Genomic DNA, 57,671 nt, shown 5'->3' with positions numbered 1-57,671 from the left:
ACTCCAGGTGGGCCAGCGCCCTGTCGATCTCTTGGGGACCGTCCATGGCGGGGGTGTGCGCCCACTGCGTCCACACCATCGCCACCACCCCGAAGACGGCGCCGACGGCGTTGCGGACCCCGGGGTCGTCGGCGGCGCGGCCGGCCCGGTCGGCCACGGCCGCGCAGACCTCGCGGATCAGCCCCGGGCTCCTGCGCAGGTTGGCCACGACCAGTTCGGGCACGGTGGCCGCGAACACCTCCCGGGCGTGACCGGCGGCGATCTCCTCTTCGGACAGTGCGGCGAACGCCGCGCGGAACGCGCCGCGCAGCACGGGGACCGGCTGGCCGGGCGGCTGGACCGCCAGCGCCTCGACGAGCGGCGGGAACCGGTCGAGCGTGACCAGGTCCTCCTTCGACGGGAAGTAGCGGAAGAAGGTGGCGGGGGAGATCTCGGCCGCCTCGGCGATCTGCTCGACGGTGGTGGCGTGGTAGCCGCGCTCGCGGAAGAGCCGGAACGCCTCCCGCAGGATCGCCTCCCGGGTCTTCGCCTTCTTGCGCTCGCGCAGTCCGCCGTCAGCCATGTGAAAAATCTTACCGTACGTGCAAATGATGGTTTACTCTCAACTGAGAGACTACTTTCATATTCGACCGGGAGACGCCATGGGTGATGACATCAACGGCCTGCACCACGTCGGCCACATCGTGCGGGACCTGGGCGAGGCGACGGAGAGATACCGGCAGCTCGGCTTCGCCGTGGGGACGCCCGCCTACCCCGTCCTCCAGGGTCTTTCCGGCGGTGCGGCCGAGCCGGTCGGCGTGGCCAACGCGCACGTGTACTTCCCCGGTGACTTCGTCGAGCTCGTGGCCCTCGTCGACGCCGGCCGGATGCCGGGAGCGGCCCGGCCGATCCCGCTGCGGGTGCCCGATGACAAGCTGGCGGGACTGGCGGCCGCCGTCCGCGCCACCGCCGCTAACGTCGTGACCTTCCTCGACCGGTTCCAGGGCGTCCACATCGTGATCGCGGACACCTCTGACATCGACGGCCTCGCGGCGCGGTTGACCGCCGCCGGCGTCGGTCACGGCGGAGTCCACGCCGTCCAGCGTCCCGTCGAGACCCCCACGGGGATCACGATGGAGCCCGCGCGCTACGTCGAGATCTCCGCCCCCGGCCTGCCGGGCCGCGTGCCGGAGGGGCGCATCGGCTTCGCCCAGAACGCGCCGGTCGCCGTCCCCGACCGGCATCCCGCCCACCCCAACGGCGCGACCGGGCTGATCGGATGCGTCCTGTGCGTCGACGACCAGGCACTCCCCGACCTGACACACCGCTACAGCACCTACTTCGGCCAACCCTGGGAGGACTTCAGGCAAACGGCGGGTGCCCACGGCGGGACGCGCGGCGACCTCGGGCCAGTGGTGGGTGACCTCGGCGGGGCGCGCGATGACCTCGGCCGAGCGGTGGGTGGCCTGGTGGTGCGGTTCCGTCGGGCGGGTGTGACGGTTGTGGGGGCGTCGGCGCTGGATGGGCTGCTGCCGGGTGAGCGGCCGGCCGGGCTGCCCGGGTTCGTCGCCTACGCGGTGTCCGTGCGCGACCTCGACGCCACGGTAAGGCTTCTGCGTGGCAACGGCGTTCCCGTGGTCAGGAGCGGGCCCGGGGAGGTGTTCGTGCCCGCCGACGCCGCGCTGGGCGTCGCGGTCGTCTTCCGTCAGGACGGCTGACGACGGTCAGACCCGGGCTCGGCCCTCGCTGAAATCCTCACGGTTCAGGAGGGCCACGATCACCGAGGCCACCGGTGAGGCCAGGAAGGCGCCGGCGATGCCGAAGAGCAGGCTGCCGATCGCGATCGCGATGAGGATCACCGCCCCCGGCAGGTCCAGCGCCTTGCCGTAGATCTGCGGCGCCAGCACATGCCCCTCGATCTGCTGCACCAGCACGGTGACCCCGACCACGATGAGCGCGATCAGCCAGCCCTTGGCCACGAACGCCACCACCGCCGCCAGCAGACCGGCCGTGAACGCCCCGACGATCGGCAGGAACGCGCCCACCCAGGTCAGCACCGCCAGCGGCACCGCGATCGGCACCCCGAGTATCCACAGCGCGGTCCCGATGAAGAACGCGTCCACCGCCCCCACGATGGCGACCCCGCGGATGTAGCGGCCGATGACGCCGAACGCCACCGGCCCGGCCTCGCGCAGCCGCTGCCTGGCCCCGGCCGGGAACAGGCCGGTCAGCCAGTGGAACAGCCGGTCGCCGCCGTGCACGAAGTAGATGCCCAGGATGACCGCCAGCACGGCCCCCACGATGATCTCGGTCGCGGTGCGCACCCCCGCCACCGCGCCCGTGGTGATCTGCTGCTGACGCTGCTCCACCCACTGCCTGCCCTGGGCGACGAGGTCACCGAAGTCCAGGCCGAAGTTGGCGGCCAGCGCGTGCAACCGCTCCAGGACCGTGCCCACGCTGGCGCGCAGCTCGGCCAGGCCGCTGACGGTGGTCGGCACCAGCAGCGCGAACAGCCCTCCGGCCAGCAGCAGGCCGCCCAGGAACGTGATCACGGTGGCGAGCGACCTGCCCAGGCCGCGCCGCATCAGCCAGCGCGCGGGCGGCGCCAGCAGCGCGGCGACGAACAGCCCCACAATGATCGACAGGACCACCGTGCCCACGTGGGTCAGGCAGTAGAGCACCACGGCGGCGATGCCCACCCAGCCCAGTGCGCGCCAAGGGTCCATCGTCGCCTCCCCGAGATCAGGCCCGGACAGTGGCCTTCCCTCGGGGCGGCGGCGGCAACCCTGCTGGTCAGCCCGCTGGCGGGGTCAGGCGGCGGTGCTGGTCGCGCTTCGCGGTCTCGTACGCGGTCCTGGCCTCGCGGCCCGTGCCGGTGCTGGAGACCTCCGCGACCGGGACGTCCCACCAGGCCTCGGATGACGGGCTGTCGATCGCCGGGTCGGCGCGCACGTACACGACGGTCACGCCGCGGGACGCGCGGGCCGTGTCGAGCGCCTTGCGCAGCTCGGCCAGGGAGCCGGGGCGCAGCACGGTCGCGCCCAGGCTGGCCGCGTTCGCCGCGAGGTCGACCGGGAGCGGCCCGCCGTCGTAGCGGCCCTCGCCCCGGTAGCGGTACGCGGTGCCGAGCCGTTCGGCGCCGACGCTCTCCGAGAGGCGGCCGATGGAGGCGAAGCCGGAGTTGTCGACCAGCACCACGGTCAGCTTGACGCCCTCCGCGACGGCCGTGACCAGCTCCTGGGCCATCATCAGGTACGAGCCGTCGCCGACCATGACGAAGACCTCGCGCTCCGGGGCGGCCAGCTTGACCCCGAGCCCGCCGGCGATCTCGTAGCCCATGCACGAGTAGCCGTACTCGACGTGGTAGCTCCCCGGCCCGCTGGGCCGCCAGAGCTTGTGCAGGTCGCCGGGCATGGACCCGGCCGCGCAGATGACCACGCCGTCGTCGCCCGCCGCCGCGTTCACCGCGCCGATGATGGCGGGCTGCGGCAGCGGGTCGCCGTCGAGCGCGTACGCCGCGTCGACGGCGGAGTCCCAGGCCCGCGACAGGCCAGTGGCGCGGGACCGGTAGTCCTCGCCGGTGGCCCAGCCCGAGCACGCCGCCGCCAGGTCCGCGAGCCCCTCGCGGGCGTCGGCGACGAGTTGCAGCCCGGACATCTTGGCGGCGTCGAAGCCGGTGATGTTCAGGTTGACGAACCGGGCCTCCGGCGCGAACAGCGAGTGGGAGGCCGTGGTGAAGTCGCTGTAGCGGGTGCCGACGCCGATGATCAGGTCGGCCTCGCGGGCCAGCGCGTTGGCGGCCGTGGTGCCGGTCGCGCCGATCGCGCCCATCGCCATCGGGTGGCCGTGCGGCAGCGCGCCCTTGCCCGCCTGGGTCTCGGCGACCGGGACGCCGAACGTCTCGGCGAAGGCCCGCAGCTCGCCGGTGGCCTCGCTGTAGATCACGCCGCCGCCGGCCACGATCAGCGGCCGGGACGCGGCCTTGACCAGCTCGGCGGCCCTGGCCAGCGCGGACCGTTCGGGGCGCGGCCTGGGGATGTGCCAGACGCGCCGGGCGAACAGCTCCTCCGGCCAGTCGGCGGCCTCGGCCTGCACGTCCTGCGGCAGCGACAGCGTCACCGCGCCCGTCTCGGCCGGGTCGGCGAGCACCCGCATGGCCGCCAGCAGCGCCGCCGGGAGCTGCTCGGGCCGGTTGACCCGGTCCCAGAAGCGGGAGACCGGCTTGAAGCAGTCGTTGACGGAGACGTCGTAGGAGCGCGGGTCCTCCAGCTCCTGCAGCACCGGGCTCGCCACCCGGGTGGCGAAGATGTCGCCGGGCAGCAGCAGCACGGGCAGCCGGTTGATGGTCGCGGCGGCCGCGCCGGTGACCATGTTGGTCGCGCCGGGGCCGATCGAGGTGGTGCAGGCCAGCGTCGACAGCCGGTTGGTGGCCCGCGCGTACGCGGCGGCGGTGTGCACCATGGCCTGCTCGTTGCGGCTCAGATAGTAGGGCAGGCCGGGGCCGGAGGTGGCCAGCGCCTGGCCGATGCCGGCCACGTTGCCGTGACCGAAGATGCCGAAGACGCCGCCGAACATCCGGTGCTCGACGCCGTCGCGCTCGGTGTGCTGGGCGGCGAGGAAGCGCACCACCGCCTGGGCCACGGTCAATGTCACCGGCAGCTTCACGAGGTCCTCCCGAAGGGCAGCCGGGGGTCGATGTCCTGGCCGTCCCAGGTGGCGCGGATCCAGGCGTGGCGGGGGTCGTCGCAGAACGCCATGGACCGCTCACCGGCGGGACCGGCCAGCACGTTCAGGTAGTAGAGGTCGTAGCCGGGCGCGGCCATGGACGGGCCGTGGTAGCCGTACGGCACCAGCACCACGTCGCCGGAGCCGACCTCGGCCAGGGTGTCGATCTGCCCCCGCTCGGAGGAGTAGACGCGCTGGTAGCCGAGCCCCTGATCGGCCACCTCGAAGTAGTAGATCTCCTCCAGCACGGCCTCGCCGGGGTTCGCCGTGTCGTGCTTGTGCGGCGGGTAGGACGACCAGTTGCCGCCGGGGGTGAGCACCTCGACGGCGACCAGCTTGTCGCAGGCGAGGACGCCGGGCGCGGCGAAGTTGTTCACCTGGCGGCTGGCCTGGCCGGCGCCGCGCAGCTCCACCGGCACCGCGGAGGCGGGCACGTGGCGCGGCTCCAGGCGGCGGGTGGCACGCGCGGACGGCAGCGCGATCCGGCCCGTACCGGTCAGCGTCACATGCTCAGAAATCGGGATATAGGCGAAATCGGAGGGCCCGGCGAACACCGAAGGCCGCCCGGCCAGCTCGAAGACCCGCGAGCCGTCCGCCCCGACCGTCACCGTGCAGGAGCCCGACAGCGGCAGGACGATCATCTCCTCCTCGCCGGTGTCGAACGACACGGGAGCCCCGGCCAGGTCCACCACCCGCAGGCCCGAATAGTCCCAACCGGCCAGCGACGGCGTGATCTCCACGGCCCACGGCCCGTTCGCGGCCTTGCCGTACGGGAAAAATGTCATGATCCAGCCTCTCGAACCAGTGCGGCGGCGCCGTCCACGGCGGTGGCGACGTCATCGTCCGGAGGGTAGAGCAGGGCGCGGCCGACGACGAGCCCCCGCACGCCCGGCAGGCGCAGCGCGCGCCCCCAGTCCGCGAAGGCGGCCGCCGCGTCCGGCGGGTCGCCGCCGAGCAGCAGCGCCGGCAGCGTGGTGGCGGCCATGACCCGCTCCATCTCGGCCACCGCCGGGATCTTCAGCCAGGTGTAGGCCGAGGTGACGCCGAGCGCCTGGGCCACGCTGATGGCGCGGATCACCGCGTCGGGGGACAGGTCGTTGCGGATCGCCCCGGTCTCAGTGCGCGTCGTCCAGAACGGCTCCACCATCGCCACGAGCCGCCTCCTGGCCAGATCGGTGACGGCGCGGGCGCACGACTCCAGGGTGGTGACGCTGGCGGGGTCGGACGGGTCGATGCGGCACAGCATCTTGCCGCCGTCGAGCCGCATCTCGTCGATGGCGGCGGCGTCGTAGCCGGTGAACCGGTCGTCCAGCTCGAACACCGAGCCCTGCAGACCGCCCCTGTTCATCGAGCCGAAGGCCAGCTTGCCCTCCAGCGCGCCGAGCAGCAGCAGGTCCTCCAGCACGTCGGGGGAGGCCAGGATGCCGTCGACGCCGGGCCGGGCCAGCGCCACCCGCAGCCGGTCGAGCAGGTCGGTCCGGCTGGCCATGGCCAGCGGCCGGTCGCGCACGGCCAGCGCGCCGCGCGCCGGGTGGTCGGCCGCGACGATCAGCAGCCGCCCGCCCTCGCCCGGCAGCTCACGCCGCTGACGGCGGGCCGCGGCCTGCGCGATCGCCCCGGGCCTGGTGGCGCGGATGTGGGTGAGTTCCTCGTACCGCGTCGTTCTGGGCAGCGTGACGTCGCTCAAGGACGCACCTCGCTCCGCGGGTCGGTAGCGGTGGTCGCGGGCCGGCCCTCCAGCAGGGACAGCACCTCGCCGGTGGTCGGCATGGCCTCCGCGCAGGCCAGCCGCGCCGCCACGTGGGCGCCCGCCGCGTTGGCGAAGCGCACCGTACGCTCCAGCGACCAGCCGCGCACCAGCCCGAGGCAGACCGCGCCGCCGAAGGCGTCGCCCGCGCCCAGCCCGTTGACCACCTCGACCCGGACCGGCTCGGCCACCACGTGCTCTTTCCCGCTGCGGGCCAGCACCCCGTCGGGGCCCATCTTCACGATCGCCACCTCCATCCCGGCGTCGAGCAGCGCCTGCGCCGCCGCCTCCGGGTCGCGGGTGCCGACGGCGATCTCGACCTCGTCGAGGTTGCCCACGGCCACGTTCGCGTGCGGGAGCGCGCGCCGGTATTCGCGCTCGGCCGCCTCGCGCGACTCCCACAGCATCGGGCGGTAGTCCAGGTCGAACACGGTCCACCCCGACGGCGCCGTCCGGGCCGCCAGCGCGGCGGCGTGCGCCGAGCGGCTGGGCTCCTGGCTCAGCCCGGTCCCGGTGAACCAGAAGACCGGCGTCCGGCGGATCGCGTCCAGGTCGAGCGACTCGGGGGTGATCCGCAGGTCAGGCGGATGCTCGCCCCGGTAGAAGTAGATCGGGAAGTGGTCGGGCGGGAAGATCTCGCAGAACGTGACCGGCGTGGGCGGCCCCTCGACCGTCCCCACGAAGACGTCGTCGACACCGAATCCGCGGATCGCCTGCCGTACCCACTCCCCGAAGGGGTCGGCGCCCACGGCGGTCACCACGGCGGGGCGCAGGCCGTGACGCGCCGCGGCGACCGCGACGTTCGTCGGGCTGCCGCCGAGGAACTTGCCGAAGGACTCGACGTGAACCAAGCTCACGCCGGTCTGCAGCGGATAGATGTCGACGCCGCAGCGTCCCATCGTGATCAGGTCGAACAACGCACCTCCAGAGCTGGAGCTTCCGGCAGACACTATGGCATATTGTCATGACATACGGATGTCCGCTATGTTTCTCAACTGTGCCCCGTGCCGTATTCCGAAGGGCCCCGTGGGCACGCTCCCCGGAATCAGCCAGGACTTTTACGTCATATACATGTCATGACATATTGGCCCTGACTTCCTCCCTTATGGACGTGTCGGAGGGTTTGCAGAATGGTGCGGAACAGGTCGATGGGTGTGGTCGCGGTGCTCGCCGCGTCCGCGCTGGGACTGGCCGCGTGCGGCCAGTCGTCCGGTGATGGCGGCGAAGGCGGCGCCATCGAGTTGACGATCGCCCAGAACGCCATCGCCGGAGGCAAGAACGCGGCGGCGGCCGACCACATGGCCAACTGGGTGATCCCCAAGTTCGAGGAGGCCCAGAAGGCCAAGGGCAAGGACGTCACGGTCAAGTTCGTTCCCAGCGGCGTCGACGACGAGCAGTACAAGACCAAGCTCTCCCTCGACCTCAAGTCAGGCAAGGGCGCCGACGTGATCGACATCGACGGCATCTGGGCCGGGGAGTTCGCCGAGGCGGGCTACATCAAGCCGCTGGCGGAGGTCGCCGGGCCGGAGGCCGAGAGCTGGGAGGGCTGGCAGCAGATCCCGGAGGCCGTCCAGGGCCTGGCCACCTACAACGGCAAGAAGTACGCCCTGCCCGTCGGCACCGACGGCCGCGTGCTCTACTTCAACAAGACGCTCTTCCAGAAGGCCGGGCTGCCCGCCGACTGGCAGCCGGTGAGCTGGCAGGAGGTCCTCGACGCGGCCGGGAAGCTCAAGTCGTCCGGCGTCCCGGTGCCGATCCAGATCAACGCCGGCACCGCCATGGGCGAGGCCACCACGATGCAGGGCGTGCTCCCGCTGCTGGCGGGCGCCGGCGGTGAGGTGCAGGTGGACGGCAAGTGGACCGGCGCGGCGCAGCCGCTGAAGGACGTGCTCGGCCTCTACCAGAAGGTCTACGGCGGCAGCGGCCTCGGTGACCCGAAGCTCCAGCAGGAGGCCAAGGGCCGCGACAAGTCGTTCCAGCAGTTCGCCGAGGGCAAGGTCGGCATCCTCCTGGAGGGCGACTACTTCTGGCGCGGCGTGGTCAACCCCAAGACCGGCGTCGCCCCGATGGCCGACCGCGACGAGGTCGTCGGCTACGCCAAGATCCCCGCGATCGAGCCCGGCAAGGGCATCCGCGGCCAGGACTTCGTGAGCATGTCCGGCGGCGCGCTGCGGACGCTCAACCCGAACAGCAAGCACCCGAAGGAAGCCTTCGAGCTGCTGGCCTTCACGCTGTCGGCGGACGCGCTGAAGGAAGAGACCAAGGACGGCAACGTGCGCATCACCCCGCGCACCGACGTCAACAAGGAGATCCTGGCCGGCGAGCCGCTGCTGACCTACATCTCCGACGAGGTGCTCCCGCTGACGGCCTACCGGCCGCCGGTGGCCGTCTACCCGCAGGTGTCGGTCGCGCTCCAGGAGGCCACGGCCGCGGTCGCCGGCGGCACGGCCGCCGACCAGGCGGCCGCCGACTATCAGAAGAAGCTCGAAGGAATCGTCGGTGGCGCAGCAAACGTCGCCTCCTGACACGAAGGCCCTCGACGAGTCGCCCGCCCGCGGCTACAGCTCCGACGCCGCGGGCCTGGGCAGGCTGCGGGCGGGGGCCTTCGTGGCACCCGCCCTGGCGCTCATCGCGGTCTTCCTGGTCTTCCCGGCGCTCTGGGTCATCTACCTGGGGCTGATGAACTACCGGCTGACCGGGATCGCCGCGGCCGAGCCGCAGTTCGTCGGCCTGGACAACTACCTCAAGGCGCTGTCGGACCCGGGGTTCTGGAACTCCACCGTGCTGACCTTCCAGTTCGTGCTGGGGTCGGCCGTCATCGGGCAGGTGGTGCTCGGCTTCACCCTCGCCTGGCTGATGCGCAACCGCCGCGGCACGCTGAAGAGCGTCGTCGAGGGCGTGGTCATCCTGGCCTGGATCCTGCCGAGCGCGGTCGTGGCGTTCCTGTGGGTGGCGCTGCTCGACCGCGACAGCGGCACGCTCAACGCGCTGCTCGGCATCCCGGGCTTCGCCTGGCTGCTCGACTATCCGATGCTGTCGATCATCCTCTTCAACACCTGGCGCGGCACCGCGTTCTCGATGATGCTCTACGGCGCCGCGCTCGGGAACGTGCCGCCCTCCCACCTGGAGAGCGCCAGGCTGGCCGGGGCGTCCGGCTGGCAGCAGCTGCGTGACGTGGTCTTCCCGCACATCCGCGGGCACATCCTGACCAACCTGCTGCTGATCAGCCTGTGGACGTTCAACGACTTCGGGCCCTTCCTGCTCACCGCGGGCGGCCCGGAGAACAAGACGGAGATCCTGGCCGTGTACGTCTACAAGACCGCGCTCCAGGCCGGTGACCTGGGCTACGGCGCCGCGATCTCCACGATCATCCTGCTGATCAACCTGGTCGTGGCGATCTTCTACCTGCGGCTGCTCAGGAGGAAGGGATGACGCGGTTCGTCGCCGGCCGGATCGGCTTCTACACGCTGGTCGCGTTACTGCTGGCCTTCTTCACGATCCCCCTGCTGTGGCTCGCCTCGGCGCCGTTCACCTCGAACCCCACGTACGAGGTCCGGGTGCCGGACTTCACCTGGGAGAACTTCCAGATCATCCTGGATCACCCGTACGCGCTCGGCTCGCTGGTCAACTCGCTGATCCTGGCCATCGGCACGGCGGTCCTGGTGGTGGTGATGTCGGCGCTGGCCGCCTACGCGCTCAGCCGGGTGCGGCTGCCGGGCCGCGACGCGCTGCTCTACGCGCTGCTGCTGCTCTCGTCGATCATCACCGGCACGGCCGCGATGGTGCCGCTGTTCCAGCTCGCCATCGAGCTGGGCCTGATCGACTCGCACACGGGCCTGATCCTGATCATGACCGGGGGCCTGCTGCCCGCCGCGATCTTCATGATCAAGGACTTCATGGACACTACGCCGAAGTCGTACGAGGAGTCCGCGCGGGTCTTCGGCGCCTCGCCGCTGCAGATCGTCCGCCACGTGGTCGTCCCCGTCGTCCGGCCCGGCCTGGCCACGATCGCCGTGTGGACGATCGCGAACGTGTGGGGCAACTTCCTCATGCCGTACCTGCTGCTCAGCGACGTCGAGAAGCAGCCCGCCGCGGTGATCATGTACACCCTCTACACCGAGGGCGGCCAGGCCAACCTCAAGGTGCTGTCCACGTTCGGCCTGCTCTACTCGGTCCCCGTGGTGCTCATGTACCTGTTCGTCAGCAAGAAGTACGGCTTCCGCTTCCACGGAGGGATCAAGCGCTGAAATGGCCGCAATCGAACTTCGGGGCCTGACCAAGGTCTATCCCGGTGGAGTGAAGGCGCTCGACTCGCTGGACCTGACCATCCCCGACGGCGAGTTCTTCGCCCTGCTCGGCCCCTCGGGCTGCGGGAAGACGACGCTGCTGCGTACCATCGCCGGTCTGGAGACCGCGACCGGCGGCGCGGTCGTCATCGGCGGCCGCGACGTGACCAGGGTGCAGCCGGGCGGCCGCGACGTCGCCATGGTCTTCCAGGACTACGCGCTGTTCCCGCACATGGACGTCACCGACAACATCGCCTACCCGCTGCGGATCAAGAAGGTCGCCAAGGGCGAGCGCCGGGCCAAGGCGGAGGAGGTGGCCGCCCGGCTCGGCCTGGAGAAGCTGATGGACCGGCGGCCCGGCCAGCTCTCCGGCGGCCAGCAGCAGCGCGTCGCGCTGGCGCGGGTGATGGCCACGCAGGCGCAGGCGTTCCTGTTCGACGAGCCGCTGTCCAACCTGGACGCCAGGCTCCGCCTGGAGGCGCGCACGTTCCTCAAGAAGCTCCAGCGTGAGCTGGGCGTCACCACCGTGTTCGTCACCCACGACCAGGCCGAGGCGCTGGCCATGGCCGACCGGATGGCGATCATGGAGGCGGGGCTCATCCGCCAGATCGGCACTCCTTCCGAGGTGTTCCAGCGGCCCGCCAACACCTTCGTCGCCGGATTCATCGGCTCGACTCCGATGAACCTGCTGGACGCCGTCGCCCGGGGTGACACCCTTGAGGTGGCCGGGTGCAAGGTGCCCGTCCCCGCCTCGGCGGAAGGACTCGTGGTCGACGGGGAGAAGCTCGTGTACGGCGTGCGCCCTGAATACATGACCTACCAGGCCGGAACCGTCGAGGGCGGCCTGAGCGGCAGCGTGGTCATCCTGGAGAACCTCGGCGCGTCCCACCTGGTGACCCTGGACGTCGGCGGCGTCATGGTGCAGGGCGTGGTGGCCGAGGGGGAGGAGCCCGCGCTGGGCGAGCAGGGCGCCGTGGTGCCCAGGAGCGACCGCGCGCTGGTCTACCGCGACGGTGAGCTGGTGGCCGCATGACCGTCATAAGGGGCCGCTGGAGTCTGGACGACCGGCTGGAGCGCATCCTGCGCGAGGTGCCGTTCGAGGTGCCGCCGGGCACCGCCGCCGTCACCGTCCGGCTGTCGTACGACCGTTCCCAGGGCGTGCTCGACCTGGGCTGCGCCGGGCCGGGCGGCTTCCGCGGCTGGTCTGGCGGGGCCCGCGACGAGTACACGATCACGCCAGGCTGGGCCACGCCCGGCTACCTGCCCGGCGAGCCCGAGACCGGCGAATGGCAGGTGTGGCTGCGCCTGCACCGGATCCCGCCGCAGGGTCTCGACTACACGCTGGAGATCCGTACCGAGACCACGCCGCCGCCGCCGGAGGAGGAGGCCGAGCCGGCGCACGGCGAGCGGCCGCCGCGGCGCGACGTCCCCGACCTCGACGGCCTGCGCTGGTTCGCCGGCGACTTCCACGCCCACACCGTCCACAGCGACGGTCAGCTCACCATCGCCGAGCTGGCCGAGCTGGCCCACGGGCGCGGCCTGGACTTCCTGGCCGTCACCGACCACAACACGGTCAGCCACCACCCCGGGCTGGCCAAGACCGACCGGGGCATCGCGCTGCTGCCTGGCCAGGAGGTCACCACCGACCGCGGGCACGCCAACGTGTTCGGCGACGTCGGCTGGGTCGACTTCCGCGATCCGGCCGACTCCTGGGTGGCGCACGCCGAGCGCGCGGGCGGGCTCATCTCCATCAACCACCCGCTCGGCGGCGACTGCGCCTGGCTGCAGCCGCTCACCCGGCGGCCCAGGATCGCCGAGGTCTGGCACTCCGGCTGGTGGGACCGGCGCTGGGGCGCCCCCCTGGCCTGGGCCGACGCCTGGCATCCCGACCTGGTGGCGATCGGCGCCAGCGACTTCCACCGGCCCGGGGCAGACGGCCTGCCCGGCTCGCCCACCACCTGGGTGCTCGCCGAGGACACCGGCGCGGTGTTCGCCGCCGTCGCCGAGGGCCGCACCGCCATATCCGCCGGGCCCGACGCCCCCCTGCTGCTGCGCCTGGGCGACGAGCTGCTCGCCCTGGACGCCGACGGCCTCATCCTGGTACGCCCCGGCGGCGAGCGCCTGGTCATCCGCGGCGACAGGGTGCTGCTGCCTGCCGCGGAAGGACGGCACCGCCTGGAAACCTACGAGAACGAGGTGATGGCGCTATGCGCCTGATCAGTGTCGCCAACGCCCCCGTGAGCTTCGGCGTGTTCGAGCTGAGCGACGCGCCGCCGCCCCTGACCTCCGCCGAGATGGTCTCGGCCATCGCCGGCGCGGGCTACGAGGGCATCGACCTCGGCCCCATCGGCTATCTCGGCACCAAGGACGACCTGGCCGAGCGGCTGGGCGGGCTGCTGCTCGCCGGCGGCTGGGCCGACCTGCGCTACGGCGACGCCGGCGAGTTCGGCAAGGGGCTGGACGCCCTGGACGCCACCCTGGAGGTGTTCGCCGCCGCCCCGCCCGCCCCGGACCATCTCAGGCCCCGGCCGACGCTCGGCTGCTCCGGCTCACCCGCGCGCTTCGCCCGCCCCGGCGGGAACGCTCCAGGGCTGGAGCCGGGGGAGTGGGCCGGATACGCCTCGCGCGTCCAGGAGGCGGTCCGGCGCTGCCGCGACGCCGGCTTCGAGCCCGCCTTCCACCACCACCTCGGCACCTACGTCGAGACCCCCGAGGACGTGGAGCGGCTGCTGGAGCTGACCGACGTGCAGCTCTGCCTCGACACCGGCCACCTGCTGCTGGCCGGGGGAGACCCGGTGACCGCGCTGCGCGACTGGTCGGGCCGGATCGGCCACGTGCACGTCAAGGACGGTGACCGGGCGATCCTGGCCCGCGCCCTGGCCGACGGCGTGGACCTGCGCGAGCTGATGGGCCGGGGCGGCTTCGCCCCGCTCGGTGAGGGCGAGCTGGACCTGCCCGGCGTGGTGCGGGCGCTGGAGGAGACCGGTTACACCGGCTGGGTGATCATCGAGCAGGACACCCTGCCCGGCAGGCGGTCAGTTGCCCAGAACATCACCGATCAAGCCGCCAACCGCGAGAAGCTACGGGAACTCGGACTTTGACGTCACGCTGGAGGATCCAGTCTTGAAGATCGCCCTTGTCGGGTGCGGCGCCGTAACGCAGGCGGTGTACGCGCCGCTGCTGTCGCGCCGTCGCGACCTGTTCGAGGTGACGGCCGTCTGCGACCTGTCGCGGACGCTCGCCGACGCCGCCGGTGACCGGCTGGGCGCGCCCGGCCGGTACACCTCTCTGGACGCGATGCTGGAGGCGGGCGGCTTCGAGGCCGTGCTCGTGCTCGCCTCCGGCTCCCACGGCGACACCGTGCGGCGGGCGCTCGCGGCGGGTCACGCGGTGCTCTGCGAGAAGCCGCTGGCGCTGACCCGCGCCGAGGTGGCCGAGCTGCCGGAGGGCCGGCTCATGGTCGGCTACATGAAGCAGTACGACCCCGCCGTGCGCCGGGCCGGGAAGCTGCTGGCCGAGCTGGGCGGGCCGGACGCCATCAGGTCCGTCGAGGTGACCGTGCTGCACCCCAGCGGGGAGTCGCAGCTCGCCTTCGCCAACCTCACCCAGGCCCGCGACGTGCCCGCCGACCTGCTCGCCACGCTGCGCGCCCGCGAGGAGGCGCTCGTGTCGCGGGCGCTCGGCGAGGAGGCGCCCGCGCCGGTCCGCGACCTGTACGCGATCGCGCTCGGGTCCGTCTGCCACGACCTGTCGCTGCTGCGCGGCTTCACCGGCTCGCCCGCGGAGATCGGGCACGTCGAGACGTGGGGGGACGCGCCGGGGTCCGTGGAGATCTCCGGGCGGCTCCCGGCCGCCGGGCGGTTCTCCATCCGGTGGCACTACCTGGAGGACTATCCCGCGTACCGGGAGACCGTGGTCATCCACCACGACGCCGGCTCGCTGGAGCTGGTCTTCCCGTCGCCCTACCTGATGAACGCGCCCACCGTTCTCACCGTGGTGTCCGGCGGCGAGAGCCGCGCCGAGTGGCGCGAGGTGACCGAGGCGTTCGAGGTCCAGCTGGCCGCCTTCCACGCCTTCGTCACCGACGGCACGCCGCCGCTCACCGACCGGGCCGGCGCGCTGGAGGACATCGTCACCGCCCAGCGCATCGCGGCCCGCTACGCCGTACAGCATGACCTGCCGATCGGAGGGGAAGCAGCGTGACCGCAGAGTTCGCCGGGGAGATCGTCGTCGTCCCGCACACCCACTGGGACCGGGAGTGGTACGAGCCGTTCCAGCGTTTCCGGCTGCGGCTGGTCGCGCTGATGGACGAGGTGCTCGACACCATGGAGCGCGAGCCTGGCTACCACTTCACCCTCGACGGGCAGCTCGCCTGCGTGGACGACTACCTGGAGGTGCGGCCGGAGAACCGCGACCGGGTGGCCGCCCTGGTCGAGTCCGGCCGGCTCGCGGTCGGGCCGTGGCAGATCCTGCTCGACGAGTTCCTCTGCTCGGGCGAGAACATCGTGCGCAACCTGGAGCTGGGCATGGCCAGGGCCGACAAGCTCGGCGGCGCCATGCCGGTCGGCTACCTGCCCGACATGTTCGGCCACACCGCGCAGATGCCGCAGATCCTGAGGCGGGCCGGGCTTCCCTACGCCTGCGTGTACCGGGGCGTGCCGTCGTCGGTGACCACCGACGCGTTCGCCTGGGTCGCCCCCGACGGCACCGCGATCCGCACCCAGTACCTGCCCGCGGGCGGCTACGGCAACGGCGCCCACCTGTTCGAGGACCCCGATCGGCTCGTCGAGCGCGGCGCCGCCTTCGTCGGGACCATGCGCCGCTGGCACGGGCCCGACGGGCCGCTGCTGGCCATGTACGGCACCGACCATTCGGCCCCGGTGCGCGGCCTGCCCCAGATGGTGGCCGGGCTCGGCGCCCGCATGGACACCCTGTCCGGCTACGTCACCGCGCACCCGGCCGACGTGGAAGGGCTGCCCCGGGTGGTGGGTGAGCTGCGCTCGCACGCGCGGGCCAACATCCTGCCCGGCGTCATCTCCGTACGCGCGCACGTGAAGCAGGCCATGGGCCGCGCCGAGCGGATGGTCGAACGGTACGCCGAGCCGCTGGCCGCGCTCTGGGGCGCGGAGTGGCCCGGCCGGTTCCTCGACATGGCCTGGTGGCGGCTGGTCGACGCCAGCGGCCACGACTCGGTGACCGGCTGCGGCGTCGACGAGACCGCCCAGCAGGTGGCCGCCCGCATCGCCGAGGCCGAGCACCTCGGCCAGGCCGTGCGCGACATGGTCACCGCCCGGCTGTCCGCGTCCGTGCCGTCCGGCGGCATGCTCGTCGTCAACCCCACGCCCGCCGCCCGGCGCGGCGTGGTGCTGCTCGACCTGGCGGGCGAGGACCCGGTCGTCGACCCGGCCGGCGCCAGGGTGCCGATCCAGCCGCTGGAGTACGCGCCGACGCTGCTGCTCGACGAGGAGATGGACCCCGTCACGGCGCTCACCTTCGTCCACGGCACCGAGCTGTACGGGCAGCAGATCACCGGCTGGTCCGCCGAGGACGGCGTGCTGACGTTCACCGTCGCCCGCGAGTCGCGGCTGCCGTTCGACGTCGGCCAGGTGCGCGGCGCGCTCGCCGGGATCACCCGGGTACGCATCCTCGCCGAGCCGCGCCGCACCGTGGCCGCGCTCGTCGAGGCGCCGCCCCTGGGCCACACGAGCGTGCGGCCGCAGCGCGGCGGCGGCCACGCCAGCGACCTGCCCGCGTCGACCCTGCCGGTCGGGGCCGACGAGCGGGTGCTCGACAACGGGCTGCTCCGCGTCGAGGTGGACCGCGACGGCACCCTGACCCTGACCGGCGCCGGCGGCGTCACGCTCAGCGGCGCCGGGCGCATCGTCGACGGCGGCGACGTGGGCGACAGCTACAACTACGCGCCGCCGGCCGAGGACCGGTTCGTCTTCGAGCCGGAGTCGGTGCACGTGGAGATGGTGTGCGCCGGTCCGCTGGTGGCCGCGTACGACGTGTGGCGCACCTACCGGTGGCCCGCCGCCGGCGACGGGATCGAGGGCACGCCGGAGATCCCCGCGCGGTCCCGCACCGATGCGACCGAGGAGATCGCCGTCCGCACCCGCGTCGAGCTGCGCGCGGGCGAGCCGTTCGTCCGGCTCAGCGTCGACTTCGACAACCGGTGCGCCGACCACCGGGTGCGGCTGCACGTGCCGCTGCCCGAGCGGGCCGCCGAGTCGCACGCGGAAGGCCAGTTCGCGGTCGTCACCCGCGGCCTCAGAGCCGAGGCCGGCTGCGGCGAGGAGCCGCTGCCCACCTACCCGGCCTCCTCGTGGGTGGCCGCCGGGGGAGTGGCGGCGCTGCTGGAGCACGTCACCGAGTACGAACTGGTGGAGGACGGCGGGGAGCTGGCGCTCACGCTGCTGCGCTCCGTCGGCTACCTGTCACGCAACCGGCACGCGCTCCGGCCCGAGCCCGCGGGCCCCCAGCTGCCGACCCCGGCGGCGCAGTCGCGGGGGCTGCGGTCGGTGAGCCTCGCGCTCATGCCCTACAGCGGGACGTGGTCGGCGGTGCCCGGCGCGGCCGAGGTGTTCAGGCACGACCTGCTGACCGTGGCCGGATCGGGCGACCCGTCCCTGTCGCTGCCCGCCCCCGCCGCGGGGCTGTCGGTCACGGGCGACGGCGTGGTCATGACCTCGCTGCGGGCCCGTGAGGAGTGGAAGGAGCTCCGCATGGTGGCCCTGTCGGACGACCCCGCGGAGGCTCTGGTCACGGGTGACTTCACCCGCGCCCGCCGTGCCGACCTGCGCGGCCGTCCGGGTGACGAGCTGGAGGTCACGGACGGCACGCTCCGCCTTCCGCTGGGCGCCTGGGAGATCGCCACCGTGCAACTGTCCTAGGACCGGTCGTCCCGGTCGGTCAGGCCGAGCTGGCCGGCGGCCTGGAGGGCCAGCCAGACCTCGGTGAAGGCGGTCGTCGAGGTGAGGTCGCGCCCCGTCAGCGACGCGAAGCGGCGCAGCCGGTACGCCAGCGTGTTGGGGTGGATGTGCAGGAGCGCCGCCGTGTCCTCGGCCCGGCGGTCGTGCTCCATCCAGGTGCGGACCGTGGCCAGGAGCTGTGAGCCGTGCGCGGCGTCGTACGCGATCACCTCGCCCAGGACGTGGTCCACCAGGGCGGCCAGGGTGTCGGCGTCGTCCGGCAGCCAGCGCCCGGTCGGGTCCCTGCCGTAGACGACCAGCGGCTGCCCGGACTCGGCCGCCCGGGTGGCCGCCCACTCGGCCTCGCGCCGAGCCACCCTGGTGGAGGCGCCGGGCGGGAACGGCCGGCTCATGCCCGCCCTGACGGCCGGCAGGCCGGTGACCGGCCCGGCCAGTGAGGGCGGGCCGAGCACGTACAGGTCGTCGCCCCGCCGCAGCATGAGGTGCGGGTGGTCGGCCAGCGCCCGCCGCAGGCCGACGTCATCGGCGCCGCGCACCACGACGAGCACCGCGTCGGTGTCGGTGGGCAGCCCCAGCCGGGCCAGGCGGCGGCGAGCGGTGGCCGGGTCGAGCAGGTCCTGCAGCAGCTCCGACAGCGTCTCGGCGCCCTCGCGGCGCAGCGTCTCCCGCTCGTGCCTGGCCATGGCCACCTGGAGCGCGGCCACGGTGGCGATGTGCTGGACCACGGCCAGCCCGGCCGGCCGGGCGCCCTCGCGCTCGAACGCCACCAGGAACCCCGCGGGCCCGCCGGGAGCCGGCACCGGCAGCACGAAACCGCCGGGGACGGTCGGCGGCGCCTCCGGCTCCGAAGGCAGCACGTCCAGCGACGGCGGCACCGGCACGCCGGGCAGCAGCGGACGCCCCTGCGGCGTGCACAGGAACACCTGGTAGCCGGAGAGCCGCTCCAGCCGCTTGAACAGCGTCGCCGTGTCGAGATCCTCGGACGCCAGCCAGCGCAGCGCCCCGAACACCTGGAGCTGCGCGCCCAGCCGGTGGCGGGCGTCCTCCTGCACCGCCGCGGCCACCTCCTGGGCGACGGCGATGAACGGCACCGCCAGCGGCACCTCCAGCACCGGCATGCCGCGCCGCTCCGCAGCCTCGAAGAACGCCCGGTGCAGCGGCGGCACGTGCAGCTGCGCCGACAGGGCCAGCGCCGACACGCCCGCGTCGTCCAGCCGCTCCAGGTATGCCCGCTGATCGGCGGCGGAACGGGGCACGCCGATGCCGGTCGTCATGATCACCTCGGCGCCGAGCAGCCACGGCGTCGGGTCGGCCAACTCGCTCACGTGCGCCCACGACACCGACCGGCCGAGCCCCGCCTCGCCCGCGAGCAGCCGCAGCTGCAGGGCGGGGGAGCGCAACAGGTCGAGCACCGTCACCTTGTGGTCCGCCACAACACCTACTGTAGGACTTCGTGACGCGGCCAATTGCCGCAGGTCAGAAGCGTGACATTGACTGTGCCCATGAATAAAGGCCCCGTCGACTCAGCCAGGGTCCCGCGTTTCGCCGGGCCCGCCACCTTCGCCCGGCTGCCTCGCCTCGACGAGGTCGGACGCGCGGACGTGGCGGTCGTGGGCGTGCCGTTCGACAGCGGCGTCTCGTACCGGCCTGGAGCGAGGTTCGGCCCCGCCGCGGTCCGCGAGGCGTCGCGGCTGCTGCGGCCCTACCACCCCGCGCTGGACGTCTCCCCGTTCGAACGCGTCCAGGTGGTGGACGCGGGAGACATCGTCGCCAACCCGTACCACATCGAGGAGGCGATCGAGAGCGTCGAGGCGGGGGCCGCCGCGCTGGACGCCCGGCTGGTGACGATCGGCGGCGACCACACGATCGCGCTGCCGCTGCTCCGCGACGCCGCCCGGCGCCACGGGCCGGTCGCTCTGCTGCACTTCGACGCCCACCTGGACACCTGGGACACCTACTTCGGCGCCGAGTACACGCACGGCACCCCGTTCCGGCGGGCCGTCGAGGAGGGGCTGCTCGACACCGAGGCGCTCAGCCACGTCGGCATCCGCGGCCCCCTGTACGGCAAGAAGGACCTCGACGAGGACCGGCGCCTCGGCTTCGGCATCGTCACCGCGGCCGACGTGCTGCGGCGCGGCGTCGACGAGGTGGTCGACGCGCTGCGCCAGCGCATCGGCGACCGCCCCCTGTACGTGTCGGTCGACATCGACGTGCTCGACCCGGCACACGCCCCCGGCACCGGCACCCCGGAGGCGGGCGGGCTCACCAGCCGCGAACTGCTGGAGATCCTGCGCGGCCTGGCCGGAGGGAACCTCATCGGCGCCGACGTCGTCGAGGTGGCGCCGGCCTACGACCACGCCGAGATCACCTCGGTGGCCGCCTCCCACGTCGCCTACGACCTCGTCAGCCTGCTGGCCCTCCAGGAGTACAAGTGAGCACCCCCATCACCGAGATCGAGACCCGCGGTGTCGACCGCATCCCCGACGCCGAACGCACCGCCCGCCCGCTGGACCTGTTCAGGGTCTCCTTCGGCGGCGCGAACACGTTCGCCACCTGCGTGCTCGGCGCCTTCCCCATCCTGTTCGGCCTGTCGTTCTGGCAGGGGTTCGCCGCGACCGTGCTCGGCCTGCTCGTCGGCGCGCTCATCCTGGCGCCGCTGTCGCTGTTCGGGCCGCTCAACGGCACCAACAACGCCGTCTCCTCCTCCGCCCATCTGGGCGTGCACGGCCGGATCGTCGGCTCGTTCCTGTCACTGCTGACGGCGATCGCGTTCTTCTCGATCTCCGTGTGGTCCTCGGGCGACGCGCTCGTGGGCGGCGCGCACCGGCTCGTCGGCCTGCCGCAGAACGACTTCATGTACGGGATCGCGTACGCGATCTTCGCGGGCCTGGTGCTCGTGGTGTGCGTGTACGGGTTCCGGTTCATGCTGTTCGTCAACAAGATCGCGGTCGTGGCGGCGTCGGCGCTGTTCGTGCTCGGCGTGTTCGCGTTCGCCGGCGACTTCGACCCGTCGTACGCGGGCATGCTGGCCCCCGGGGACCCGCTGTTCTGGCCGTCGTTCATCGGCGCGGCGCTGATCGTGCTGTCGAACCCGGTCTCGTTCGGCGCCTTCCTCGGCGACTGGTCGCGCTACATCCCGGCGGACACGCCGCGGCGGCGGGTGATGGCGGCCGCCTTCCTGGCGCAGGCGTCCACCATCCTGCCGTTCTTCTTCGGCCTGGCCACCGCGTCGATCATCGCCGCCAAGGCCGCCGAGTACATGGACCCGGCCGCGCCCAACTACGTCGGCGGCCTGCTGGCCATCGCGCCGACGTGGTACTTCGTGCCCGTCTGCCTGATCGCGCTGATCGGCGGCATGTCCACCGGCACCACCTCGATGTACGGCACGGGGCTGGACTTCGCCAGCGTGTTCGCCCGCTTCTCCCGGGTGCGGGCGACGCTGTTCATCGGCTCGCTGTCGATCGTGTTCGTCTTCGTCGGCCGCTTCGCGGCCAACCTCACGCAGAGCATCTCCACGTTCGCCACGCTGATCATCACGTGCACGGCGCCGTGGATGGTGATCATGATGCTCGGGTACGTGACGCGCCGCGGCTGGTACGACCCCGAGGCGCTGCAGGTGTTCACCCGGCGGCAGCGGGGCGGGCGCTACTGGTTCAACCACGGCTGGAACTGGCGCGGCATCACCGCCTGGCTCGCCTCGGCGCTGCTGGCGCTGGCCTTCGTCAACCTGCCCGGCCAGTTCGTCGGGCCGCTCGGCGACCTGGCCGGCGGGGTGGACGTGTCGCTGCCGCTGGGCCTGGGCACGGCCGCGGTGCTCTACCTGGCGCTGCTGTGGGCCTTCCCCGAGCCGCGCGAGGTGTACGGCCCGCTCGGCCCGCGCTGGGTGCGGGCGGCCGACACGCCCGTGCCGCCGATCGTGCCCATCGCCGCCCCGGCGCCCGAGCCCCAGAGGCTCACCGGCGTGTGAGGATGGCCGTCATGGAGCTGGTCGACCTGTCGGTGCCGATCGTCACCGGGATGCCCGTCTACCCGGGCGACCCCGAGGTGACGATCGAGCCGGCGCTCATCGCCGGCCGCGACGGGGTCAACGTCCTGGCCGTGCACCTGGGCTCGCAGTCCGGTACCCACGTGGACGCGCCGTTCCACCTGGACGACACCCTGCCGGACCTGGACGAGCTTCCTCTGGAGCGGTTCGTGGGGCCCGCCGTGACGGTCGACGCCCGGGGGCTCGCCCCGGGCGCGGCGATCGGGCCCGGCCTCTTCAGGGGCGAGCTGGGCCGGATCGTGCTCGTCGCCACCGGGTGGTCGGCCCACTGGGGGACTCCCGCGTACCTCGACCATCCGCACCTGACCGAGGAGGCGGCGCGGCTGCTCGTGGAGCGGGGCGTGCGGACCGTGGGGATCGACGCGCTGAGCGTCGATCCCACCCCGGCGGAGGACTTTCCCGCGCACCGGGTGCTGTGCGGGGCGCACGCGGTGATCGCCGAGAACCTCACCGGGCTCGGCCGGCTGCTGGACGCGCAGGCGGCCGGACGGGCCGTCGAGGTGTCGATGCTGCCGATCCGGCTCGCGGGCGCCGACGGGGCGCCGGTCAGGGCCGTGGCCCGGCTATCGGGTGCCCCATGAGTAGGTCTGCTTGCGCAGCTTCAGATAGACGAACGACTCCGTGGCCCGCACCGCCGGTATGGCACGGATCTTGCTGAGGATCTCCAGCAGGTGACGGTCGCCCTCGCACACCACCTCGACGATGACGTCGAAGGAGCCGGCGGTGAGCACCACGTAGTCGATCTCCTCTATCGCCGCCAGCTCGTCTGCCACGGACTCCAGGTCGCCCTCGCACGTGACGCCGATCATGGCCTGGCGGGGGAAGCCGAGCGTGAGCGGGTCGGTCACCGCGACGATCTGCATGACGCCGGCGTCCTGCAGGCGCTGGACGCGCTGGCGGACCGCCGCCTCCGACAGGCCGACGGCCTTGCCGATCGCGGCGTACGGTTTGCGCCCGTCGGACTGGAGCTGCTCGATGATCTGTTTGGACAGCTCGTCCAGCACGACCGGTCCGGATGCCGCGTCCTTGCTGCGGCGTACGCGCGGCGGCGTCGTCATGTCGAGGGATCCTCCAAGCGGTCCGGCATGTTACGGGGGCGTTCCCGCCGGGTTGCCGTCCTGGTGCGACATGCTTTCAGTTCTCGGCGGTCTGTCAAGCGAATTCGTAGCAATTTGATATCTTCACCACGAAATCCCTTGTTCAGATGCGGTTACTCTGTAAGAGTCGCGGCATCTCGCCCACCTGCGACATCAGTAAGCCATCTCACCAGGAGGTCATCCCTTGACCGTCCGTCTCCAGAACTTCGTCAACGGTGAGTTCGTGGACGCCAAGAGCGGCCGATTCTCCGACGTCATCGATCCTTGCACCGGCGAGGCCTACCTCCAGGCCCCGATCTCCGGCCCCGAGGACGTGGACGCCGCCTACGCGGCGGCCGCCGCCGCGTTCGAGTCGTGGGGCGCCACCACGCCGGGAGAGCGGTCGAACCTGCTGCTCAAGGTCGCCGACGCCATCGAGGCGCGGGCCGACGAGATCAACGAGGCGGAGTGCCGCAACACCGGCAAGCCGCGCGCCCGCATGGCCGAGGACGAGACGCCGGTGGCGGCCGACCACTTCCGCTTCTTCGCCGGCGCCGCCCGCACGCTTGAGGGCCCGACGGCCGGGGAGTTCCTCGCCGACCACACCAGCGTCATCAGGCACGAGCCGATCGGCGTGATCGGCCAGGTCACGCCGTGGAACTACCCGGTGATGATGGCGGTGTGGAAGATCGCCCCCGCGCTCGCGGCCGGCAACACCGTGGTGCTCAAGCCGTCCGACACCACCCCGGTCGCCACGCTCAAGCTCGCCGAGATCGTCGGCAGCGTGCTCCCGCCCGGCGTCTTCAACGTCATCACCGGCGACCGCGAGACCGGCGCCACCGTGGTGAGCCACCCGACCGCCGCGATGGTGGCGATCACCGGGTCGGTCGGCGCGGGCATGTCGGTGGCCAGGAGCGCCGCCGACGACCTGAAGCGGGTCCACCTGGAGCTCGGCGGCAAGGCCCCTGTCGTGATCTTCGAGGACGTGAAGGACCTGCGCAAGGCGGCCGAGGACATCGCCGTGGCCGGCTTCTACAACGCGGGCCAGGACTGCACCGCCGCCTGCCGGGTGCTCGTCCACGAGAGCGTGCACGACGAGTTCGTGGCCGCGCTGGCCGAGGCCGCCGCCGCCACGGTGACCGGCGACCTGTCCAACGAGGACGCGCTGTACGGCCCGCTCAACAACGAGACCCAGCTCGCGCGGGTGCAGGGCTTCATCGACCGCGTCCCCGCGCACGCCAAGGTGCTCACCGGCGGGCAGCGGGTCGGCGACCGGGGCTACTTCTTCGCCCCCACCGTCGTCGACGGCCTCAAGCAGGACGACGAGATGGTGCAGAACGAGGTGTTCGGCCCGGTCATCACCGTCCAGACGTTCACCGACGAGGCCGACGCGCTGGCCAAGGCCAACGACGTCAGGTACGGGCTCAGCAGCTCCGTGTGGACCTCCGACCACGGCCGCGCGATGCGGATGTCGAACAAGCTCGACTTCGGCGTGGTCTGGGTCAACACCCACATCCCGTTCGTCTCGGAGATGCCGCACGGCGGCTTCAAGCACTCCGGGTACGGCAAGGACCTGTCGGTGTTCGGCCTGCATGACTACACCAGGGTCAAGCACGTCATGCACTTCATCGGCGAATAGCCCGAAAAATCACGGTAAAGCACGCACAAAGGGAATCCCCCCGACATGGCCGATCAGAGTCCGATCGACACTCCAACTGACCGTGCGATCGAGCTGGAGGACGTCCTCAAGGAGTACGTCTCGCATGGCGAGGTCGTCCAGGCGGTCAAAGGCGTGACGCTGGACATCGCCGAGGGGGAGTTCTTCTCCCTCCTCGGCCCGTCCGGTTGCGGCAAGACCACCACCATGCGCATGATCGCCGGGTTCGAGGAGCCGTCGAAGGGCGTGATCCGGCTGCACGGCCGGGACGTCACCGACGTCCCGCCGAACAAGCGCGACGTGAACATGGTCTTCCAGTCCTACGCCCTGTTCCCGCACATGAGCGTGTGGGACAACGTGGCCTTCGGGCTGAAGCAGAAGAAGACGTCGCGCGAGGAGATCAAGCGGCGGGTCGGCGAGATGCTGGAGATCGTCGACCTGACCGGCCGGGAGAAGCGCCGCCCGCGCGAGATGTCCGGCGGCCAGCAGCAGCGCGTCGCGCTGGCCCGTGCGCTGGTCAACCGGCCGCGCGCGCTCCTGCTCGACGAGCCGCTCGGCGCGCTCGACCTCAAGCTCAGGCAGGCCATGCAGCTGGAGCTCAAGCGCATCCAGCGCGAGGTCGGCATCACGTTCGTGTACGTGACGCACGACCAGAACGAGGCGCTGACCATGAGCGACAGGATCGCCGTCATGAAGGACGGGCTCATCGAGCAGCTCGCCGGGCCGCGCGAGATCTACGAGCGGCCGGCGACCACCTTCGTGGCCGGCTTCATCGGCACCTCCAACCTGCTGACGGGCACCGCCACCGGCGGCGTGCTGAAGGTCGGCGAGGGCCGGGTGCTGGTGCCCGGCAAGGAGGGCGAGGTGTCGGTGACCGTACGGCCCGAGAAGATCACCCTCGCCAAGCAGGAGCCCTCGGGTGACGTGAGCGCCCTGCCCGGAACCGTCTCCGAGGTCGTCTACCTCGGGACCTACAACAGCTACGCCGTGCGGATCGCCGACGGGGACGAGATCACGGTGTTCGAGCAGAACGCGCACGACGCGACGGTCACGGCGGAGCGGGGCGACTCCGTCTGGCTGTCGTGGCAGGCGCAGCACTCATATGTGATGGGAAGTTGATAGCACGTCATGAACCGCCTGCATTCCCCCGCCCTGTACCGGGGCATGACCCAGCCCCGCACCCGCCGTGACGTCTTCCGGCTGGCCGGCCTGTCCGCCGCCGGGCTGGCCCTGGCCGCCTGTGGCGTCCAGGGGCAGAAGGCCGCTCCGCCGAAGGCCGACGCCGTCGCCGACTACTGGGCGAGCCAGAAGAAGAACGGCAAGGTCGTCTTCGCCAACTGGCCCGAGTACATGCCCGAGGACCACGGCCCGCTGAAGAAGTTCCAGCAGGAAACCGGGATCTCCTACGAGTACAAGGAGGTCATCAACGAGAACACGGAGTTCTTCGGCAAGGCCGACCCCGTGCTCCGCGCCGGCCAGCCGCTCGGCTACGACATCGTCGTCATGACCAACGGCATCCAGCTCCAGCACATGTTCGAGCTGGGCTACGCGGTCACGCTGGACCAGTCGAAGATGACGAACTTCCAGGCCAACGCCGCCGAGGCGTACAAGAACCGCGCCTACGACCCGGGCAACAAGTACACGATGCCGTTCGCCTCCGGGTTCACCGGGATCGCGTACAACACCAAGTACGTCAAGGACGACATCACGAGCATCCAGGCGATGTTCGACGCCAAGTACGAGGGCCGGGTCGGCATGATGGCCGACGCCCAGGAGATCGCCAACTTCGGCATGATCGCCCTCGGCGTCGACCCGGAGAAGTCGACCGAGGACGACTGGAAGAAGGCCGGGGAGAAGCTCCAGGCGCAGCGTGACGCCGGGATCGTGCGCAAGTACTACAACCAGGACTACATCGACGCCCTGTCCCGTGGTGACATCTGGGTGTCGATGGCCTGGTCCGGCGACGTCTTCCAGCGGCAGCTCGCGGGCGAGCCGGTCAAGTTCGTGATCCCCGAAGAGGGCGGCACGATCTGGACCGACAACATGCTCATCCCGAAGGGCGCGGCCAACCCGGTCGACGCCATGATGCTGATGGACTTCCTCTACAAGCCGGAGATCGCCGCCGAGCTTGACGAGTTCATCCAGTTCGTCACCCCGGTGCCGGCCGTCCAGGAGCTGCTGCGCGAGAAGGCCGCGAGCGCGTCGGGCGACGACAAGAAGGCCCTGCTCGACATGGCCGAGAGCCCGCTGATGTTCCCGACCGAGGCCGACTACGCCAAGCTCCACAGCTACACGCCGCTCACCACGGCCCAGGAGCAGGTGTTCAACCCGATCTTCCAGTCCGTCACCCAGGCGTAGGCCATGAGGCGTCTCACCCCCTACCTGCTCGCGCTGCCGAGCTGGATGTGGCTGGCGATCTTCCTGGTGGTGCCGCTGGCGGCGATGGCGTCGGTGTCGCTGCAGACCGGGAACGTGATCGACGGCTTCGTCATGACGTTCAGCTTCGGCAACTACGGCGACGCCCTCGGCACCTACAGCACCCAGCTGGTCCGCTCGCTGGGCTACGGCGCGACGGCGACGGCGGCCATGCTGGTGATCGGCTACCCGGTCGCCTACTGGATCGCCTTCAAGGGCGGCAGCCGCAAGTCGGTCTACCTGTTCCTGCTGCTGCTGCCGTTCTTCGTGTCGTTCGTGCTGCGGACGATCTCGTGGGGCTTCCTGCTGGCCGACGACGGCATCGTGCTCGGCACGCTGAAGAGCTGGGGGGTGCTGTCCGCCGACTTCCACGTGCTGGCCACCTCGTTCGCGGTGATCGCGGGCCTGACGTACAACTGGCTGCCGTTCATGATCCTGCCGATCTACGTGTCGCTGGAGCGGGTGGACCCGCGCCTGGTGGAGGCCGCGCAGGACCTGTACGCGACGCGCGGCACCGCCTTCCGCAAGGTGGTGCTGCCGCTGTCGCTGCCGGGCGTGTTCGCCGGGGTGCTGATGACGTTCGTGCCGGCCACGGCCGACCCGGTCAACGCCCAGGTGCTCGGCGGCACGGGCAACACCATGATCGGCAACATCATCCAGACCGAGTACCTGGTCAACAACGACTACCCGACGGCCTCGGCGCTGTCGTTCACGCTGATGGCGGTGCTGCTCGTGGGCATCTTCGTGTACGCCAGGGTGCTCGGCACCGAGAACGTCCTAGAGGCGGCGGCCCGATGAGGGGGGTCCGCGGGAGGTTCGGCGACCGGCTGCTGCACGCCTACACCTGGCTGATCATCCTGTGGCTGGTCGCGCCGATCGCCGTCATGATCGCGTTCGGCTTCAACGACAAGCAGAGCAAGTCGAACGCGACCTGGCAGGGCTTCACGCTCAAGTGGTACGGGGAGCTCTTCGCGATCCCCGACCTGAGCGACGCGCTGGTCAACTCGCTGCTCATCGCGGTGGCCAGCACGATCGTCACCGTGGTCATCGGCACCATGCTCGGGCTGGCCCTGGGCCGCCACCGGTTCCGCGGCCAGGGCGCGACGAACTTCCTGGTGTTCGCCGCGATCTCCACGCCCGAGCTGGTCATGGGCGCCTCGCTGCTGTCGCTGTTCGTCTCGGCGAACGTGCCGAGGAACCAGATCACGATCACGATCGCGCACGTGCTGTTCTCGCTGGCGTTCGTGACCGTGACCGTGCGGGCCCGGGTGGTGAGCCTCGACCCGTCGCTCGAAGAGGCGGCCAAGGACCTCGGGGCGGGGCCGTGGGCCACGTTCCGGCAGGTCACGCTGCCGTCCATCATGCCCGGCGTGCTGGCCGGGGCGATGCTGGCCTTCGCGCTGTCCATCGACGACTATGTGGTGACGAGCTTCGTCAACGGCTCCGAGCTCACCTTCCCGCTGTGGATCATCGCCTCGGTGAAGACGGGCATCCCGCCGCAGGTGAACGTCATGGGTACGCTGATCTTCGGCGTGGGCGTACTGATCGCGGTCGTCAACGCGGTCGCGGCCCGGCGCCGTACCTGAAAGACCTCAGCCCCCCGCGGACCGCGCGGGGGGTTTCGACGCTGCCGGCAAAGAACAGGGAGGCGAGATCGGATTCCGGCGGGGGGAACCCGCGCGTGATCACCGTTTTGGTCCCGCAATTTTCGACTTTTGACATACACCGTAGGGAAGTGGGATTTGTGGATCCGCTGAAGGCGCTGGCTGACGCGGAGCGCAAGCCGTACTGGCTGGACAGCCCGGCCAGACCCGAGCCGCGACCGCGGCTCTCCGGACACACCACCGCCGACCTGGTCGTCGTCGGCGGCGGTTTCTCGGGCCTGTGGACGGCCCTGATGGCCAAGGAACGCGACCCCTCGCTGGACGTGGTGCTGCTGGAGGGGCGCAGGATCGGCTGGGCGGCCTCCGGCCGCAACGGCGGGTTCTGCCTGGCGACCCTCACGCACGGACTGCCCAACGGGCTGGAGCGCTGGCCGGACGAGATCGAGCGGCTGGAACGCATGGGCGTGGAGAACCTCGACGAGATCGAGGCGACGCTGCGGCGCCACGACATCGACTGCTCCTTCGAGCGCACCGGCGAGCTGAACGTCGCCACCGAGCAGTGGCAGCTCGACGCCCTGTACGAGCACCTCGACCTGATCGAGGAGCTCCGGCTGGACTACGTGCCGCTCGACCGGGAGCAGATCCGCGCCGAGATCGACTCGCCCACCTACCTGGGCGGGCTCTGGGACCGCAGCGGCTGCGCCATGCTCGACCCCGCCCGGCTGGCGTGGGGGCTGCGCGAGGCGTGCGTGCGGCTCGGGGTGCGGGTGCACGAACGCAGCCCGGTGCGCTCACTGGACGACGACGGCGCCTCGATCACCCTGCGCACCCCGCACGGCTCGGTCACCGCCGGCAGGGTCGCGCTCGGCACCGGGGTGTTCTCGCCGCTGCTGCGCCGGCTCAAGCACTTCGTGGTTCCGGTGTACGACTACGCGCTGATGACCGAGCCGCTCAGCGACGCCCAGCTCGGCGAGATCGGGTGGCGCAACCGGCAGGGCGTGGGCGACGGCGCCAACCAGTTCCACTACTACCGGCTCACCGACGACAACCGCATCCTGTGGGGCGGCTACGACGCCGTCTACTACAACGGCGGCCTGGTCAAGCCGGAGTACGAGCAGCGCGACGAGACCTTCGTCAAGCTGGCAGGCCACTTCTACGACACCTTCCCGCAGCTGTCCGACGTGCGCTTCACCCACCGGTGGGGCGGCGTGATCGACACCTGCAGCAGGTTCAGCGCGTTCTACGGGCAGGCGCACGGCGGGCGCCTGGCCTACGCGGTCGGCTACACCGGCATGGGCGTCGGCGCCACCCGGTTCGGCGCGAACGTCATGCTGGACCTGCTGTCGGGGCAGCGCACCGAGCGCACCGAGCTGCGCATGGTGCGGGAGAAGCCGATGCCGTTCCCGCCCGAGCCGGTCCGCTCGGGCGTCATCCAGTTCACCCGCTGGTCGATCGCCAAGGCCGACGAGCACCAGGGCAAGCGCAACCTGTGGCTGCGCACGCTGGACCGGATGGGGCTGGGCTTCGACTCCTAGCGGCACGGGCCCGCGGCCGGCCCGGCCGCGGGCCCCTTCCCGCCACACTGGAGAGATGAGAATCGAATTCGCCGCCGACGGCGTGCCGCTGGTGGGAGAGCTGCGGGTGCCCGACAGTACGGAGCCGTGCCCGGCCCTGGTCCTGACCGGCCCGTTCACCGGCGTGCGCGACCAGGTGACCGGGCTGTACGCGGAGCGGCTGGCCGCCCGAGGATTCGTCACCCTGGCCTTCGACCACCGCAACTGGGGCGAGTCGGGCGGCGAGCCGCGCTGCCACGAGGACCCGCAGGGCAAGCTGCACGACCTGCGCGCGGCGGTGTCGTTCCTGCGCTCGCGGCCGGAGGCCGACGGGGAGCGGATCGGCGCCGTCGGCATCTGCCTGGGCGGCGGCTACGCGCTCAAGTTCGCCGCGTTCGACCCCCGGGTGAAGGCGTTCGCCGGGATCGCGGGCGCGTACAACAACCCGTACACGATGCGCGCCGGCATGGACTACCAGGCGGCCCTGGCCTCCTACACCGCCGTGCTGGAGCGGCAGGACCAGGGCGGGCCGGTGGCGTACATCCCGGCGGTGGCCGAGGAGGGGGAGGCCGCCATGCCCGGCGCGGAGCCGTACGCCTACTACGGCACCGCCCGCTCGGCCTCCGCCCACTGGGCCAACCAGGTGACCAGCGCGAGCGTGCGCGAACTGATCACGATGGACAACATGATGGGCGCCGACTTCCTGTCGCCCAAACCGGCGCTCCTCGTGCACGGCGTGGCCGACCGGTTCTGCTCGCCCGAAGGCGCCGAGGAGGCGTTCAAGCGGCTGGACGAGCCGAAGAAGCTGGTCTGGCTGGACGCCAGGGAGCACATCGACCTGTACGACCGCGAGCCGTACGTGACGCAGGCCGTCGAGGCGACGGCGGAGTTCCTGCACGCGCATCTGTAGTCGAGCCCGGCGTCCGGGGGCTCAGTGCGCGCGTACGAGATCCTCCTCCGGGATGACCTTGGGCACGCCGCGGAGCCCCACCAGCGCGAGCGCCGCCACGACCACCAGCATCGCCGACGTGGCGAGCGCGGTGACGTTCACCGCCTGCACGAACGCCTCCCGCGCCGCCAGCACGAGCTGACCCGCCTGCGCGGCGGGCAGCGACTCGGCCGTGGCCAGCGCCCCGGCGATCGACTCGCGCGCCGCCTCGCCCGGCACCCCGGCGGGCACCTCCAGGCGGCCGGCATAGGTGCTGTTCAGCACCGTGCCCAGGATCGCGATGCCGAGCGCGCCGCCCAGCTCGAACGAGGTCTCCGAGACCGCCGCCGCGGCGCCCGCCCGCTCCCTCGGCGCGGTGGCCAGCACGTTGTCGTTGTTGACGGTGAACGCCAGCCCGATGCCCATGCCGCCCACCACCATGGCGCACGCCATGACCGGGTAGCTGACCTCCAGGCCGATCGTGGAGTAGTAGAAGAACGCCACCGCGTTCAACAGCAGGCCGAGCGCCACCACCCCGTTCCTGCCGATGCGGTTCACCAGCGGGGCGGCCACCACGCCGCCGATCGCGCCGCTCAGCCCGCCGGGCAGGCCCGCGAGCCCCGCCTGCAGCGGCGACCAGCCCAGCACGAGCTGGAAGTACCAGGCGAAGAACAGCGACATGGCCATCATCGTGAAGATCGCCAGCAGGTTGGTGCCGATCGACGCGGAGAACGCGCGCCGCCTGAACAGCCGCACGTCGATCAGCGGCTCGGCCAGCTTCGTCTGCCGCCAGACGAACACCAGCAGCCCGGCCACCCCGAGCACCCCGGTGACCTGCACGTCCACGTGCGCCAGGCCCTTGTCGGCCGCTTCCTTGACCGCGTAGACGACGGCCACGATGCCGGCGAACGACAGCGCCACGCTGATCAGGTCGATGCGCCCCGGCTCCGGGTTGCGCGACTCGGGCAGCACCCGTACGCCGACGACGACGATCAACGCCATGATCGGCAGGTTGATCAGGAACACCGAACCCCACCAGAAGTGGTCCAGCAGCAGCCCGCCGATCACCGGGCCGAGCGCGAACCCGGCCGCGCTCATCCCGCTCCAGACGCCGATGGCCGTGGTGCGCTCGGCCGGGTCGGTGAACACGTTCCTGATGATCGAGAGCGTGGACGGCATGATCGTCGCGCCCGCCACGCCCAGCAGCGCCCGCGCCACGATGAGCAGCTCGGGGTTCGGCGCGTACGCGGTCACGGCGGAGGCCGCGGCGAACGCGACCGCGCCGATCAGCAGCAGGCGCTTGCGGCCGATCCGGTCGCCCACGTTGCCCATCGTGATGAGCAGGCCCGCCAGCGCGAACCCGTAGATGTCGCCGATCCACAGCAGCTGCGTGGAGGAGGCGCCGAGGTCGGCGACCAGCCGTGGCAGGGCGAGGTGCAGGACCGTGAGGTCCACGGACAGGAGGAGGGTGGCCAGGCAGCAGATCGCGAGTCCGGCCCATTTCTTCGTCATGCGGACCACGGTCGCGCCCGGCGCTGACCGCGTGCCTACCGTCCGCTGACCGCCGCCAGCGCGGCGGCGATCCGCTCCCTCAGGTCGTTCACGCTGTACCAGCCCGCCGGGCACTCCTCGCGGGCCCGCTCCAGCCACGTGCGAGCGGCGGCCAGGTCGCCCACCGCCAGCGCCACCTCGCCCAGCCCGCAGTGCGCCCTGGCCAGGATGTCGGTCGAGCCGACGCGGCGGGACAGCTCCGCCGCCCTCTCGTAGTCGGTACGCGCCCGCTCCGGATCGCCGGTACGGGCCAGCGCGTCGGCGCACCGGCACAGGCTCTCCGCGACGTCGGCCAGCGCGCCCAGTTGCCGCGCGACCTCCATCGCCTCCTTCGCCCTGGCCAGCGTGGTCACGTGGTCCTCCTGCTCGGCGGCCAGGTCGGCGAGGCCGGACAGCGCCAGCATGGTGCCCCAGCGCTCACCCATGGCGCGGAAGGCGGCCAGCGACCGCTCGAACTCCGCTCCGGCCCTTTCCGGCTCGCCCGACTCCTGCAGCATGAACCCGTACCCGCACCCGGTGAGCGCGGTCGACCACGGCGACATCGGCACCGCCGCGGTCAGCGCGCGCAGTTGCGAAGGCGTGGCCACCCCTTCCGGCGGGCCGGTGAACATGGCCAGCAGCAAGGTCAGGAACTCCAGCTTCGCCGGCATGTAGTCCGTCGGCAGGGAAGGACGCAGCCCTTCGAGCCGTTCGGCCAGCCAGTCATCGCCCACGCCGGTCCAGGCCGCGACGAGCACGCACATGGCGTACTCCTCCTTCAGGCCATCCGGCGCGGCGTCGCCGACGCGTTCCAGCAGCTCCGCGGCGAGGGTCGTGCTGACCGTCCGGTGGCCGCGCATCCACCAGTAGCAGGCGCAGTAGGCCAGCAGCCGCAGCGCCGTCTCCAGCCGGCCCGACTCGGTCGCCCAGCGCACGGCGGCGTTGAGGTCGTCGCTCTCCGCATCCAGGCGGGCGAGCCACTCCAACTGCTCGGCGCGGCGCAGGTGGTCGTCGGCGGCGATCGCGAGATCCAGGTAGTAGGCGGCGTGCGCCTCCCGCATCGTCTCGGCCTCGCCCGCCTCCGCCAGCCGCTCGGCGCAGAACGCGCGGATGGTCTCCAGCATCCGGTAGCGGCCGTCGACGGCCTCCACCAGCGACTTCTCCGCCAGCGAGAACAGCACCTCCTCGGGCAGCCCGCACACCCGCTCGGCCGCCTCCGCCGTCGCGCCGCCCGCGAACACCGTCAGCCGTCCGGCCATCCGCTGCTCGTCCTCGTCCAGCAGGTCCCAGCTCCACGCCACCACCGCGCGCAGCGTCTGGTGGCGCGGCAGCGCCGTCCTGCTGCCGCGCGCCAGCAGCCGGAACCGGTCGTCCAGCCGCGCCGCCACCTCCGCCACCGACAGCGTGCGCAGCCGGGCCGCCGCCAGCTCGATCGCCAGCGGCAGGCCGTCCAGGGCGTGGCAGATGCGGACCACCTGCTCGACGTTCTCGGGGGTGACCGCGAACGCGGGCCGCACGGCCGCCGCCCGGTCGGCGAACAGCCGCACCGCCGGGTAGCCGAGCGGGTCCCGCGCGTCGGGCGGCGGCAGCCGCAGCGGCGACACCGGCACCAGCGACTCGCCGGTGATGCCCAGCGCCTCCCTGCTCGTGGCCAGCACCCGCAGCCCCGGGCAGGACCCGAGCAGCGTGTCGGCCAGCCTCGCGGCCGCCTCCACCACGTGCTCGCTGTTGTCCAGGATGAGCAGCAGCTCCCGGCCGGCGAGCGCCGTCACCAGCCGCTCCACCGGGTCCGGCAGCTCCGGCCCGTGCCGGTCCCGGATCCCCAGCGCGGCCAGCACCGCCGGGGCCACCTCGGCATCCGCGGTCACCGGGGCGAGCTGCACCAGGCACACGTCCCCGTCGGCCCGCTCCGCCACCTCCAGCGCCAGCCTCGTCTTCCCCGCCCCTCCGGCCCCCACCAACGTCACCAACCTGGACGCCGCCAGCTCCCTGCTGACCTGCCGCAGCTCCTCCCCCCTCCCCACAAAACTGCTCAGCTGCGCCCGCACCCCCACCTTGACCCCAGCCCCACCCGACCAGACCCCCCGCGAGGCGCCCCCACCCACGTCAGCGGCCCTACCACCCGGACCGCCCCAGCCGCTGTCACCATCGGAGCCCTCCAGGCTCTCCCACGGGCCGCCCCCACCGCGCCCGGCTCCGCCCCCACCGCGCCCGGCTCCGCCCGCACCACGCTCGGCTCCGCGCCCGTCCAGCTGGGTGAAGCGGACGTCGTCTCCCCGGTCGGCTGCGGGACGCGCCGTATCGGGCCGGTGCTCGCGGTGAGTGCCACCGCTTCGGTCGTGCTGGACGCTGGCGTAAGGGGTTTCCCATAGGCCGCTTCCGGCGCTTTCGGCTTCGCGCGCGTCCGGCTGAGTGGAGCGGCCGTCGTCTCGCTGGTGGGCGGGGGGATATGCCGTGCCGGGCCGGCGCTCGCGGCGGTCGCCGCTCGTGTCGTGATGGGTGCTGGCATGGGAGGTCTCCCAAGGGTCGCTTCCAGCGTGCTGGGCTCCCTGCGTGTCCGCCGTATTGTGCTCGCGGTGCCCGCCGCCGCTCGGAGCGTGATGGGTGCTGGTGTGGGGGGTTTCCCATGGGCCGCTCGCGGTGTGCTGGGGTTCCCGCGCGTCCGCCGTATCGTGATCGCCGCCGGTCTGGGGTTCGCGTGTGTCCGGTTGGGTGTCGTGTGAACGGGGGGTGATGGTCTGCGGACTTGTGGGGGTGAGGGACGGTAGGGGGAGGGTGGCGAGGCCGAGGGCGGGGTCGGCGCGGAGGACCGCCAGGTGGGCCGCCGCGAGCTCGGGCCCCGGCTGGATGCCCAGCTGGTCGTCCAGGATGCGCCGGCCCTCGGCGTACGCGGTCAGGGCCTCCGCCTGGCGGCCGCTCCCGTACAGGGCACGCATGAGCTGGGCGCGCAGCCGCTCGCGGAGTGGATGGTCGGCGACGAGCCGGCGCAGCTCGGCGGCCAGCTCGCGATGCCGGCCCAGCTCCAGATCCGCCTGCGCCCGATCCTCGATCGCCGTGAGGCGCAGCTCGGACAGCCGGGCCGCCGACGCGCCGGCGTGCGGCGCGTCGGCCAGGGGCGCGCCCCGCCACAGCTCCAGCCCTTCGCGCAGCAGCGCCGACGCCCGCCCCGCGTCGCCGGACCCCAGCGCCCGCCGCCCTTCGGCGGCCAGCCACTCGAACCGGCTCGCGTCCACGTCCATCGGATCGGCCACCAGCCGGTAGCCCGCCGGATGGAACTCGACCCGGTCCCGCCCCAGTGCCCTGCGCAGCCGTGACACCTGCGACTGCAGCGCGTTCGCCACCCCCTCGGGCGGCTCCTCCCCGTACAGCCCGTCGACGAGCTGGTCGGCCCCGACCACCCGCCCGGGCTCCAGCGCGAGCAGTGCGAGCAGCGCACGCACCCGGGGACCGCCGACCGGGATCCCGGTCCCGTCGTCACCCAGCACCTCGGTGGGGCCGAGGATCTCGAAGCGCATGCCTCTGATTATCGCGGTCCCGGCAGCATGGCGGTGATGTCCCCATAGCTGGGCATAACGGTCTCCTCCCGCGAACCTGACGGACGCACGGCGGCGAGCGCGGACAGGGCGCCCCACAGGCTCGCCCGGTACAGCAGAGACCCCGTGCTGACCCGCGCCACCCCGGCCCGCGCCAGCTCGTCCAGGCCCGGCCCGCCCGGCTGGTACAGGATGTTGACCGGCAGAGGAGTCAGCTCCACCAGCTCGGCGACGGCGCCCAGGTCGCTCAGCCCCGGCACGAAGATCCCGTCAGCGTGTCCGTACGCCCGAACCCGCTCCGACGGGTCGCCCGTCTTGAGCCAGCACGTGTCGGTACGGGCGTTCACGAACACCCCGTGGCCCTTCGCCGCCTCGATGATCTCCTGGTGCAGGCGGACCGGCCGCAGCGTGCCGTCGGCCCGGCCGTCCTCCAGGTTGACCCCCACGACCCCGGCCGCGGCGAGTCCGGCGACCAGTTCCGCCACCTCGGCGGGGTCGTCGCTGAACCCGCCTTCCACGTCCACGCTGACCATCACCCCGAGGCCGGTGATCGCCCCGGCCAGCGCCACGGTCTCCGCCTTAGTTGCCCCGGCGGCGTCGGGCCTGCCGTGCACGGCGGACACGCCGAGGCTCGTGGTGCCGATCGCGGCGAACCCCTCCCGGGCCAGCATCGCCGCGGACCCGTAGTCCCACGCGTTGGGCAGGAGCAGCGGCTCGCCGCGCCGGTGCAGCGCCCGGAACTCCTCGCTCATCGTCCCAGCACCCCCGCCACGACTCCTTCGGCCAGCGCCATCGCGTGCCGCCGGGCGGGACACGGGCGCACCCCCGCGCCGAACGTGAGGTGGGCTCCGGCGTCCCGGTTGACCTGGACCAGATCGATCCGCACCTCTGCCCCGGTCTCCCGGTCCATCCGCCGCGTCACCTTGAGCGGCGGGTCGAGCCTGAGCGTACGATCCAGCAGCCGCGCCACGGCATCGCCGGGTCCGGCCTGACGCAACGCGTTCCGTACCAGCCCTTCGGTCGCGTCGTGCGCCTGCAGCAGCAACGTGATCAGTGCCACCGACGATCGGACGAGGCCGGCGTCGGCGGCGAGGGTGAGCAGGTCGCGGACGGCCGCGTCGGCCTCCGGGGTCTCCTCGCCGGACAGATAGCCGGGGGCGGCGGCGCGCACGGCTTCCACCAGCCGGCCGGTGTCCAGGACGCCGAGGGCGTGGCCGAGCACTGTCACAGGGACGCCCTCCCAGCGGCCGTCCCGCTCCAGCGTCAGCTTCCTGGCGGCGTCCCGGAGCGCGTCCGGGTCGAGGGCGTCGAGCGACTCCTCCAGCAGCCGCCGGCGCCGCGCGTGCACCTCCCCGGTGCTGAACCGGGAGGCGTGGGAGCGCAGCCAGGCGAGCGTGCCCTCCGGCGCGTCCTGCCTGACGGGAGGCGGGATGTAGCGGGTGTCGGCGAGCACCGCGAGGGCCTCGGCACGGTGGGTGATGACCATGCGTCCACGCTAGATCGGGAACGTTTCGGCCCCGGTCGAAGTGTCGTCAGGCGGCCAGGCGCTCCTGGGGTTCCCCGACGGTCTCGCGGGCGGGGACGGCCACCGCCGCGGGGCGCGCGCCGGCGGCCGCCATGACCACCAGGAGCGCCATGTCCGCGACCACCAGGGCGCGCTCCAGCAGCCCGTAGTAGCCCTCACCGCCGATCCAGCCGGAGGTGAACGAGGCCGGATGCGCCGCCAGGTACACGGCCAGCACCAGCCCGGCGGTCACCGCCAGCGCCCGGACCGCGCTCCACCGGGCGGCCCGTGCCCGCCCGCGCGCGAGCGTCCAGCCCGCCACCGGCAGGGTGGTGAAGACCACGGCCGCCGCCCACCGGTGGATCTCCCCGGTCAGAGACTTGATCTCGCCCGGGTCGGTCGGGAAGACCGCGCTGAGCATCAGCCCGGCGGCCGCGGCCAGCAGCAGCACGCGGGTCGCCGCCGTACGGCGAGGGTCGGACGTGGCGAGCCCGTACGCCAGGCTCAGGCACGCCGCCGCCAGCGCGAGCATCCCCAGTAACGTCGGCGCCATCCCGCCAGGCACCAGGGCGTAGTCGCTGAGCAGCGGCTGGGCGGGCAGCGTCAGCTCGGCGTAGCCGAGGGCGCCGGCGGACGCCAGCGCCGCCGTGACGGTGGCGGCGGTCGCGGCACGTGAGGTCATCGCGTCACCTCGTCATAGATCTGCTCGAACCGGGCGAGAGAGGCCTGGTGGTCGTGGGTGAGCGCGAGCTCGCGGCTGGCCAGGCCGAGCCGGTCGCGCAGGTCGCCGTCGGTCAGGACGGAGGTCAGGTGGCGGGCCAGCGCCAGCACGTCCCCGGGCGGGAACAGGTAGCCGTTGTCGCCGTTCACCAGGTGCGGCAGCGCCATCGCGTCGGCGACCACCACGGGCAGGCCGGTCGCCATCGCCTCCAGGGTGGCGATGCTCTGCAGCTCGGCCACGCTCGGCATGGCGAACACGTCGGCGGCCGCGTACGCCTGCGGCATGTTCTCGTCGGCCACGAACCCGAGGAACGACACGCGCTCCGCCACCCCGATCCGGGCGGCGAGCGTCTCCAGCGTCTCGCGCTGGTTGCCGCTCCCGACGAGCGCGAGCTGGGCGTCGGTCTCGTTCAGCACGTACGGCATCGCCCGGATGAGGTCGGAGAGCCGCTTCTCCTCGTCCAGCCGGCCGACGAACAGCACGGTCGGCCGGTCCGGCAGGCCGAACAGCTTGCGCGCCCACTCCTTCGGCTCGGCGTGCGGGTGGAAGCGGGTCAGGTCGATGCCGCAGGAGACGGCCTCGACGTCGCGGTCGAAGCCCTGCTCGGCCAGGAGCGCGGCGGCCAGCGGGGTGGGCGTGGTGACGTGGTCGGCCTTGCCGAACACCCGGCCGAAGTCGCGCCAGGCCAGCCAGCTCGCGCCCGCCCGCAGCCGGGCGGGGACGTGGCCGAACTGGAAGAGGTTGTCGGGCATGAAGTGGTTGGTGGCCACGACGGGGACGCCGCGGCGGCGGGCGGCGGCCAGGGCGGCCCTGCCGACCACGAAGTGGCCCTGGGTGTGCAGCACGTCGGGGTCGACGGCGGCCATCAGCCGGTCCAGCCGCGCGGGGACCGCGACCCGCATCGTCGGGTGGACGAGCAGCGGCGCCGAGCGCTGCCGGTGCACGATCACGCCGTCGATCACGTCGGCGCCGGCCGGGCCGAGGTCCGACTGGCACACCACGTGCACCTCGTTGCCGCGCGCGGCCAGGCCGGTGGCCAGCCGGTGGGCGAAGTAGGCCGTGCCGTTCACGTCAGGCGGGTACGTGTCGGTCGAGATCATGATGCGCCGGGGGCGTTCGGGTGCGGGGGAGAGACCGGCGTCCCGGTGGGTCCGGTGCAGGGGCATCGCCATGGTGGGTGACTCCTCAGGGTTTCTTCTAGGTGGGGGTTCCGGCCCGGGGAGGCCGGCTTTCCAGCGGGGTCGTACGGGCGAGGGCGACGGTTCCGGCGGCGGCCAGCGCCGCGGCCGCCACGGGCGCGAGGCCGGTGGGGAGCGGCTCGCCGAGCAGCAGCGCGCCGAACGCCACCGCGGTGAGCGGGTCGGCGATCTGCAGGGCGGCGAAGGAGACGCCGAAGTGGCCGACGGAGTAGGCGCGCTGCAGCATCACCAGGGCCAGCAGCGCCGGGACCGGCAGGGCCAGCAGGTAGGCCCAGTTCCAGCCGCCGTCCACCAGCACCCGCACGAGCGTGGCCGTGGCGCCGTACAGCACCCCGGACGCGGTGGCCAGCAGCGCGGCCCGCCACGCGGGGGCGGCCGCCCGCGCGCCCGCCCACAGCAGCACCGCCGCCGCGCCGGAGACGCCGAGCAGGGTGAACAGCTCCCGCGGCTCCAACCGCACCGGCACGTCCGACTCGGGCACCAGCAGGACGAGGCCGACCAGCCCCGCCGCGACCACGGCCGCCGCGCCCAGCTCGGACGTGGACGGCCTGCGGCCGTGCAGGGTCGCCGCGATCGGCAGCGCGAACAACAGGCTGGCCACCCCCATCGGCTGGACCACGGTGAGGGGGCCGAGGCCGAGCGCCACGATGTGCAGCCCGCCGCCGGCCAGGATGGCGGCCCCGCCCAGCAGCCAGCGTGGCCGCCGCAGCAGGGTCAGCATCCCGGGCTTGTCGGTGCCCACCGCCTCGAACTGCTGCAAAGCCGCTCCGAGTGCGAAGAACAGTGAGCCGATCAGGGCGATCACCGCGGCCGGCACCGTCATGCCCCACTCCTTTCAGCTGGATGGTCACCCGGCAGGGTCAAACCGACGTGTCCGAGGGAAGTCGCACGGGGGAAGCGTTGGTGGCGCGCCGCTTCCGCAGCCAGCGGACGGTCTCCACCACGGCCGTGACGGACACGGCGATGCCCAGCCCGAGCAGCAGCCCCTTGATCGGGTCGCGCTCGAACGCCATCCCGCCGAAGAACCCGATCAGCCCCGAGTACAGGCCCCACGAGGCCGCCGCGATCGCGTCGAAGATCGTGAACAGGCGAAGCGGATAGCGGACGGCGCCCATGGTGAGCGTGGTCGCGGTCCGCCCGCCGGGGATGTAACGGGCCACGACCAGCACCAGGCCGCCGCGCTCGGCGAGGGCGTCGCGCGCCCACACCATCGCCTTGCGCTTGCGCAGCCGTCCCCCGCCCTTGAGACCGAGCAGGTAGGAGATGTGGTCGCCGGCGAACGCGCCGAGCGCCGCCACCAGGATCACCAGCGCGAGGTTCGGCTCGCCCGTGGCCGCGAACACCCCGGCGGTGATCACGGAGGTCTCCGCGGGCACGATCGGGAAGAACCCGTCGAGCAGGGAGAGTGTGAACAGCGCGAGGTAGAGCCAGGGCGAGGACATCACCTGCTGGAGGAACTCCAGGACGGCGTGCGACATCAGCGTGAACTCCGATCGATTGGCGCGCACTCTCACCCTGGCGGCGAGAGGTGCCGGCGGACATCGGGGATCTCCCGGGGACGAACGCGGGCTCTTCCCCTACCGGGGTCAGGGCCCGTACGCTCCGAACCTAGGAATCCCGCAGGCCACCGCGCATCGGACGATCGGTACGCGGTACCCCCGACTTTCGTCAGGGGCGGCGCTACGACCTCCGGTTGACACCCTTCGATCAAAGCGGCCGGACGGACCCGGCACATCAGTGCGGGCATCCGAGTTGATGGTGGTGCTAGCCCCACCGCCTGCGGGGGAGCGCGAGCCACCCGACTTTCGTCAGGGGCCGGCGCAGACCTTCGGGGGGAGCGGGTCCCGCCTGGTCGCGGATACCGTCGTGGGCGTGAACGGACTACGCCGCGACGACCGTCGCCAGGTGCTCAGAGACGTGGTCCTGTGGGTGCTGCTGGCGATCGTGATCAGCGCCATGGGGCCCGATCCGCTGAGAGACCTCGGCGCGTTCTGCGCGATCACGGTGCCGCGCCTGGCTCTTGGAGCGCTCGCCGTGCTGGTCGGCAGGCCGTGGCCGCTGGCGGCGGTGGTGCTGCTGCTGCCGCTCGGGCCGTGGGACTTCGCCGACAGCCTGGCCACCTCCGACATCACCTGGCTCATCCCCGGCGCCATCCAGGTCAAGATCTTCCCGTTCGCGCCGGTCTCGCCGTTCTCCATCTGGTACGCCTACCTCGCCGGACGCCGCCTGCCCCGGGCCCTGCCGTGGTCCATCCGGATACCGGGCGCCGGGCTGGTCGCCGTCCTGATCACCGCGATCGGCGTCGTCCTCGTCGTCGCCGGGGGCGGCGCGGCCGGTCTGTGGATCACCATGGTCAGCGGCCTGATCGGCACCTACCTGGTCCCGTACCTCCTGGGCCTGCTCCGCAGGCGGCTCCTGCAGCAGCGGGACCAGGCGCGGCAGGCGGCCGAGGCGCAGGCACGGCTGCGCGAGCGGGCGCGCATCGCCCGCGACATGCACGACTCGCTCGGCCACGACCTGGCGCTCATCGCCGTCCGCGCCGCCGGCCTCGAACTGTCCCCCACCCTCGAACCCGCCCACGCCAGAGCGGCGAGCGAACTGCGCGCGGCGGCGGCGGACGCCACCGAGCGGCTCCGCCAGATCATCGGCGTCCTCCGCGAAGACACCGACGCCGCCCCCCTCGCCCCCACCACCGAAGAGGCGCGAGTCGCCATCACACCGCACCCCCCGGCACGCGAAACCGGCCCCGTCACTCCGTCCGTTCCGGCAGGTGAGGAGGATGTTGTCGCGGGGGCCGCTCGCGCGGGCGACGATGTCGCGTCGCCTCCTACGGCGGGCGATGACGCCGAGGTGCGGGAGGACGTGGTGGCGCTGGTGGAACGGGCCCGTGATTCCGGGATGGCGATCACGCTGCGGCTGGAGAGACCGATTCCCGGCCTGGCGCACCGGGTGGTGCAGGAAGGGCTGACGAACGTCGCCAAGCACGCGCCGGGCGCCGTGATCGAGGTCGCGGTCACCCCGCACCTGGTCGCCGTCCGCAACGGCCCGCCCGCCCACGCCCCCCAGGTCACCGCGACCGGCGGCTTCGGCCTGCCGGGGCTGAGGGAGCGGGTGCGCCTGGCGGGCGGCACCCTCCGGGCCGGCCCAGCGGACGGCGGCTACGAACTGGCCGCGGAACTGCCGTGAGTCCCCCGTACGGAAGCTCAGACGTACGGAGCTGCTCTCCCCCGTACGGGGGAGCGGGATCCCCTGCCCGCGTGAGGCCCGCGAGCGGCCGGAAGAGCAGCCTGGGAGGTATGAACGAGACACCGAGAGCCGGCGTGGGCCGGGTCACCGCGGCGATCGTGGCCATGGCCGCCATGCTTCCCTACCTCACGCTCAAGGTCCTCTGGCTGACGGGCAGCCCGGTCGGCGTCACCGACCCGGCGCTCATGGACGACTCGACGATGTACGGCATGAACGTGCTGACGTTCGGCATGGACGCCGTCGCGCTGGTCCTGGCGCTCGGGTTCACCATGCGGTGGGGGATGCGGCTGCCCGCCTGGCTGGTGCTGCTGCCGCTGTGGGTCGGCACCGGCCTGCTCGGCGTGATCGTGGTCACGACGCCGCTGGGGCTGCTGCTCGAAGGGGCGGCTCTGTTCGACGTCGGCGGCCCGATCGAGCCCTGGGTCTACGTCATGGTCTACGGCGGGTTCATCGGGCAGGGCGTCGGACTCATGGCCGCTTTCGTGCTCTACGCCCGGGACCGCTGGCCCGCCGTCTTCACCACCACCGCCGAGGCCCCGTACCAGTCGCTGACGAGACCGTTCCAGCGGGTGGTGGCGTGGGGCTCGCTGCTGGTGGCGGCCGTCATCGGGGGTGTCCGCTTCTCGTGGGCGTTCGGCGGCGACGCGGGGCTGCCGCCGGAGGCCGCCGCGGCGATGACCTCGGCCGGCGCGCTCCAGCAGGGGATCAAGGGTTTGCTGGCCGTGGCGGCGGGCGTGGCGCTGGTGGCCCTGGTCAGGGCGAACGCCCGCCGGCCGTTCTGGCAGCCGCTGGTCGTGGCCTGGCTGGGGTCCGGGTCGCTGTTCGGCTGGGGCCTCTACGCGATGATCATCACGGCCACGGCCGCGCCGCTCAGCGGCGGAGCCACCGGGCTGACCGACCTGCTGGAGCTGTTCGGCATGCTGACCGGGATGGCCATGGGGATGTGTGGAGCGTTCCTGCTGGCCGAACGGTCAGCCGTGCGCCACGTGCAGCCGGCGCAGCAGCCGCTTGAAGCCGAAGACGGAGACGGCGATCGCCAGCCCGCTTATCACGGCCACCGCTGACGTGCGCAGCACGATGTACCCGCTGAGCGAGCCCGAGAGCGACTCGTATATCGCCAGCGCGATGCTCAGGCCCGAGTTCATCAGCAGGACGAACGCCCACAGCAGCGTGATCCTGGCGAAGAACCTGCGGACCCGCTCGTGCTTGAGCACCGCGTTCGGCAGGTGGATGTAGTCGAGGGTGAGCTTCTCCACGAGCGGCCTGTTCAGCCGCACGGACGCGAGGAAGGCGATGCCGATGCAGATGGTGCCGAGCTCGGGCTGGATGAAGTACCACATCCACGTGCCGGTCCACAGCCCGATCACCGTGCGCAGCGTGATCGCCGCGGCGGCCAGATACATCGTGGCCGGCACCCGGATCCTCCTGATCAGCCGCCATGCCACGCCCACGTAGACCCACGAGCAGGTCAGGATGAGCGCCCACTGGAGGCCGAGCAGCATCATCGCGGCATAGAACACCACCAGGGGAGCGACCACAGCTTCCAGCAACTGCGGGGCGGCCTGACGGGCCAGGGCGGTCAGACGAGGCAGGGTGACGGGAGGGTGGTTCAACGCTTGCTCCGCAGATTGGGCCGACGGGCTGGGACTACCCCGGCTTCGGGCCGGCAGGCTTGCCGGACGGACCGCTCGATGTCACCCAGCGGCCACCCTGGCATACTCCGACCTTCGCATCCGGGGGTTGCCGGGCGCTTTCCGGTGGCTTACCGTACCCGACCCCCTAAGGGGCGACTGCCTCTTTTGACACGTTGAGAATGGCGGCCCGGCGGCGATCAGCTCAGCGACGAGGCCGCGAGCGACGCACCGAAAGCGACGAACACCGCACCGACACCCGAGGTCAGGCCCGCACTGAGCCGCCGCCGGGACCGGAACTGAGCGGCCAGGAAAGAGCCGCAGAAAATCAGCGCTGTGAGATAGAGCGCGCTGAACACCTGGATGATCGAGCCCAGGATGAGGAACGAGAGCGCGGGCGTGGCGTAACCCGGGTCGACGAACTGGACGAAGAACGACACGAAGAACAGGATCGCCTTGGGGTTGAGCAGGCTGATCGCCAGCGCCTTGCCGAACGGGCGCGGGGGACGCGACACCCGCTCAGGGCCGCTCGTCACGGCCGCGGCGACGTCCTTGTTGCGCCACGCGCGCCAGGCTCCCCGGATCATCTGGAGCCCCAACCAGGCCAGATAGACCGCGCCCGCGTACTTCACGATGGTGAACACCAACGGCGTGGAGCGCAGCAGCGAGGCGGCGCCCGCGGCGGACAGCAGCATCAGCACGGTGTCGCCGACGAACACCCCGCCCGCCGCCCGGTATCCCTGCCGCACGCCGTGCTGCGCGGCCTGGGCGAGCACGAACAGCGAATTCGGTCCCGGCAACAGAATGATCAGAAAAGCGCCGATGACATATGTCCAGATATCCGTGATGCCGAAGAACATCCCGCCTCGCTCCAGGCCTGACATGGGGGTGACAATGCAGATTACCCCTACCGGGGAGGCGTAGATTGGGCCTTCCCCCGCACAGGGCGCCTCTTCACTCTCAGTTCAGGCGCGCGTCAACACCCGAGCCCGCGCGCCCTAGGAGGACGAGGTGCACCGCCGTTTGGTCATCCTGCTCGCCGCCCTGTCCCTGGTCTGCCTGACCGGCGCGACCGGGGCGGGGGCATCCGCCGAGCCACCCCCCAACAAGCAGTACCGCGTCCAGGGCCCGTCGAACGCGCAGGAACGCAGCGCGGTCGCGGCCACCGGCGCGGCCATCGACGAGGTGACGAAGGAGTCGGTCCTCATCACCGCCACGGAAGCCGAGGTCACCGCCATCAGGAACCTCGGTTACCGGGTCGCGGAGGTCCCGCGCCCGAGATCCACGTCCGATGCCGCGGCCGCTGACTTCCCGCCATCGGACTCCGCCTACCACAACTACGCCGAGATGATCGCGTACATCGACGACCTGGTCGCCGACCATCCGGGCATCGCGAGCAAGTTCTCGTACGGGACCTCGTACGAAGGCAGGCAGCTCGTCGGCGTCAAGATCAGCGACAACGTCGCGACGGACGAGGCGGAGACGGAGGTGCTGTTCACCGCCCACCAGCACGCCCGCGAGCACCTCACCGTCGAGATGGCGCTCTACATCATGGACCTGCTCACCGACGGGTACGGCAGCGACTCCAGGGTCACCTCCCTGGTGAACTCCCGCGAGATCTGGATCATGCCGGACCTCAACCCGGACGGCGGCGAGTACGACATCGCCACGGGCAGCTACCGGTCCTGGCGCAAGAACAGGCAGCCGAACAGCGGCACCTCCGCCGTCGGCACCGACCTCAACCGCAACTGGGGCTACCAGTGGGGCTGCTGCGGCGGCTCCTCCGGCTCGCCTTCCAGCGACACCTACCGGGGCCCGTCGGCCGAGTCGGCGCCCGAGGTCCGCGCCGTCGCGAACTGGGTACGCGGCCGCGTCGTCGGCGGTGTGCAGCAGATCAAGGCGCACATCGACTGGCACACCTACAGCGAGCTGATCCTGTGGCCCTACGGCTACACCTTCAACGACACCGCGCCAGGTCTGACGCTGGACGACAGGAACGCGCACGCCACCCTCGGCCAGAGCATGGCCTCGACGAACAGCTACACCCCCGAGCAGGCCAGCGACCTCTACATCACCGACGGCACCATCAACGACTGGCTGTGGGGCGTCTACAAGATCTTCAGCTACACGTTCGAGATGTACCCGACCGGCTCCAGCCCCGGCTTCTACCCTCCCGACGAGCAGATCGTGCCGCAGACCACCCGCAACAAGGAGGCCACGCTGCGGTTCCTGGAGTACTCCGACTGCGTCTACCGGATCATCGGCAAGGAGTCCCAGTACTGCGGCACCGGCACCCCGCCGACGACCGTCTACTCGGACACCTTCGAGACCGCTACCGGCTGGACGGTCAACCCGAACGGCACCGACACGGCCACCCTCGGCCAGTGGGAGCGCGGTGACCCCGCCGACACCTCCTCCTCGGGCCCCAAGCAGCTCGGCACCACGGTCAGCGGCAGCAACGACCTGGTGACCGGCCGCCTGGCCGGCAGCTCGGCGGGCGCGTACGACATCGACGGCGGCGTCACCTCGATCCAGTCGCCGCCGATCACGCTGCCCGCCGGCGGGACCACCAGCCTGTCGCTGTCCTGGTACCTGGCGCACGGGTCGAACGCGACCAGCGCCGACTACTTCCGGGTCAGGGTCGTGGGCAACACCACGGCGACCGTCTTCCAGCAGGCGGGCGCCGCGTCCGACCGGGACGCCGCGTGGAGCGTGGCCACCGCGGACATCAGCTCGTTCGCCGGGCAGACGGTGCGCATCCTCATCGAGGCCGCCGACCTGTCCACCGCCTCGCTCGTCGAGGCGGCGGTCGACGACGTCCGGATCACGCGGCAGAACTGAACCGTCCGTGCCCCGCCACCTCGCGTGGCGGGGTATCGGAGGCGGTGACGCATTGGGTCTTGTAAGCCCGGGGTGTCAAGGCTACGATCACGTCAACTCTTAGGAAACTTTCCTAACAGATCGGACCTCTTGACGGCTCGCGTCTGCCTCCGCGGGCCGTGCCGTGCGGCTTGCGCTCTCACCCCCCGGCGCAAGCCGCGCGGTACGCCACCGACAAGGACGACAATGTGAAAGCACGCGTGATCCTGGTCGTGCTCGCGACCCTCGCACTCGGACTCACCGCATCCCCCGCCCAAGCCGCCTCGGCGACCGCCGCCTTCACCAAGATGTCCGACTGGGGCACCGGTTTCGAAGGCAAAATCACCGTCACCAACGGCACCTCCAGCCCGATGAACGGCTGGAACGTCCAGTTCGACCTCCCGTCAGGCTTCTCGATCGCGTCCGCCTGGGACGCCACGCAGTCCAGGAACGGGCAGCACTACACCTTCACCAACCCCTCCTGGGCGCCCGCCCTCGCCCCCGGCGCGAGCGCGAGCTTCGGCTTCACCGGCAGCCCCGGCAACTTCCCCGGCATCACCGGCTGCACGCTCAACGGCGCGCCCTGCGACGGCGGCACCGTCCCGGGCGTCCCCGGCAAACCCGGCGGTCTCACCGCGACAGGCGGCGTCGGCGCCATCACCCTGACCTGGACCCCAGCGAGCGGCGCCGTCGACGGCTACCGCGTCTACGAAGGCTCCGCTGTCAAGGCCGCTGTCAGCTCGGCCACCGCGACCATCACCGGCCTCGGCGCCTGCGAGACCCGCACCTACACCGTCCGGGCGCACAACGGCGCGGGCGAGTCGGCGCCCAGCGACCCCGCCACCGCCACCACCGCCGGCTGCGACCCCGGCGAGCCGGGGGAGGGGCTGCCCAAGCACTTCCTCACCGGCTACTGGCACAACTTCGTCAACCCCGCCACCGAACTGCGCCTGTCGGCCGTGCCCGACGAGTACGACCTGATCGCCATCGCGTTCGGCGAGGCCACCGCCACCCCCGGCGAGGTCGTCTTCGGCGTCGACCCGGGCCTGGCGAGCGCGCTCGGCGGCTACACCGACGCCCAGTTCAGGGCCGACGTCCGTACGCTCAAGCAGCGCGGCAAGAAGGTCATCCTCTCCGTCGGCGGCGAGGCCGGGCGGGTGCAGGTCGCCAGTGCCGCCGCCGCGACCAGGTTCGCCGACTCCGTGTACGGGATCATGACGTCGTACGGGTTCGACGGCGTGGACATCGACCTGGAGAACGGGCTCAACGCCACCTACATGGCCCAGGCGCTCCGGGCACTGCACGCCAAGGCCGGCTCCGGCCTGATCATCACGATGGCGCCGCAGACCATCGACATGCAGTCGACCGGGATGGAGTACTTCAAGCTCGCCCTGTCGATCAAGGACATCCTCACGGTCGTCCACATGCAGTACTACAACTCGGGCTCCATGCTCGGCTGCGACCAGGCGTGGGCGTACTCCCAGGGCTCGGTCGACTTCCTGACCGCGCTCGCCTGCATCCAGCTGGAGAACGGGCTGCGCCCCGACCAGGTGGCGCTGGGCCTGCCCGCCGGGCCGGGCGCCGCGGGCGGCGGCGTGGTCGCGCCCGCCGTCGTCAACCAGGCGCTCGACTGCCTGGCCACCCGCACCCGCTGCGGATCGTTCGTACCCCCGCGCGCCTACCCCGGGATCAGGGGCGCGATGACCTGGTCCATCAACTGGGACGCCACCCACAACTGGAACTTCTCGAAGACCGTCAAGCCGCACCTCCGAGGAATGTCATGAAATTTCGACGTATGTTCCTTGCGTTACTCGCCTCCCTCGCCATGACCCTCTCCGGCCTCGCCACCGTCGCCGCCCCCGCCGCGTACGGCGCGACGGCCGCCGCCTACGCGGCCTGGACGGCCTGGACCCCCTACACCGCCGGCACCCGCGTCACCCACAACGGCGTCGACTACGAGTGCCTCCAGAGCCACACCTCCCAGCCGGGCTGGGAGCCCAACGTCGTGCCCGCCCTGTGGAAGCAGGTCGGCGGCGGCAGCGGCGGGGACACCCAGGCGCCGTCCGTGCCGGGCAACCTGCGCTCGACCGGCGTCACCTCCAGCAGCGTCTCGCTCGCCTGGAACGCCGCCACCGACAACGTCGGCGTCACCGGCTACGACGTCTACCGGGGCGGCAGCCTGGTGACGACCGTCGGCGGCACCTCGTACACCGACACCGGCCGCGCGGCGAACACCGGCTACACCTACACCGTCAGGGCCCGCGACGCCGCCGGCAACCAGTCCGGCCACAGCAACTCCGTCACCGCACGCACCTCCACCGGCGGCGACGACCCCGGCCCGAACCCGAGCCGGATGCCCGGCGCCCCCTACCTCTGGATGGGCTGGGGCAACCCGCCCAACCCGGGCGCCGTCATGGACGCGACCGGCGTCAAGTCGTTCACCATGGCGTTCATCCTGTCCAGCGGCGGCTGCAACCCGGCATGGGACGGCCAGCGCCCCCTCACCGGCGGCGCCGACCAGCAGGCGATCAACACGATCAAGTCCAAGGGCGGCAGCGTCCAGATCTCCTTCGGCGGCTGGCAGGGCAACAAGCTCGGCCCGAACTGCGCCACCCCGCAGGCCTTCGCCGGCGCCGTGCAGCAGGTCATCAACGCGGTCGGCCCGGCCGTGGTCGACTTCGACATCGAGAACTACGACGAGTTCGAGAACTACACCGTGCAGGACCGCATCCTGAACGGCCTCAAGATCGTCAAGCAGAACAACCCGAACGTCAAGGTCGTCGTCACCTTCGGCACCAGCAGAACCGGCCCGAACGCGCACGGCGTCCGCCTGATCAACCAGGCCAGAGCGCTGAACGTGCCGATCGACAACTTCACGATCATGCCGTTCGACTTCGGCAGCTCCAACATCTACCAGGACACCGTCAACGCCTCGGAGGGCCTGAAGAACGCGCTCAAGAACGCCTACGGCTACACCGACGCGCAGGCATACGCCCGCATGGGCATCTCCGGCATGAACGGCCTGTCCGACCAGCAGGAGCTGACCACCCCGCAGACGTGGACGCAGATCCGCGACTGGGCCAGGTCCAAGGGCCTGAACCGGCTCGCGTACTGGGGCGTCAACCGTGACCGCCCCTGCCCCGGCGGCGGCGTCGTCTCCAACTGCAGCGGCATCTCCCAGGCCGAGTGGGAGTTCACCCGCATCACGGCGGGCTTCTGACAAGACCCGAGCCCGGGGCGGCGCCCCCGCCCCGGCTCACGGCAACCGCACGAGCTGGGTGGGCTTGAGCGGCACCCCCACCCCCGGCGGACGGTAGACCGGCAGCGCCTCCCCGTACTCGTACATCCAGGCGTGGTCCACCACCGTCCGCATCCCGGGCTCACCCGGCTCCGGCTCCTCCCGGGCCGGCTCCACCTGCCCGTCCGACAGCTTCGCCACCATGTCGGCGACCAGTCTGGAGTCCGGAGTGGCCAGATCGCACCGTTCGTCCGGCCCGATCAGCAGGTCCACCTGCGGCGGCAGCGGGTAGATCCACCGCGGCAGCGCCAGCACCCGCGGCGGCGGCGCCATCGGCAGCCCGCCGCGCACCGCGTCCAGCAGCACCGTCCGCGACGTCCGCCGGTCGAACATCCCGTCGGCCAGCGCCCAGCTCAACGCCCCCAGGTCCGCCCGGTCCTCGCCGCACGCGTGCAGCACCAGGTACGGCACGAGCGGCACGCCCGCCCCGCCCGACGCCTGCGCCCACCCCCGGCGGCAGCCGGTGAGCACGAGCAGCGCCAGCATCGCCCGGTAGGCGGTGTCGGCGTGCGGCGTGTCGAGCCAGCCGGGCACCACGATGCACCGCCCGCCCGTCTTCTCGGCCGTGACGCCCAGCTCCCTGGCCAGCTTCAGCGCCCGCGAGGCCGCCACCCCGGTGTGCGCCTCCTGCCAGCCGGGCGTGTACGGGGAGGTCTTGTCGTCGTAGCCGTCCGGCCAGCTCCCCGGCAGACCCGGCCGGGCCAGCCCGTACACCGCCAGCAGCAGGTCGAACACGGTCGTCACCAGGCCCTCGCCGTCGCGCACCGCCGGCACCCCGCGGCGCAGCACGCCCGGCCCCACGTCGAAGCGCGGCAGCAGCACCTCCGTCGCCGCCGCCCCGTCGCCCCCGTACAGGCTGAGCCGCCCGGCGTCGCGGCCGAGCAGCCCGCCGGGCACCAGCCCGTCCTCCAGCTCGCGCAGCCGCACCAGGGCCGGCAGGTCGGTGCGCGCCATCGCGTGCGCGGCGAACGCCGGCCGGTCCAGGAAGAACTCCTTGAGCAGCACGTGCCCGACCGCCATGGCCAGCGCCCCGTCTGTGCCCGGCCGCACCACGAGCGTCTCGTCCGACAGCCGCGTCGGGTGCGGGCCGATGGCCACCACCTTCTGCCCCTTGTACCGACCGGCGATCACCCACGGTGATCCGGGCGCGCGCACGTTCCTGTTGTTCTCCCCCCAGAGCAGTACGTACGCGGCATTCGCCCAGTCCTCCGCCCGCGGCCCTTCGAAACGCGGGCCGAGCAGCTGCTCGGGCGCGCTCGACTGCTCGGTGAGCACCGCGCCGCCCATCCCGCGTACGAGCCCGGCCAGCGGCGAGGTCGCCAGCGCCGCCACCTGGTCGGCGCCGTGCTCGGACGCGGTGTGCACGATGGCCGCCGCGGCCAGCTCGGCGGCCGTCGCGTCGTCCAGGGGGACCCGGCGGCCACCCCGCGCCTGCCGGTAAACCTCAGAGTTCGCTGTGAGTTTCGCCCAGGCGGCGACCGGGTCATGCAGCCCTTCGCGCACCTCGAAATAGAGCCTGACCAGTGTCTGGTTGACTTCGGATCCCCCCATGCGAAAAGTTCAGCACAGACGGTCATGTTCTGACGCGTTACGACCCCGCATGTCGGAGATCCGGAAACAAAGCCGTGTGGCAGCGCGGAGGGGCGTAGGGCAGTCTAGGTCCCGCCATGGAAACTGCACTCCCTATCGCGATCATCCTCGTCACCGGCCTCGCGCTCGCCCTCGTCGCCCAGTGGCGCGACTGGCGACCGCCGCTCTGGGCCGCCTTGGCCGTCGGTGTGGTGGTCCGCGTCGTGCTGATGTTCTTCGCGGCGGGCGACGCCCACCAGCCGGTCGACTTCGTCAACAGCTTCAAACCGGCGGGCGAGGCCGTGCTCAACGGCCAGGACCCGGTCCTGGCCAGCAAGGGCGGCTGGCACTTCCTGCCGACGATCCCGTACGTGTACGGCATCCTGCTGTGGCTCGGCATCCCGTGGGAGTGGTCCGGCCGGATCGTCACCGTGGTGGCCGACATCGTGCTCATCCCGCTGGTGGCCAAGCTCGCCGGTGGGCCGAAGGCCTCGCTGCGCGCCTTCCAGTACGCGCTCAACCCGCTCGCGCTGATGGTCGCCTGCCTCCATGGCCAGGTCGAGCCGGTGGCGCTGGTGTTCGGGGTGGCCGCGTTCGTGGTCGCCCGCGGCCCCGGCGCCCCCACCCCCCGGATGGACGTCATCGCCGTGACCAGGCGGGCGCTGGCCGACCACGGCTGGTCCGGTCTCCCCGGATGGGCGCTGCGCACGCTCGGGCAGGCGCTGAGGCCGGGCCCCGGCGACCGGGCGGGCCTCAAACGGGGCGCCTACGCCGGTCTGCTCATGGGCCTGGCGCTGTGCGCCAAGAGCTGGCCGATCTGGCTGGTCCCCGGCATGGTGCTGTTGCTGCCGCAGCTCCGGTCCCGGATCGTGGCGCTGTTCTGCACGGGCGCGGTGCCGCTCTTCTTCCTGGTGACGCTGCCCGTCTTCGCCGGCACCTCGATCAGCCAGATCCCCCAGGTCATCGACACCATCCGGGCCATCCGCCCGATCGTCGGCGAGTGGGGCTGGACCCCCCACTTCACCGGCGGCGACTGGGCGCTGCGCGCGGACCTGGCGACCTTCGGCACCTACCTGATCTACGCGTGCGTCGTGGCCGCGATCATCATCTGGTGGCGGGCCGACCCGATCGACATGACGCTGGCCATCCTGCTGATCTTCATGGTGGTCACGCCCAGGCTGGGCGCGCAGTACCTGCTCTGGTTCATGCCGTTCCTGGTCGCCCGGCCCACCCGGTTCGCCTGGCCGGCGATCATCGGGGTGTCGCTCTGGGCGGGCTACGGCTACCTCTACATGACCCAGTACGAGGACACCGCCTGGTGGCTCCTGCACCAGGACTGGTCGCGGGCGTCGATCGTGCTGCTGCCGGTCCTGCTGGCCGCGATGCCGTGGGGCCGGCGCAACCCGCCCGAGCACGAGACGGCCGGGCCCGCCGCTCCGACGGGCCCGGCACGCCTCACCTCACAGGTCTAGCCGGTCGTACACCGTGAGCCACTGGTCCGGGTGCACGTGGCCGACGACGGCGTCGCGGGCCACCCCGGCGGCGGCGAGGGCGGCGTCCACCCCGTCGTAGCGGGTCCTGAGCGAGGCGCGCAGCGAACCGCCCACCCCGCTGAACCCCAGCTCCACCAGCCGCTGCCAGTCCCGCCCCGAGCCGACCAGCGGCGCCGGCCTGCGCTCGATCCGCAGGATCGCCGAGTCGACCGACGGGATCGGCCGGAAGCTCTCCCGGCCGATCCGGTCGCCCATCCGCCAGGAGAACCACGGCCACGACTCCACCGTGACCAGGCTCCACCGGCCGTAGCCGCCCGCCCGCTTGCGGGCGTACTCCAGCTGGGTGACCATCGTCGCCGAGGTCAGCGACCGGGCCCGCAGGCACCAGCCGACGATCCGCGACGTGGCCGAGTACGGGATGTTGCCCACCACCGCGAACGGCTCGCCCGGCGGGCGGGCCGCGGTGAAGTCGCCGCGCACCACCTCGACGCGCGGATCGTCGCGGGTGCGCGACCTGAGCCGGCCCGCCAGCCGCGGGTCGATCTCGTAGGCGACCACCCGCGCCCCCGCCGCGGCCAGCGCCAGGGTCAGCGCGCCTTCGCCCGCCCCCGGCTCCAGCACCAGGCCCTCGGGAGCGGCGGCCTTGACCACCAGCTCCAGGGCATGCCTGTCGGCCAGGAAGTTCTGGGAGAGCACGCGTCTCGCCCTGTCCCTGGGCGTGCGGCCGCCCGAGCTCCTGGCCTTCTTCTGCGTGTGTGAATGATTTCCGTGCGCGTAATCCTGCGCCACAGCTGCCCTTCCGGGTCCTCGAGTCGATGAATGGCTCGAAGGGCCCCGGGCGCGCCGCGGAACGCGCTCGACCGGTCGCGTCCGCTAGCGGGCCAGAGGCCGGCTGCGGCGAATGCGAACCGCGTAGAAGCAACCTGCGTAAAAGCAACACATGCGGCCGACCGTACGCAGGAGCGCTCACCGACGGCAACCGAATAAGCCCGCGCGCCGCGTCCGATTCGTACAAGCGTCAGGCGGAACGGGGCGACTAGCGTGAACCGCATGGACGTTCTCCACCGTGCACACGGCTACCTGCTGACCCATGCCAGGCTCCTGGACCGGCTCCGCTTCGAGGCCCTGTTCGCGGGCGGCCCAAGGGATCGCGTCCTCGACACCCTGCGCTGCTACCAGAACCCCGACGGCGGCTTCGGCCACGCGCTCGAACCCGACCTGCGCGGCGCCGCCAGCCAGCCGGAGCCGGTCGAGATCGCGTTCTGGATCCTCGACGAGCTCGACGCCTTCGCCGACCCGATGGTCCGCTCCGCCTGCGACTACCTGGTGTCCGTCACCACCCCCGACGGCGGCGTGCCCTTCTGCCTCCCGACCGTCCGCGAGGCGCCGCGCGCGCCCTGGTGGGAGACCCCGGACGACCCGCCCGGCAACCTCATCCCCACCGCCTCGATCGCCGGCCTCCTGCACAAGCACGGCATCGACCACCCGTGGCGCGGACCGGCCACCGACTTCTGCTGGAGGAGCATCTCCGCCGTCGACAAGACCACCCCGTACGAGGCCCGCGCCATCGTCACCTTCCTCGACCTGGTGGACGACGAGGAGCGGGCACGGTCGGAGTTCCAGCGGCTCAAGGACGCCATCCTGGCCACGGTCACCTTCGACCCCGAAGCTTCCGGCGACGCCCACTTCCCCCTGGACTTCGCCCCCGGCCCTCTGCGGTTCCCCCTGTTCACGGAGGACGTGCTGGCCCGCCACCTGGACGCCCTGCTGGCGGCCCAGTCGGAGGAAGGCGGCTGGAACGGTAACTGGCCCATGTGGACCCCCGTGGTGGAGCACGAGTGGGGCGGCTACCTCACCATGGGACGCCTCAGGACTCTCCAGGCCTACGGCCGCCTCCCCACGTAGGGACAACCCCGCCCACGCGGGAATGTCGGTGAGCGGGCGTAGCGTGGAGGCATGTACGCCGAGTGGCCGCCGGAGCCCGCGCTCGCCGGGCGGGTCGTCTGCCTGTGGCGGCAGGTGAGCGAGGACGACCGCACCCAGCTCGTCGTGCCCGACGCCTGCGTCGACCTCATCTGGGGCCCTTCCGGCCCGTTCGTGGCAGGCCCCGACACGGGCCCCGTGCCCACGTCGATGCGTGTGGGCGACATCTTCACCGGCATCCGCTTCAAGCCCGGCGCGACGGGAGAGGTGTTCGGCGTCCCGCTGTCCGAGCTGCGCGACCAGCGCGTGCCGCTCGACGCGCTCGGCGCCCTCCCGCCCCTGGACGACGCCCCCGACCCCATGCCCGTCCTGCGCGCCGCGATCGCCGACCGCCTGCGCCGCACCCCGCCCCCCGACCCGGCCGCCCCCGCCGCCGCGGCCGCCCTCCGCCGGGGCGGCAGCGTCCGCGAGGTCGCGTGGGAGCTGGGGCTGAGTGAGCGCCAGCTCCACCGCAGAAGCGTCGCCAGCTTCGGGTACGCGCCCAAGACCCTGCAGCGCATCGTCCGCTTCCAGCACGCCCTGCGTCTGGCCAGGTCCGGTGTCCCACTCGCCGAGGTGGCCGCGGTCGCCGGCTACGCCGACCAGGCCCACCTGTCCCGCGACGTCAGGCGCCTGAGCGGCGTGACTTTGAGCCGGTTGGCCGCGTGACCGCCGGCGGCCTGTTGGAGATGAGCGCCCCCGCCCACGCCGCGGCCGGATCGCTGTCGATGAGCAGCGCCTTGGCCAGCAGGCTCAGCGGGATGGCGAGGATCGCGCCCAGCGGCCCGAGCACGAACGCCCAGATGATGAGCGAGAGAAACGTCATCGTCGTCGACAGCCCCACCGCGTCGCCGAGAAACTTCGGCAGGAGGAGCGACTGCGTCACCACGTTGAAGACCACGTACGCCGCGACGACCAGCAACATCTCACGCACCCCGGCGTCGAGCAGGGCCAGCGTGGCTGGCGGGACCAGCGCGATGACGAAACCGATGTTGGGGATGTAGTTCGCGATCAGCGCGAGCACCCCCCACAGGAGCGGCAGCGGCACCCCGATGAGATAGAGCGCGATCACGTCCAGGATGGCGTTGATCAGCCCGAACACGGTCGAGACGATCAGGTAGCGCCTGGTCTTGCGGGCGAACCGGCCGAGCGCCTCCACCAGCGCGACCTTCCTGCCCTCCCCGGAGTCGAGCACCCTGGCCGTGATGGGCGCGTCCAGGCACATCGCCAGCATCAGGACGACGATGAGGAACAGGGCGGAGAAGACGCCGATCACCCCGCCGAGGAGACTCTGCGCGATGCCGATCACCCGCGCCGGGTCGAAGCTGTCGATCGCCCGGTCGAGCTGCTCGCCGCTGATGCCCCTGGCGATGGCGAAGGCCCGAGCGTCGGTGAGGAGCTCCTCGAACCGCCTGGTGTACGCGGGCGCCAGCTCGCCGAGCTGCACCGCAGCCATCGTCAGCACCCCGGCCATGCCCAGCAGGACGAGCAGCATGATCAGGAACGGCACCGCGACCTGCAGCCACACGGACGCGCCGCGCCGGGCCAGCCACGAGCGCACCGGCGCCACGGCGATCACCAGCACCAGCGCCAGCACGAGCGGCCCGACGACGGACGACACCTCCCGCAGGCCGAACAGCACGATCAGCGCCCCGGCGATCCCCACCAGGATGATGAGCGCCCTCGGCGCGGACTGCTGGTTCACGCACGGTACGTACCCGTGTCGTCACGGTGACACCGAGGTGAACGCCGATTTGACGCCCAGGGGAGGCGTCCATACAGTTCTCCGTGTTCTGAACGGGCGAACCGGTCTCGTGCCGGCTCCCCGCCTCTGCTCTCCATCCTTTGATCAAGTGTCCGGTTGGACAAGGGTCGAAGTTCGGAGTAAGGTAGAGGGGTTGCCTCGGAGACGGGGCGGTTGCTGATTTCTGCAGCTCGATGGGGTTCGCGTCAATTTGACACGAACTTGGGGGGCTGCGAAGATTGGTAACACAAAGACGAAATGAACGCCTCTTCGGCGGGGGCCGCTGGTCGGGTCTTGCCGGGGTGTACGCGTCCGTTTCTTGAGAACTCAACAGTGTGTTAAAAGCCAGTGCATGATGCACAACCCCGTCATGTTTTTCTGTGACGGATTCCTTTTTGGTTGGGATTCAAATTCATTTTATGGAGAGTTTGATCC

48 protein-coding genes (1 of these 48 running past the window's edge) are annotated in these 57,671 nt (G+C 71.8%); 27 read left to right on the top strand and 21 right to left on the bottom strand.

Annotated features, from left to right (window positions below; all coding sequences use genetic code 11):
* On the bottom strand, positions 1-562 hold the 5' portion of the coding sequence (locus ABD999_RS06875) for a TetR family transcriptional regulator (RefSeq protein ID WP_271274959.1). The gene continues 17 nt to the left of window position 1, outside the view; only the first 562 of its 579 coding nucleotides appear in the window; it begins with the start codon at positions 560-562; the stop codon falls past the left edge of the window.
* Between the two features lie 79 nt (positions 563-641).
* On the opposite strand from ABD999_RS06875, the gene ABD999_RS06870 reads away from it, so the two are divergent.
* Positions 642-1,697 carry a VOC family protein gene (locus ABD999_RS06870; protein ID WP_271274960.1) on the top strand — a complete coding sequence of 352 codons (1,056 nt, stop codon included), beginning with the start codon at positions 642-644 and terminating at the stop codon, positions 1,695-1,697.
* Positions 1,698-1,703: 6 nt separating this feature from the next.
* On the opposite strand, the gene ABD999_RS06865 is transcribed toward ABD999_RS06870, so the two are convergent.
* The 5 genes from ABD999_RS06865 to iolC all read right to left on the bottom strand — a co-directional run bounded on the left by ABD999_RS06865 (position 1,704) and on the right by iolC (position 7,368).
* The gene (locus tag ABD999_RS06865) at positions 1,704-2,705 is read right to left on the bottom strand and encodes an AI-2E family transporter (RefSeq protein WP_271274961.1); all 1,002 of its coding nucleotides are present in this window, start codon (positions 2,703-2,705) and stop codon (positions 1,704-1,706) included.
* 67 nt (positions 2,706-2,772) lie between these two features.
* Entirely contained in the window at positions 2,773-4,644 is a 1,872-nt protein-coding gene (iolD, locus tag ABD999_RS06860) for a 3D-(3,5/4)-trihydroxycyclohexane-1,2-dione acylhydrolase (decyclizing) (protein WP_271274962.1), read from the bottom strand.
* Positions 4,641-5,489 carry a 5-deoxy-glucuronate isomerase gene (gene iolB / locus ABD999_RS06855; protein WP_271274963.1) on the bottom strand — a complete coding sequence of 283 codons (849 nt, stop codon included), beginning with the start codon at positions 5,487-5,489 and terminating at the stop codon, positions 4,641-4,643. Before iolB ends, iolD begins: the two co-directional genes overlap by 4 nt.
* Positions 5,486-6,391, bottom strand: coding sequence for a Cgl0159 family (beta/alpha)8-fold protein (locus tag ABD999_RS06850; protein ID WP_378525337.1), 906 nt, complete (start codon positions 6,389-6,391; stop codon positions 5,486-5,488). Before ABD999_RS06850 ends, iolB begins: the two co-directional genes overlap by 4 nt.
* On the bottom strand, positions 6,388-7,368 hold the full coding sequence (gene iolC / locus ABD999_RS06845; protein WP_271274964.1) for a 5-dehydro-2-deoxygluconokinase: 981 nt from the start codon (positions 7,366-7,368) through the stop codon (positions 6,388-6,390). The genes ABD999_RS06850 and iolC overlap by 4 nt, the downstream gene beginning before the upstream one ends.
* Positions 7,369-7,581: 213 nt before the next feature.
* Here iolC and ABD999_RS06840 point away from each other — a divergent pair, with 213 nt between their 5' ends.
* The 8 genes from ABD999_RS06840 to ABD999_RS06805 are packed head-to-tail and all read left to right on the top strand — an operon-like array spanning position 7,582 to position 17,630.
* Positions 7,582-8,976 (top strand): extracellular solute-binding protein, encoded by a 1,395-nt coding sequence (locus ABD999_RS06840; protein ID WP_271274965.1) that lies wholly within the window; start codon positions 7,582-7,584, stop codon positions 8,974-8,976.
* Complete coding sequence (locus ABD999_RS06835) at positions 8,951-9,883, top strand: carbohydrate ABC transporter permease (RefSeq protein WP_148033750.1); 933 nt, start codon at positions 8,951-8,953, stop codon at positions 9,881-9,883. The genes ABD999_RS06840 and ABD999_RS06835 overlap by 26 nt, the downstream gene beginning before the upstream one ends.
* Positions 9,880-10,698, top strand: coding sequence for a carbohydrate ABC transporter permease (locus tag ABD999_RS06830; RefSeq protein WP_148033749.1), 819 nt, complete (start codon positions 9,880-9,882; stop codon positions 10,696-10,698). Before ABD999_RS06835 ends, ABD999_RS06830 begins: the two co-directional genes overlap by 4 nt.
* A gap of 1 nt (position 10,699) precedes the next feature.
* Positions 10,700-11,770 (top strand): ABC transporter ATP-binding protein, encoded by a 1,071-nt coding sequence (locus ABD999_RS06825; RefSeq protein ID WP_271274966.1) that lies wholly within the window; start codon positions 10,700-10,702, stop codon positions 11,768-11,770.
* Positions 11,767-12,954: a CehA/McbA family metallohydrolase gene (locus tag ABD999_RS06820; RefSeq protein ID WP_271274967.1), complete on the top strand. Its 1,188-nt coding sequence runs from the start codon at positions 11,767-11,769 to the stop codon at positions 12,952-12,954. The genes ABD999_RS06825 and ABD999_RS06820 overlap by 4 nt, the downstream gene beginning before the upstream one ends.
* On the top strand, positions 12,945-13,838 hold the full coding sequence (locus tag ABD999_RS06815; RefSeq protein WP_271274968.1) for a TIM barrel protein: 894 nt from the start codon (positions 12,945-12,947) through the stop codon (positions 13,836-13,838). Before ABD999_RS06820 ends, ABD999_RS06815 begins: the two co-directional genes overlap by 10 nt.
* A 22-nt stretch (positions 13,839-13,860) precedes the next feature.
* Positions 13,861-14,940 (top strand): Gfo/Idh/MocA family protein, encoded by a 1,080-nt coding sequence (locus ABD999_RS06810; protein ID WP_148033747.1) that lies wholly within the window; start codon positions 13,861-13,863, stop codon positions 14,938-14,940.
* Positions 14,937-17,630, top strand: coding sequence for a glycoside hydrolase family 38 N-terminal domain-containing protein (locus ABD999_RS06805; RefSeq protein WP_271274969.1), 2,694 nt, complete (start codon positions 14,937-14,939; stop codon positions 17,628-17,630). Before ABD999_RS06810 ends, ABD999_RS06805 begins: the two co-directional genes overlap by 4 nt.
* Here ABD999_RS06805 and ABD999_RS06800 read toward each other — a convergent pair.
* Positions 17,627-19,102, bottom strand: a complete 1,476-nt coding sequence (locus ABD999_RS06800) for a PucR family transcriptional regulator (RefSeq protein ID WP_271274970.1) — start codon at positions 19,100-19,102, stop codon at positions 17,627-17,629. The two genes, ABD999_RS06805 and ABD999_RS06800, sit on opposite strands and share 4 nt — an antisense overlap.
* A 69-nt stretch (positions 19,103-19,171) precedes the next feature.
* Here ABD999_RS06800 and speB point away from each other — a divergent pair, with 69 nt between their 5' ends.
* Genes speB through ABD999_RS06785 form a run of 3 tightly spaced genes read left to right on the top strand, consistent with a single transcriptional unit; the run spans position 19,172 to position 22,295 of the window.
* Entirely contained in the window at positions 19,172-20,104 is a 933-nt protein-coding gene (gene speB, locus ABD999_RS06795; RefSeq protein WP_187281339.1) for an agmatinase, read from the top strand.
* Complete coding sequence (locus ABD999_RS06790) at positions 20,101-21,636, top strand: purine-cytosine permease family protein (RefSeq protein WP_271274971.1); 1,536 nt, start codon at positions 20,101-20,103, stop codon at positions 21,634-21,636. The genes speB and ABD999_RS06790 overlap by 4 nt, the downstream gene beginning before the upstream one ends.
* Positions 21,637-21,647: 11 nt before the next feature.
* Positions 21,648-22,295, top strand: coding sequence for a cyclase family protein (locus ABD999_RS06785; RefSeq protein ID WP_271274972.1), 648 nt, complete (start codon positions 21,648-21,650; stop codon positions 22,293-22,295).
* Here the strand turns inward: ABD999_RS06785 and ABD999_RS06780 are convergent.
* On the bottom strand, positions 22,278-22,772 hold the full coding sequence (locus tag ABD999_RS06780; protein ID WP_148033742.1) for an Lrp/AsnC family transcriptional regulator: 495 nt from the start codon (positions 22,770-22,772) through the stop codon (positions 22,278-22,280). The two genes, ABD999_RS06785 and ABD999_RS06780, sit on opposite strands and share 18 nt — an antisense overlap.
* 223 nt (positions 22,773-22,995) lie before the next feature.
* Between ABD999_RS06780 and ABD999_RS06775 the strand changes: the two genes are divergently transcribed.
* The 7 genes from ABD999_RS06775 (at position 22,996) to ABD999_RS06745 (ending at position 30,929) form a co-directional block, all read left to right on the top strand.
* A complete protein-coding gene (locus ABD999_RS06775) occupies positions 22,996-24,429 on the top strand; it encodes a gamma-aminobutyraldehyde dehydrogenase (protein WP_148033741.1) in 1,434 nt (477 codons plus the stop codon).
* Between the two features lie 45 nt (positions 24,430-24,474).
* The gene (locus ABD999_RS06770) at positions 24,475-25,566 is read left to right on the top strand and encodes an ABC transporter ATP-binding protein (RefSeq protein WP_148033740.1); all 1,092 of its coding nucleotides are present in this window, start codon (positions 24,475-24,477) and stop codon (positions 25,564-25,566) included.
* Between the two features lie 9 nt (positions 25,567-25,575).
* Positions 25,576-26,805: an ABC transporter substrate-binding protein gene (locus tag ABD999_RS06765; protein WP_148033739.1), complete on the top strand. Its 1,230-nt coding sequence runs from the start codon at positions 25,576-25,578 to the stop codon at positions 26,803-26,805.
* Positions 26,806-26,808: 3 nt separating this feature from the next.
* Entirely contained in the window at positions 26,809-27,660 is an 852-nt protein-coding gene (locus tag ABD999_RS06760) for an ABC transporter permease (RefSeq protein WP_219549296.1), read from the top strand.
* Complete coding sequence (locus ABD999_RS06755) at positions 27,657-28,448, top strand: ABC transporter permease (protein ID WP_271274973.1); 792 nt, start codon at positions 27,657-27,659, stop codon at positions 28,446-28,448. Before ABD999_RS06760 ends, ABD999_RS06755 begins: the two co-directional genes overlap by 4 nt.
* A gap of 158 nt (positions 28,449-28,606) precedes the next feature.
* Complete coding sequence (locus ABD999_RS06750; protein ID WP_148034870.1) at positions 28,607-30,001, top strand: NAD(P)/FAD-dependent oxidoreductase; 1,395 nt, start codon at positions 28,607-28,609, stop codon at positions 29,999-30,001.
* 55 nt (positions 30,002-30,056) lie between these two features.
* Positions 30,057-30,929 carry an alpha/beta hydrolase gene (locus ABD999_RS06745; protein WP_271274974.1) on the top strand — a complete coding sequence of 291 codons (873 nt, stop codon included), beginning with the start codon at positions 30,057-30,059 and terminating at the stop codon, positions 30,927-30,929.
* Between the two features lie 21 nt (positions 30,930-30,950).
* On the opposite strand, the gene ABD999_RS06740 is transcribed toward ABD999_RS06745, so the two are convergent.
* Genes ABD999_RS06740 through ABD999_RS06705 form a run of 8 tightly spaced genes read right to left on the bottom strand, consistent with a single transcriptional unit; the run spans position 30,951 to position 40,942 of the window.
* On the bottom strand, positions 30,951-32,459 hold the full coding sequence (locus ABD999_RS06740) for an MFS transporter (RefSeq protein WP_148033735.1): 1,509 nt from the start codon (positions 32,457-32,459) through the stop codon (positions 30,951-30,953).
* A 35-nt stretch (positions 32,460-32,494) separates the two neighbouring features.
* Positions 32,495-35,992: an AfsR/SARP family transcriptional regulator gene (locus ABD999_RS06735; protein ID WP_345482628.1), complete on the bottom strand. Its 3,498-nt coding sequence runs from the start codon at positions 35,990-35,992 to the stop codon at positions 32,495-32,497.
* A gap of 8 nt (positions 35,993-36,000) precedes the next feature.
* Positions 36,001-36,762, bottom strand: coding sequence for an isocitrate lyase/PEP mutase family protein (locus ABD999_RS06730; protein ID WP_271279388.1), 762 nt, complete (start codon positions 36,760-36,762; stop codon positions 36,001-36,003).
* Positions 36,759-37,496, bottom strand: coding sequence for a cytochrome P450 family protein (locus tag ABD999_RS06725; protein ID WP_271279387.1), 738 nt, complete (start codon positions 37,494-37,496; stop codon positions 36,759-36,761). Before ABD999_RS06725 ends, ABD999_RS06730 begins: the two co-directional genes overlap by 4 nt.
* A 46-nt stretch (positions 37,497-37,542) precedes the next feature.
* Positions 37,543-38,196, bottom strand: coding sequence for a DUF998 domain-containing protein (locus ABD999_RS06720; protein ID WP_219549286.1), 654 nt, complete (start codon positions 38,194-38,196; stop codon positions 37,543-37,545).
* Positions 38,193-39,407 carry a glycosyltransferase gene (locus ABD999_RS06715; protein ID WP_463670009.1) on the bottom strand — a complete coding sequence of 405 codons (1,215 nt, stop codon included), beginning with the start codon at positions 39,405-39,407 and terminating at the stop codon, positions 38,193-38,195. The genes ABD999_RS06720 and ABD999_RS06715 overlap by 4 nt, the downstream gene beginning before the upstream one ends.
* Before the next feature lie 25 nt (positions 39,408-39,432).
* The gene (locus ABD999_RS06710) at positions 39,433-40,257 is read right to left on the bottom strand and encodes a DMT family transporter (RefSeq protein ID WP_187281338.1); all 825 of its coding nucleotides are present in this window, start codon (positions 40,255-40,257) and stop codon (positions 39,433-39,435) included.
* A 37-nt stretch (positions 40,258-40,294) separates the two neighbouring features.
* The gene (locus ABD999_RS06705) at positions 40,295-40,942 is read right to left on the bottom strand and encodes a DedA family protein (RefSeq protein ID WP_261808784.1); all 648 of its coding nucleotides are present in this window, start codon (positions 40,940-40,942) and stop codon (positions 40,295-40,297) included.
* A gap of 364 nt (positions 40,943-41,306) precedes the next feature.
* Here ABD999_RS06705 and ABD999_RS06700 point away from each other — a divergent pair, with 364 nt between their 5' ends.
* Positions 41,307-42,620, top strand: a complete 1,314-nt coding sequence (locus tag ABD999_RS06700) for a sensor histidine kinase (protein WP_271279386.1) — start codon at positions 41,307-41,309, stop codon at positions 42,618-42,620.
* Positions 42,621-42,730: 110 nt separating this feature from the next.
* Positions 42,731-43,744, top strand: a complete 1,014-nt coding sequence (locus ABD999_RS06695; protein ID WP_271279385.1) for a hypothetical protein — start codon at positions 42,731-42,733, stop codon at positions 43,742-43,744.
* On the opposite strand, the gene ABD999_RS06690 is transcribed toward ABD999_RS06695, so the two are convergent.
* Entirely contained in the window at positions 43,652-44,293 is a 642-nt protein-coding gene (locus ABD999_RS06690; RefSeq protein WP_271279384.1) for a VC0807 family protein, read from the bottom strand. The genes ABD999_RS06695 and ABD999_RS06690 overlap by 93 nt on opposite strands.
* Positions 44,294-44,511: 218 nt before the next feature.
* The gene (gene leuE / locus ABD999_RS06685) at positions 44,512-45,171 is read right to left on the bottom strand and encodes a leucine efflux protein LeuE (RefSeq protein ID WP_271279383.1); all 660 of its coding nucleotides are present in this window, start codon (positions 45,169-45,171) and stop codon (positions 44,512-44,514) included.
* A 151-nt stretch (positions 45,172-45,322) separates the two neighbouring features.
* On the opposite strand from leuE, the gene ABD999_RS06680 reads away from it, so the two are divergent.
* The 3 genes from ABD999_RS06680 to ABD999_RS06670 all read left to right on the top strand — a co-directional run bounded on the left by ABD999_RS06680 (position 45,323) and on the right by ABD999_RS06670 (position 50,390).
* A complete protein-coding gene (locus tag ABD999_RS06680) occupies positions 45,323-47,152 on the top strand; it encodes a M14 family metallopeptidase (protein ID WP_271279382.1) in 1,830 nt (609 codons plus the stop codon).
* 227 nt (positions 47,153-47,379) lie between these two features.
* A complete protein-coding gene (locus ABD999_RS06675; RefSeq protein ID WP_271279381.1) occupies positions 47,380-48,954 on the top strand; it encodes a chitinase in 1,575 nt (524 codons plus the stop codon).
* A gap of 11 nt (positions 48,955-48,965) precedes the next feature.
* Positions 48,966-50,390 (top strand): carbohydrate-binding protein, encoded by a 1,425-nt coding sequence (locus ABD999_RS06670; RefSeq protein WP_271279380.1) that lies wholly within the window; start codon positions 48,966-48,968, stop codon positions 50,388-50,390.
* 36 nt (positions 50,391-50,426) lie between these two features.
* On the opposite strand, the gene ABD999_RS06665 is transcribed toward ABD999_RS06670, so the two are convergent.
* The gene (locus tag ABD999_RS06665; protein ID WP_271279379.1) at positions 50,427-52,019 is read right to left on the bottom strand and encodes a molybdopterin-dependent oxidoreductase; all 1,593 of its coding nucleotides are present in this window, start codon (positions 52,017-52,019) and stop codon (positions 50,427-50,429) included.
* A 116-nt stretch (positions 52,020-52,135) separates the two neighbouring features.
* Between ABD999_RS06665 and ABD999_RS06660 the strand changes: the two genes are divergently transcribed.
* Positions 52,136-53,509 carry a hypothetical protein gene (locus ABD999_RS06660; RefSeq protein ID WP_345482627.1) on the top strand — a complete coding sequence of 458 codons (1,374 nt, stop codon included), beginning with the start codon at positions 52,136-52,138 and terminating at the stop codon, positions 53,507-53,509.
* Here the strand turns inward: ABD999_RS06660 and erm are convergent.
* Positions 53,498-54,319 carry an ErmE/ErmH/ErmO/ErmR family 23S rRNA (adenine(2058)-N(6))-methyltransferase gene (gene erm / locus ABD999_RS06655; protein WP_148033723.1) on the bottom strand — a complete coding sequence of 274 codons (822 nt, stop codon included), beginning with the start codon at positions 54,317-54,319 and terminating at the stop codon, positions 53,498-53,500. The genes ABD999_RS06660 and erm overlap by 12 nt on opposite strands.
* Before the next feature lie 261 nt (positions 54,320-54,580).
* Here erm and ABD999_RS06650 point away from each other — a divergent pair, with 261 nt between their 5' ends.
* Entirely contained in the window at positions 54,581-55,435 is an 855-nt protein-coding gene (locus ABD999_RS06650) for a hypothetical protein (RefSeq protein ID WP_345482626.1), read from the top strand.
* Positions 55,436-55,486: 51 nt separating this feature from the next.
* On the top strand, positions 55,487-56,161 hold the full coding sequence (locus tag ABD999_RS06645) for a helix-turn-helix domain-containing protein (RefSeq protein ID WP_345482625.1): 675 nt from the start codon (positions 55,487-55,489) through the stop codon (positions 56,159-56,161).
* Here the strand turns inward: ABD999_RS06645 and ABD999_RS06640 are convergent.
* On the bottom strand, positions 56,118-57,197 hold the full coding sequence (locus ABD999_RS06640) for an AI-2E family transporter (RefSeq protein ID WP_261808782.1): 1,080 nt from the start codon (positions 57,195-57,197) through the stop codon (positions 56,118-56,120). The two genes, ABD999_RS06645 and ABD999_RS06640, sit on opposite strands and share 44 nt — an antisense overlap.
* Positions 57,198-57,671 lie beyond the last annotated feature (474 nt).

The organism is Nonomuraea ferruginea, assembly GCF_039540635.1.
Lineage (GTDB): Bacteria > Actinomycetota > Actinomycetes > Streptosporangiales > Streptosporangiaceae > Nonomuraea > Nonomuraea ferruginea.
Note: the sequence above shows the minus strand (reverse complement) of the source record. Positions and strands in the feature narration are given on the sequence as shown.

Excerpts from the sequence above, each read along its gene's own strand:
- ABD999_RS06870 (WP_271274960.1), top strand. The coding sequence starts at position 642 with ATGGGTGATGACATCAACGGCCTGCACCACGTCGGCCACATCGTGCGG.
- ABD999_RS06865 (WP_271274961.1), bottom strand. The coding sequence starts at position 2,705 with ATGGACCCTTGGCGCGCACTGGGCTGGGTGGGCATCGCCGCCGTGGTG.
- iolB (WP_271274963.1), bottom strand. The coding sequence starts at position 5,489 with ATGACATTTTTCCCGTACGGCAAGGCCGCGAACGGGCCGTGGGCCGTG.
- ABD999_RS06840 (WP_271274965.1), top strand. The coding sequence starts at position 7,582 with ATGGTGCGGAACAGGTCGATGGGTGTGGTCGCGGTGCTCGCCGCGTCC.
- ABD999_RS06830 (WP_148033749.1), top strand. The coding sequence starts at position 9,880 with ATGACGCGGTTCGTCGCCGGCCGGATCGGCTTCTACACGCTGGTCGCG.
- ABD999_RS06825 (WP_271274966.1), top strand. The coding sequence starts at position 10,700 with ATGGCCGCAATCGAACTTCGGGGCCTGACCAAGGTCTATCCCGGTGGA.
- ABD999_RS06820 (WP_271274967.1), top strand. The coding sequence starts at position 11,767 with ATGACCGTCATAAGGGGCCGCTGGAGTCTGGACGACCGGCTGGAGCGC.
- ABD999_RS06815 (WP_271274968.1), top strand. The coding sequence starts at position 12,945 with ATGCGCCTGATCAGTGTCGCCAACGCCCCCGTGAGCTTCGGCGTGTTC.
- speB (WP_187281339.1), top strand. The coding sequence starts at position 19,172 with ATGAATAAAGGCCCCGTCGACTCAGCCAGGGTCCCGCGTTTCGCCGGG.
- ABD999_RS06785 (WP_271274972.1), top strand. The coding sequence starts at position 21,648 with ATGGAGCTGGTCGACCTGTCGGTGCCGATCGTCACCGGGATGCCCGTC.
- ABD999_RS06780 (WP_148033742.1), bottom strand. The coding sequence starts at position 22,772 with ATGACGACGCCGCCGCGCGTACGCCGCAGCAAGGACGCGGCATCCGGA.
- ABD999_RS06770 (WP_148033740.1), top strand. The coding sequence starts at position 24,475 with ATGGCCGATCAGAGTCCGATCGACACTCCAACTGACCGTGCGATCGAG.
- ABD999_RS06765 (WP_148033739.1), top strand. The coding sequence starts at position 25,576 with ATGAACCGCCTGCATTCCCCCGCCCTGTACCGGGGCATGACCCAGCCC.
- ABD999_RS06760 (WP_219549296.1), top strand. The coding sequence starts at position 26,809 with ATGAGGCGTCTCACCCCCTACCTGCTCGCGCTGCCGAGCTGGATGTGG.
- ABD999_RS06755 (WP_271274973.1), top strand. The coding sequence starts at position 27,657 with ATGAGGGGGGTCCGCGGGAGGTTCGGCGACCGGCTGCTGCACGCCTAC.
- ABD999_RS06745 (WP_271274974.1), top strand. The coding sequence starts at position 30,057 with ATGAGAATCGAATTCGCCGCCGACGGCGTGCCGCTGGTGGGAGAGCTG.
- ABD999_RS06740 (WP_148033735.1), bottom strand. The coding sequence starts at position 32,459 with ATGACGAAGAAATGGGCCGGACTCGCGATCTGCTGCCTGGCCACCCTC.
- ABD999_RS06735 (WP_345482628.1), bottom strand. The coding sequence starts at position 35,992 with ATGCGCTTCGAGATCCTCGGCCCCACCGAGGTGCTGGGTGACGACGGG.
- ABD999_RS06730 (WP_271279388.1), bottom strand. The coding sequence starts at position 36,762 with ATGAGCGAGGAGTTCCGGGCGCTGCACCGGCGCGGCGAGCCGCTGCTC.
- ABD999_RS06725 (WP_271279387.1), bottom strand. The coding sequence starts at position 37,496 with ATGGTCATCACCCACCGTGCCGAGGCCCTCGCGGTGCTCGCCGACACC.
- ABD999_RS06720 (WP_219549286.1), bottom strand. The coding sequence starts at position 38,196 with ATGACCTCACGTGCCGCGACCGCCGCCACCGTCACGGCGGCGCTGGCG.
- ABD999_RS06715 (WP_463670009.1), bottom strand. The coding sequence starts at position 39,407 with ATGGCGATGCCCCTGCACCGGACCCACCGGGACGCCGGTCTCTCCCCC.
- ABD999_RS06710 (WP_187281338.1), bottom strand. The coding sequence starts at position 40,257 with ATGACGGTGCCGGCCGCGGTGATCGCCCTGATCGGCTCACTGTTCTTC.
- ABD999_RS06695 (WP_271279385.1), top strand. The coding sequence starts at position 42,731 with ATGAACGAGACACCGAGAGCCGGCGTGGGCCGGGTCACCGCGGCGATC.
- leuE (WP_271279383.1), bottom strand. The coding sequence starts at position 45,171 with ATGTTCTTCGGCATCACGGATATCTGGACATATGTCATCGGCGCTTTT.
- ABD999_RS06670 (WP_271279380.1), top strand. The coding sequence starts at position 48,966 with ATGTTCCTTGCGTTACTCGCCTCCCTCGCCATGACCCTCTCCGGCCTC.
- ABD999_RS06665 (WP_271279379.1), bottom strand. The coding sequence starts at position 52,019 with ATGGGGGGATCCGAAGTCAACCAGACACTGGTCAGGCTCTATTTCGAG.
- ABD999_RS06660 (WP_345482627.1), top strand. The coding sequence starts at position 52,136 with ATGGAAACTGCACTCCCTATCGCGATCATCCTCGTCACCGGCCTCGCG.
- ABD999_RS06650 (WP_345482626.1), top strand. The coding sequence starts at position 54,581 with ATGGACGTTCTCCACCGTGCACACGGCTACCTGCTGACCCATGCCAGG.
- ABD999_RS06645 (WP_345482625.1), top strand. The coding sequence starts at position 55,487 with ATGTACGCCGAGTGGCCGCCGGAGCCCGCGCTCGCCGGGCGGGTCGTC.